Origin of the sequence: Citrobacter sp. Cb080, assembly GCF_030334745.1 — a bacterium.
Lineage (GTDB): Bacteria > Pseudomonadota > Gammaproteobacteria > Enterobacterales > Enterobacteriaceae > Citrobacter > Citrobacter braakii.
The window spans coordinates 56732-113630 of record NZ_JAOWDG010000084.1; the positions used below are offsets into that span (position 1 = coordinate 56732).

Below are 56899 nucleotides of genomic sequence, written 5' to 3' on the forward strand. Positions count from 1 at the left end.
TGCGCCCAGCGTCAGGTTGCTCTCTGCCTGTGCGACGTTAGCGGAAGTGGCAATAAGCACGCTAAGTGCCAGAAGTTTGAGTTTGCTCACAGTCAATAATTCCTTATTTAAATGTGTAGCGGTCAAAGTTTAACCGTCAATACGCTTCAGCCCAACTATTTTACGGATTCGCCCCAGAATGTAACCCCCTAATTTCTCAGCGAGTGATGACATTTTGCTTGCAGGACAGTGAACACCGCATGAATCCTGCCCCATAGATTTACAAAAGATATGCTTTTTTTGCTGATGAGTTATTGATATGCCATTGAAATTCATTTGCGCACACAGGCAAGTTTTGCAAATGCCATCTACGCTTAATTTTAGAAGGTGTATCACCGAATACGTTGATCTCCTGACCACCACAATGGCATGAGAGTTGCTTATTTCTTCAGCAGCGACGTCGTTCAGTTTACCTCTTCAGGGGCCTCTACTATTCATATGAACGGCTCTTAACATGTGCTAAAAAAACGAAAGGACGGCATACCATGAATATATTCGATCACTATCGCCAGCGTTATGAAGCTGCCAAGGACGAAGAGTTCACGCTGCAGGAGTTTCTTACCACTTGTCGGCAAGATCGCAGCGCTTATGCCAATGCGGCAGAGCGGCTATTAATGGCTATTGGTGAGCCTGTCATGGTCGACACTGCCCACGAACCTCGTCTTTCTCGACTCTTTTCGAATCGGGTGATTGCACGATACCCCGCTTTTGAAGAGTTTTATGGCATGGAAGAGGCCATTGAGCAGATTGTTTCTTATTTGAAGCATGCGGCTCAAGGTCTGGAAGAGAAGAAGCAGATTCTGTATCTGCTGGGGCCTGTGGGAGGGGGGAAATCATCTCTTGCTGAGCGGCTGAAGTCGCTGATGCAGCGAGTACCGATTTATGTCCTGAGCGCCAACGGCGAACGTAGCCCGGTAAACGATCATCCGTTATGCCTGTTTAACCCACAGGAAGACGCGCAGATCCTGGAAAAAGAGTATGGGATCCCGCGTCGTTATCTCGGTACGATCATGTCGCCCTGGGCTGCAAAACGTCTGCATGATTTTGGCGGGGACATTACAAAATTCCGCGTTGTCAAAGTCTGGCCGTCTATTCTGGAGCAGATCGCTATCGCCAAAACGGAGCCTGGTGATGAAAACAACCAGGATATCTCTGCGCTGGTCGGGAAAGTGGATATTCGTAAACTCGAACACCACGCCCAGAACGATCCTGATGCCTACGGTTATTCGGGCGCACTGTGCCGCTCAAACCAGGGGATTATGGAGTTCGTTGAGATGTTTAAAGCACCGATTAAAGTGCTGCATCCTCTGCTGACCGCAACCCAGGAAGGAAACTACAACGGGACAGAAGGTATCTCTGCCCTGCCGTTTAACGGAATTATTCTTGCCCACTCGAACGAGTCCGAATGGGTGACATTCCGTAATAATAAAAACAATGAGGCGTTCCTTGACCGTGTTTACATCGTCAAAGTGCCTTATTGCCTGCGGATCTCCGAAGAGATCAAAATTTACGAAAAACTGCTTAACCACAGTGAGCTGACCCATGCGCCTTGCGCACCGGGCACGCTGGAAACACTCTCTCGCTTTACCATTCTTTCTCGCCTGAAAGAGCCTGAGAACTCGAGCATTTACTCGAAGATGCGTGTTTACGATGGGGAAAGCCTGAAAGATACCGATCCAAAAGCGAAGTCCTATCAAGAGTATCGGGATTACGCTGGGGTCGATGAGGGAATGAACGGTCTTTCCACGCGTTTCGCGTTTAAGATCCTCTCACGCGTCTTTAACTTTGACCACGCCGAAGTGGCAGCTAACCCGGTGCATCTGTTCTACGTACTGGAGCAGCAAATCGAGCGCGAACAGTTCCCGCAGGAGCTGGCTGAACGTTACCTTGAGTTCCTGAAAGGCTATCTGATCCCGAAATATGCTGAGTTCATTGGCAAAGAGATCCAGACGGCTTATCTCGAATCCTATTCCGAATATGGACAAAACATTTTCGACCGTTATGTCACTTATGCGGATTTCTGGATTCAGGATCAGGAGTATCGCGACCCGGATACCGGTCAGCTGTTTGACCGCGAGTCGTTGAACTCAGAACTGGAGAAAATTGAGAAACCGGCGGGTATCAGTAACCCCAAAGATTTCCGTAACGAGATCGTCAACTTTGTTCTGCGTGCCAGAGCGAATAACAGCGGTCGCAATCCAAACTGGACCAGTTACGAAAAACTGCGCACGGTCATTGAGAAGAAAATGTTCTCCAATACCGAGGAGCTGCTGCCGGTCATTTCGTTCAACGCCAAAACCTCAACTGACGAGCAGAAAAAACACGACGATTTTGTCGACCGGATGATGGAAAAAGGCTACACGCGTAAACAGGTGCGTTTACTGTGCGAATGGTATTTGCGCGTACGTAAATCGTCTTAAAAAAAGTGCCCGGAGGCGCGTACGCTTGCCGGGCCTACAATACACATCCGTAGGCCGGATATGCTCAGCGCATCCGGCGTTACTGATGTAGCATAAAGTTGGCAAATGCAGTACGGGGGGCTTATGACCTGGTTTATTGACCGGCGTCTTAACGGCAAAAACAAGAGCACGGTAAACCGCCAGCGCTTCTTACGCCGTTATAAATCGCAAATTAAACAGTCGATCTCCGAGGCCATTAACAAGCGTTCGGTGACTGATGTGGATAGCGGCGAATCTGTCTCTATTCCGACTGATGATATTAGCGAACCGATGTTCCATCAGGGGCGTGGCGGCTTGCGCCATCGCGTGCATCCGGGTAACGACCATTTTGTGCAGAACGACCGCATTGAACGCCCGCAGGGCGGCGGCGGTGGTTCAGGAAGCGGACAAGGCCAGGCCAGCCAGGATGGCGAGGGGCAGGATGAGTTCGTCTTCCAGATCTCTAAAGATGAATATCTCGATCTGTTGTTCGAAGATTTAGCACTTCCTAACCTGAAGCAGAATCAGCAGCGTCAGTTAACGGAGTACAAAACGCACCGGGCAGGTTTCACCTCTAACGGCGTGCCTGCCAACATTAGCGTGGTTCGCTCCCTGCAAAACTCACTGGCGCGCCGCACAGCGATGACGGCAGGTAAGCGTCGCGAATTGCATGCGCTCGAAGCGGAACTGGAAACCATCGCAAAAAGTGAACCAGCGCAGTTGCTGGAAGAGGAACGGTTACGCAAAGAGATTGCCGAACTACGGGCAAAAATCGAACGCGTGCCGTTTATCGACACCTTTGATTTACGCTACAAGAATTATGAAAAACGGCCCGATCCTTCCAGCCAGGCAGTGATGTTCTGTCTGATGGACGTCTCCGGTTCAATGGATCAGTCGACCAAAGATATGGCCAAGCGTTTTTATATCTTGCTGTATCTGTTCTTGAGTCGGACCTACAAAAACGTGGAAGTGGTTTATATTCGCCACCATACCCAGGCGAAAGAGGTGGATGAGCACGAGTTCTTCTACTCTCAGGAAACCGGGGGAACCATTGTCTCCAGCGCGCTGAAGTTAATGGATGAAGTGGTAAAAGACCGTTACGACCCAGCTCAGTGGAACATCTATGCCGCACAGGCCTCGGACGGTGATAACTGGGCGGATGATTCCCCGTTGTGTCATGAGATTCTGGCGAAAAAACTGCTGCCGATGGTGCGATATTATAGCTATATCGAAATCACCCGCCGCGCGCACCAGACCTTGTGGCGTGAATACGAACATCTGCAATCAACGTTTGAAAACTTTGCGATGCAGCATATCCGCGACCAGGATGACATTTATCCGGTCTTTCGCGAACTGTTTCATAAGCAAAGTACAACCAGCAATAGCTAACCACATACATAAATCAGCCAGAGGTTATCTCCTCTGGTTGATTTTTATGACCTCGCGTTTCGACCACATGTTATGTCATTTAGCATTTTGTCTCAGGCTAGCCACTTCCACTTCGAGCGCGGAAATATCGCCAGAAGACAACAGCGGTTGCATTTTCACGAGCGACTCTTCCGGAAGTTGATACAAATTAAGGGCTAGTATTCGTTCAATATCCCCCACCGGCAGGCGATATTTTATTATTTTTGCCGGATTACCGCCGACTACCGCATACGGTGGCACATCTTTAGTCACCACCGCACCTGCTGCGACAACAGCGCCCTCCCCGAGCGTAACGCCTGGCATGATCATGGCGCGCATGCCTAACCAGCAACCATCATGCAACACCGTGTCACCCCGAAACTCGTAGGCATCTTTGATCGACGCCATAAAGGGATAAAGACTGATCCAGTCAAGCCGGTGCGTACTATTTCCCCCCATCAGAATAACGCTCTCAGCGCCAATGCAGACGAAATTCCCAATAATCAACTTATCCAAATGCGCAAGCGGTTCCCAGTCCCGGCTGATCTCATCACCGAGTAAATACCGCACCACCGAACGTTCGAATCCATGATCCCAGCAGTCACTGTAATAGCTATGCGTACCCTTAATAACTATATTAGGGTTGGTTACTGTCTGATGAAGGTACTCCATTCTCGACCAGTGTTTTTCTGACACTTCGCCATCCTTTTATCATTGTGTTTTAAAACACCCTACATCCTTTCCACCAGCGGATAGAAGTCTTTATTTTCTTTTTGCATACGCACATACACTTTGCGTAGAACATTGTTGGCATCACGTCTGAATGCCTCATCATTACCTTTTAATTTACTGGCAATATTCCAGCGCCGGGAAAAAACTTCATATTCGCTGACGATATCCGTCATTTCACGTTTAAATTTTGAGCTAACCTGTCTGAGCGTACTATTTCCATCCTGCTCAATATGTGGATAAAGGAACTGATCTTCAGCAGACAAATGTGTTTTTATAATGGCACTCATGCTAACGATCGCAGTTGCAATTTCCTGGGCATTGGATGATACGCCTGCATGGCTCAACGTACGTAGAAATGATATTTTCTCCAGAATTTCAACATGCTGATTTTTCATTTTATCAATATTCATCCGTTTATCCTTTTTTATTTTCCCTTTACGGAGCAGCAGGCAATGTAGTTTAGCTGGTGACGTTGCGAACGGAAGAAGCGAAACATTTTCAGGAACCGGCGACGATTTTCGCGTGTGCGTAAGCCGTTAAACACAATTTTAACCGCCCCAGTCAGCCCTTCATCACGAATTATTCCTCGCGGCGACATCAGCGACATATCGCCATTCTGCTGCAAGACCTGTGCAAACCCAACGTTCAGAAATAAATCGCGCCAGCCTTGGCTGGTCATCGGGCTAACGTTTGATTTCACTACCTCTACAAGCTGGCCCTGCTCGCCCGCGCCCAGTTTTTGTGCGGTGAACATAATGTCGTGAGTTAACAGACGCCCGCCGGGCTTCAATACGCGATAATATTCGGCAATTAACTTCGCCTTCGCTTTATCGGCATACATTGTCAGCATGGCTTCGTTGATCACAACGTCGAAACTGTTATCCGCAAATGGAAGGGTGTTAGCGTTAGCTGCCATAACGTGAATGTGATTTTCCAGACCATTTGCCGACACGTTATTTCTGGCGTTTGCCAGTGCGGTTTTATCCATATCAATGGCGTATACCGTACAACCAAAACGTTGAACTAACTCTATCGCCGTCGTGGCCATGTTACACGCCACTTCCAGCACCTGGCTGTCGGGCGTCAGTTGTGACTGGCTGAACAACCACTCTGTTGCTTCAACGCCCCCCGGACGCAGACGGGTTTTGCCCAGGCTGGCTAAGAACGTATGGCCCGCTTTATCAGTCGCGCTCATCTGCTTGTCTCCTTTCTTATAAGTTGCATTATAAATACAACAATAAGAGTTAAAGGTGAAGCACGCGAATGATTTTTATTACAAAATGCCCTTCCCAGTAGCGTTAGAGCGGATGTATGCCGTGTGATAGACTGAAGTATCAGACTTACAGGGCTGTACATCATTATGCAATTGCATCATAAAGCGCTCAGGCTCTTTATCTCCGTCAGCGTAGTTGTTTTGACGTTTTCTTTTTTGGTTTATGAGCTCATTGCCAGCGATAAAGCAATGAATGCGTACATGCGCTATATCAATGAGAAAGCCGACTCATCGTTTCTCTATGATAAGTATACTAATCAAAGTATTGCAGCCCATCTGATGCGCACATTTTCATCCCCCCAGGTACCCGCTTCTATCGAGCAACAAAAAGCACTTTGCAACGCTTTCGACAGCGTTAACGGCACTCATGGGCTCAACCTCACCCAGCATAACTACCTGCCATTACACGGTACATTGCAAACCCCCACTACAAAATGTAGCGAGAAACTTGAAGACATATTTCTACTGCCCTCTTTTGACCGGGCGGTAAACGTTAATCGTGAACAGAAAGATTACGGTCATGGTTTAGGTATGCAGGAGTATAAATTTCGATATTACGTCGATCTCAAAAATAACTACGTCTATTTCTTTGATCTGGTCGACTCGCGGAAATTTGCGATACACAACTGGTCGTTTTTGCAAAAAGGAAACCTGGGTATCAACCAGAATGATATTGACGGTATTTTCACTGGCCGCACGGTAATCTCCCGTATTTATGAAGATAACCTGACCGAGAAAAAAGTGATGAGCTTTTTAACACCGGTCTACTATGCCGGTAAGTTAAAAGGCGTGGTGATGGTGGATATTAACAAAGAGAATTTAAAGAATATTTTCTATACCAGCGACCGCCCTCTCGTCTGGCGCTATCTTAACGTGACGCTTTCGGACATCAACTCAGGTAAAGAGATACTCGTTCACCAAAGTGAGAACAACCTGTTTAGCTATGTTCACTACCAGGAGGACATGCCCGGCGGTATACGCATCACCTTATCGCTTGATTTTATGTACTTTATTGTCTCCTCCTGGAAAGTATTCGCCTTCTATCTGCTGGCGACAATACTGTTGCTGAATATGGTCAGAACGCATTTTCGGCTGTATCACAACGTCACGCGTGAAAATATTAGTGACGCAATGACCGGGCTCTACAACCGCAAAATTTTAACGCCGACGCTCGAACAGCGTTTACAGCAGTTAGTAAACGCGGGAACCCTCGTGACCTTTATCGCCATTGATTGCGATAAACTAAAAGTCATTAATGATACGCTGGGGCATAAGGAAGGCGATCGCATTATCACCATTCTGGCTAGAGCCATTCAAACCTCGATTCGCAAAAACGACTATGCCATCCGCCTCGGTGGGGATGAGTTTTGCATTATCCTCATTGATTACCCCGCTGAATTAACGCCTCGTCTGCTGGAGAGGATTCGCTATAACTTACAAATTATTGCGCAAGATAGAGCAATCAGCTTCTCCGCAGGGATTTATAATATGCAGCCAAACGACACCATTGATGATGCCTACAAAGCATCCGATGCACAGCTCTACCTGAGCAAACAGAAAAAACGCGCGGATGCGTAATCATTTTTCTGACAGGATTTTCATTGTTGTACCAGGAGTAAGTCATGACGGAAGTGAACAAAGGTAACGCAACGCATCAGCGTTTAATTTCGCTGTTGTCAGAACAAGGCGCGACGTATCGCGTGGTAAGCCATGAAGCGGTCGGCAAATGTGAAGCGGTTTCTGAAATTCGCGGTACCGCACTGGGCCAGGGAGCAAAAGCGCTGGTTTGTAAGGTCAAAGGCAACGGCGTTAATCAGCATGTCCTGGCGATTCTTTCTGCCGACCAGCAGGCCGACCTGAGCCTGTTAGCCAGTCATATCGGCGGGTTAAGAGCATCACTTGCCAGCCCGGCGGAAGTCGATGCACTGACAGGCTGCGTATTTGGCGCTATCCCACCGTTTAGCTTCCATCCAAAACTTAAGCTGGTCGCCGATCCGCTATTGTTTGAGCGTTTTAATGAAATTGCGTTCAATGCCGGAGTGCTGGAAAAATCCGTGATCATGGATACCGCAGATTACCTGCGTATCGCGCAACCGGAATTACTCCCGTTCCGCCGCGTACAATAGCCGTCCGAGTCAGGAGTAAAAAGCGTAGCATCGTGCATTAGCCCAAAAAAAATCATAATCATTAAAAAAAGCCTGTTCCGTCACGCGTTTACGCGTACAGTAAGCAGGCTTATTTTTTCTTTTGGCAAGGAAACTACGATGTTTGATGTCACTCTGCTGATCCTGCTCGGACTGGCAGCTCTGGGCTTTGTCAGCCACAACACCACTGTCGCTGTTTCAATTCTGGTGCTGATCATTGTCCGTGTTACCCCTCTGAATACGTTCTTTCCATGGATAGAAAAACAGGGCCTGACCGTCGGGATTATAATTCTAACCATTGGCGTCATGGCGCCGATCGCCAGCGGAACGCTCCCCCCCTCCACGCTCATCCACTCCTTTGTGAACTGGAAATCACTGGTCGCTATTGCCATCGGGGTATTCGTCTCCTGGCTTGGCGGGCGCGGTGTCACGCTCATGGGTAGCCAGCCTCAGCTTGTGGCCGGTTTACTGGTGGGTACGGTACTGGGCGTGGCGCTATTTCGCGGTGTGCCGGTGGGACCGCTCATTGCGGCAGGTCTGGTGTCATTGATTGTTGGGAAGCAGTAGCCAGTCCAGCCAGATAACGGCCTGGCGTCTGTCCCAGGCCTTTTTTGAACATGGTGATAAATGCCGTGGTCGAATCGTAACCGAGCATTTGCGCAACCTGTTGCACGTTATGGCCATCTATCAGCGCCTGCAGCGCCAGAATCAATTGAAGCTGGTGACGCCAGCGGCGAAAACTCAACCCCGTCTCTTTAACGACCAGACGGGCGAGGTTCCGCTCACTCATCGCAAATACGCTGGCCCACTGTCCCAGCGTCTGCCACTGCGCGGGCTCCCGCGCCATCGTCGCGACCATTCTGCGGATTTTCGGATGATCTGAAACCGGCAACTGCATTTGCTCCTGCGGCTGCTGCGGGAGTTCATCAAATAACACTTGCGTCAGCCGCTGGGTAGACGGCTCCAGCCGTTGAGCATCCGTTTTGGACGCCAGCGCCAGAATGAGCTCCCGACATAACGGGGCGATTTTCAGGGTGCAGCAGCGTTCAGGCATCACTACTGCCTGCGGCTCAATAAACAAAAAGCACAGTTGCGCCCCAACGGTAACGTGGTTGCTGTGTGGAATTTCACCGGGGATCCATACCGCATATTGTGGAGGCACCATCCACATAGCATTTTCAACCTCACAGGTGATCGCGCCATGCAAGGCCAGAATCAACTGCCCCTTACGGTGCTGATGCAGCGGACTGAAGAGTTCATCTTCCCGGGCCTGTATACAAAACGCCACCGCCGCATCGTGGTAAAGGTCGGGCTCATACCCATCCAGCCTCAGTCCTAACATAAAAATGTCCGTTTTTAGCGATAAACTGTCATTTTAGCTTGATTCATCCATTGAGTAAAAACGCTAAAGTATCGCCTCGCCTGACGATATGAGAAAAAAATGACAAATATGCCTTCCTCCCGCGGCAAAAACGCAGCCTGGCTGATCGCGGGGATCCTGATGATTGCCACCACGCTGCGCGTCACCTTTACCGGAGCCGCCCCGTTGCTGGATGCAATTCGCACCGACTACGGCCTGAGTACCGCCCAGACGGGACTTCTGACCACCCTGCCGCTGCTGGCCTTCGCACTGGTATCGCCTCTGGCCGCCACCGTTGCACGCCGTTGGGGTATCGAACGCAGCCTGTTTGCCGCAATGCTACTGATTTGCGCAGGTATTGCGATACGTTCGCTGCCCACGCCAGGTTTCCTGTTTAGCGGCACCGCTATCATTGGTTGCGGAATCGCGCTGGGAAATGTGCTGTTACCTGGGCTGATCAAGCGTGATTTTGCTCAGCATGTGGCAAAACTCACTGGCGCATACTCGCTGACTATGGGCGCAGCGGCGGCACTGGGTTCAGCTATTGTGGTTCCGCTGGCGCTGAACGGGTTTGGCTGGCGCGGTGCGCTGATGGTACTGATGGTCTTTCCGCTGCTGGCGCTGATTATCTGGTTACCCCAATGTCGCCAGACGGCCAATGCCAGTTTGAGCAACTCGCGCGCTTTGCATTCCCGCGCGATCTGGCGCTCGAGCCTCGCCTGGCAGGTGACGCTGTTTCTCGGGATCAATTCACTTATCTACTACGTGATCATTGGCTGGCTACCCGCCATTTTAATCAGCCACGGCTACAGCGAAGCGCAGGCCGGTTCGTTGCATGGTTTACTGCAACTGGCAACCGCCGCGCCGGGGTTATTGATCCCTCTCGTCCTGAACAGATTTAAGGATCAGCGCGCCATCGCCGCACTGGTTTCGTTAATGTGCGCCATCGGCGCAGCGGGATTCGCGGTAATGCCCGGGCAGGCTTTGCTGTGGACCATACTGTTTGGCTTTGGCTCAGGCGCTACGATGATCCTTGGTTTGACCTTTATTGGCCTGCGCGCAAGCTCAGCGCATCAGGCCGCGGCCCTGTCCGGCATGGCACAGTCCGTCGGGTATTTACTGGCTGCCTGTGGGCCACCGCTGATGGGTAAGATTCACGACCTCAATGGTAGCTGGCTGATTCCATTAGCTGGGGTCGCCGTGTTAGCAATACTGATGGCAGTGTTTGGTCTGTGCGCGGGGCGTAATCGGGAGATAGCAAGCGCATAAAGCAGCGGGCAGGTTTGAGTATAACCTGCCCGTTTTTTTATCCTCGCGCAGCGCGCAGCATTGCCTGAACTAACGGCACGGGTTTTCCCGCCAGCGCTCCACGTTCATGCTGAAAGAGTGTGCCGACAAAAAAAGGATGCGTCACCAGCTCAATGGCACGGATATCACCAGCCTCATCCCAGCCAGTCACACGAAGATCACCGCTCTCAAGCTCGGCGGCAAAATCTTCCGATACGCCATAGTTGCAGTGATACCCCTCGGAGATAACACCCCGTCCGTAGGCTTTGGCAATCAGCGTATTGGCCCTCAGTTCAATATCATCCGTTTTTTCTACCAGCGAGCAGGTCAACGGTGCGATGACCATCCGCCCCGTGGTATCCGTTTCCGCATGGGCAGCATCACTCCAGCCCAGCACGTTGCGGGCATACTCCAGAATCGCATGTTGAAAACCGCCACAGGTCCCGAGGAATGGGATGCTGTTTTCACGCGCGTAGCGTATCGCGATCAGTGCGCCTTCCAGGTGCCGATATGGACTGCCAGGAACGACCCAAATAGCATCATAGCCAATCAGATCTTCACTGCTGCTAATATCAGAGGTGGTTAGCCAGTCATAATCAGCCACTAATTCCAGGACGGCAGCGGCATCATCGATAGCAAGAGGAATGGCCTGATGCGCCACAATATCAGGGCTGTAATCACCCACCAGCGCAATGCGAAGCGTATCTTTAAACGGGGAAATTTCCATTAAGCTTTCCTTATGTCCAGACAATGAGGGACAATATAAGGAGCCTCAGCCTACCGATTTTTTGTTGGTATCACAATCCCTTAAATTGGGAGTCAGGACGGGCAGAATGTTACAATTGTCACGTTTTACGATCTTATTTAACCGTAATAAAGGTGTCGAAATAAATCAAAGCAGTGGATTAATGGAGCGGATGAGAAGATGAAAATTCAATGTAAACGCGTGTATGACCCAGCAGAAAAAAATGATGGTTATCGCGTACTGGTCGACAGGTTGTGGCCTCGCGGGGTAAAAAAGACCGACCTTATTTTTAACGAATGGAATAAAACGCTTACGCCGTCATCTGATTTACGCAAGGCGTTCCACGCAGAATTGATTGATTTCACACACTTTTCCGAGCAATATCGCGCTGAACTGGCCCTACAGCAGCAGGAAGGAAAGCGTCTCGCAGAGATTGCCCGACAGCAAACCTTAACGCTACTGTATGCGGCGAAAAACACCCAGCAAAACCACGCGCTGGTGCTGGCTGAATGGATACGTCAATGCTAACCGGATTTCATTTGCCCGTTGTCGGATGATCTCTGCGCCAGAGCGCCCATTCATCAATCACTTCCCCGCCCGGTAATTTGCAGTCCGACCTTACGCCTTGCGGGGTCTGCACCGCAATCAGCGAGCCGCCCTTTTGTTCGCAATATACCGATGCCGGATTCGCCAGACCAATCTTCGGCGGTTTGGGGGCTTCGGGCTGAGTGGTACATCCAGCTAGCACCAACAAGCCGGGCAAAATAATAGACGCCAGTTTCATATCGACTCCTGTTAAAAACCTTATCCCGGCAGGTTACCCCGACTTTCCATCTATCTCCATGTTTTACTGTCAGCTTTCAATTTAATGTTTAAGTTTTGAGCGGGATGGCGTGTTTCATCTTTCATCTTGATGTTCTATCATGCGGGCCACGTCAGCCCAGTCATTACTCAGGAGCATTTACACCTCATGTCGGACATGATCCTTGCCAGAGTCTCACAATCCTTAGCCACGGAGCAGTCAGTTGAGAGCCTGGTTCGGCAACTTCTGGAGATGCTGGAAGTGGTGACTGAGATGGAATCCACCTATTTAACCAAGGTCGATTTAGATGCCCGCCTGCAGCATATTTTGTATGCTCGCAATAGCAAGCAGATGCAGATCCCTGAAGGGCTGTCCGTACCCTGGGATGAGACGCTATGCAAACGCGCCATAGACGAAAACTGTCTGTACAGCGACAACGTTCCCGCTCGCTGGCCGGAGTGTACCGCCGCCCGCGCGCTGGAGATAACCACTTTCCTGAGCACGCCGGTTCATCTTCCCGACGGAACGTTTTACGGTACGCTCTGCGCCACCAGTCGCCACCAGCACGCATTAAGCCAACGTGGCGAACAGGTGTTACATCTGTTTGCGGGCCTGATCGCCCAGTCAATTCAAAAAGAGTCGCTGGTTGCTCAGTTACGTGAAGCGAATGCCGCGCTGATTGCGCACTCTTACACCGATGCCCTGACCGGATTACCGAATCGGCGCGCCATTTTTGAAAATGTTGAGACTCTTTTTTCCCTTGCCCGACATCTCAGGCAGAAGATTATTTTTGCCTATATTGATTTGGATGATTTCAAATTGATCAATGACCGCTTTGGCCACGAGGTTGGCGACCAGTTTCTGATCCAGATTGGTCAGCGTCTGCTTCGCGAATGCGGTGACAATGATATCCTTGGCCGACTGGGTGGTGACGAATTTTTAGTCGTAAGCCTGTCACCGGAAGATGACAGGGATCCGCGGGACCGCCTGCAGCAGGTGAAAAATCAGCTACAACAGCAAATTTGCGGTGACTACCACCTGGGCGACGTTCATCTATTTTATCCTGGCGCCAGTCTGGGCGTTGTGGAAATTAATCCGTTGGAGACTGATGTAAACTGCGCGCTTCACCTCGCAGACAGCGCAATGTACAAGGATAAAAAGCGTCAGGATAAAACCACTTTTGTCGTACATTAAGCCCTGCTATGCTAACCCGTCTTTAAATAACTCTGGCAGATAATCGTATGCGACTCGGTATTATTTTCCCCGTCATCATTTTCATTTCCGCTGTCGTTTTCTTATCCTGGTTTTTTATTGGCGGCTACGCTGCGCCGGGAGCATAACGATGAAAAAAACAACGCTTATTATGATTGGCGTGGCTATCATCGTCGTTCTGGGAACAGAATTCGGCTGGTGGTGACCTAAGAAAAAGGCCACATATTAGTGGCCTCTATTGTCTGTATGTTTACTTAGCTTTTGATTTTTCTGTAGATAAACAACACCACAATCGCACCGATCACCGCCACGGCGAAACTGCCGAAGTTGAAACCATCGACTTTACCAAAACCAAAGAAGGTGCTGATCCAGCCACCCACTACCGCACCGACAACCCCTAAGATAATGGTCATAAAGAATCCGCCGCCATCTTTACCCGGCATAATCCATTTTGCCAAAATCCCAGCAATAAGACCGAAAACCACCCATGAAATAATGCCCATAATTTCCCTCACTTATGTTTTTAAATTAACGATTCACTCGTCGTATAAAAGCATAGCATAGCGCTGAAAAATTAAAATTTGTGATCGCTATCACTTCTGTTTTTCATCTTTTTCCGATGTTTCATAAGGTTACATCGCTGACTGGCAGACTAATTTTGTCGCGCCTCGTCATTAATGTCGAATCGTCAGTCATTCTGCTTAACGCTTTGGCTGTCAGCCCCTGCTATTGCTGGGTTTTCACTTCTGGCACACTTTATGCTTAAACAGCCCGTCACTACGACACATCGTAGTCCGCGATGCATATCGCGTGACTGCGTCTACAATTCGCGCTATTTCAGCATTTAACAGGTCTGTTATTGATGAAAAAAATCACCAGTGTATGCCCATACTGTGGGGCCGGGTGCAAGCTCAAGCTTGTTGTTGAGAATAACAAAATCATCCGCGCTGAGGCCGCAGAGGGTGTAACGAACCAAAATCAGTTATGCCTGAAAGGCTATTATGGTTGGGACTTTCTTAACGACACTCGCCTTCTGACTCCCCGTCTGACCCGCCCGATGATCCGTTATGAAAAAGGTGGAAAATTCACTCCCGTTAGCTGGGATGAAGCCATTCGTTACACCGCAAAACGCTTAACTGAAATCAAAAATACCTATGGCCCTCGTGCCATCATGACCACCGGATCTTCCCGTGGAACAGGGAATGAGACCAACTACGTGATGCAAAAATTCGCACGTGGCGTGCTCCATACCAACAATGTCGATTGCTGTGCCCGCGTCTGTCACGGCCCTTCCGTGGCCGGGTTACAGGAAACGTTAGGCAATGGCGCCATGAGCAATTCCATCAGCGACATTGAAAACTCAAAATGCCTGCTGATCTTTGGTTATAACTGTGCCGATTCACACCCAATTGTGGCCCGCCGGGTAATTAAAGCTCGCCAGAACGGTGCAAAAATCATTGTCTGCGACCCACGCCGGATTGAAACTGCCCGTATCGCTGACCAACATTTGCAGTTGAAAAACGGTTGCAATATGGCGCTGGTCAACGCCTTTGGCCATGTTCTCATCGAGGAGCAACTCTACGATCGCGAGTATGTACAAAAGCATGCGGAAGGACTGGAAACATACTGGGAAACCGTTAAGGAGTATGCGCCTGAAGACGTTGAACATTTAACCGGTGTTCCCGCACAGCAGGTTCGTCAGGCGATGCGTACATTTGCTGCGGCGCCATCGGCCACTGTGATGTGGGGGATGGGCGTCACCCAGTTTGGTCAGGCCGTTGACGTGGTTCGTGGTTTGTCGAGCCTGGCCTTGCTGACCGGAAATCTGGGACGCCCTAACGTCGGTGTTGGCCCGGTGCGCGGGCAAAATAACGTGCAGGGCGCGTGCGATATGGGGGTGCTACCTAACCAGTTTCCAGGGTATCAGGACGTAACCGATTTCGCCGTCAGGGAGAAATTTGCCACCGCATGGGGCATTGACGTTAATCAGATGGATGACAAGGTTGGGACCCGCATCACCGAAGTTCCGCATCTGGCTATCGAAGGCAAAATCAAAGCCTACTACATCATGGGAGAAGACCCACTGCAAACCGAGGCCGATTTGGGTCTGGTCCGCGAAGGATTTAACGCGCTCGATTTTATCGTCGTGCAGGATATCTTCATGACCAAGACGGCGGAAATGGCCGATGTCCTCCTGCCTGCCACCTCATGGGGTGAACACGGTGGCGTCTTTACCTGCGCCGATCGCGGTTTCCAGCGTTTTGAGAAAGCGATTGAACCCACCGGTGATGTAAAGCGTGACTGGGAGATTATCAGCCTGCTGGCCAGCGAAATGGGTTATCCAATGCAGTATCAAAATAACCAGCAAATCTGGGATGAGATGCGCGAGCTGTGTCCACTGTTCTACGGCGTGACCTATGAGAAAATGGGTGAGATGGGTCATGTTCAGTGGCCATGTCCCGATCTCGATAGTCCTGGTACGCCCTACCTTTACGCGCACAGCCAGTTTGATACCGCCAATGGCAAAGGCAAACTGTTTGCCGCACCGTGGCGAGCGCCTGCAGAAGTTCCTGATGAACAATATCCGCTGGTGCTGTGTACCGTGCGTGAGGTTGGGCACTACTCCTGCCGTTCGATGACCGGCAACTGCGCAGCGTTGCAAGCACTGGCAGACGAGCCTGGGTATGTGCAAATCAATACCCATGATGCTGAAAAATTGGGTATTCGTCATCGCGATCTGGTATGGGTCAGCTCGCGCCGCGGTAAGGTTATCAGCCGCGCGGATGTCTCCGAGCGCATCAATGCCGGAACGGTCTATATGACCTATCAATGGTGGATTGGCGCGTGTAACGAGTTAACCCAGGACAATCTCGATCCTATTTCGAAAACGCCGGAAACCAAATATTGCGCCGTAAATATTGAGCACATTACCGATCAGGGGTGGGCAGAAAAATATGCCGCACAAACGTATAGCGATATGAAGTCACGTCTATGTGAGGCTATTGCGTAAATCACCGCCATCATCGCCTGAGTCTGGCTTTCCAGACTCAGGCCTTATCTCATGACTTCGCCAGCTGTGGTTCACTGAAGCGGATGGATGCAGCTTCCTCCTGCTTATCCCGCCGCATAAAGCCGAGGTTCATCAGAAACAATCCCGCCATAAACGGTAGTTCGTACAGTTCTTCAATCAGATCGCCATACTGAGCATTGTGCAGAAAGATGGGAGCCAGCAGACGATGATGCTCTACCGTATCGGAGATCAAAAATGCACAGGTGGTGATCGCTAACAGCCACAGAGGTAGCGGTTCATTGCGAAAGCGACGGGCAATATCCTGGCGTAAGCGCTTCGAAATCAGCACTGGCAGAATAATCATGGCAATCAATACCACTGAGATAGCCCGGAACAGGAGTTTAGGATGCTCAGGAAAATAATCGCGGCCCCAACTTGTGCTTCGGCCCAGTAATACCAGCCACCACGCTGCCGCCCAAAGCCAAAATTGCTTCTCGCCTTCGGGACGTGATAAGGGCCTGATGTAGCTGAGTGTAAATATGGCACCAAACAGCAGCCATAGCGCCTGGCCATTTTCAATCCAGCTGACGACAGTACCGTTGAGTAGCGGGAGATGCCAGTTCGCGGCGAACGGGATCGCCACGATGGCTAATCCGAGAATGATTGTGGGTAATGTAAGTCGGGTATTGAGTTTCATAAGCGCGATGTTCTGTTTTATATCTGTTTCGCGATCATAACCCCTGTGAATGATCAACTATTAGCAATCAATGCGAATCTCTTAAGGTATTCTTAAGGAATCCTTTCTGGATATTTCCCTGTTCCTCCCAGAAAAAAACGCACTGCGCCGTCAAAGCGCAGTGCAGTTTTTAGATTAAAAACTAATATACTCAATCAGTAGCAGTGACTAATGCCTACCACCCGCAGACTTCGTGCTCATTTTCGGTATCGTACGAACGCACGGTATTGACCAGATCTTTGACCACTTCTGCTGCCACATCCGGCACCAGTAATGTCATTGGCGCCTCTGTTTCATAATCAACAGAAACACCGTTGCTGTTATTGGTCACGGTTACGGTATAGGTTGCTTTACCCATGATTTACTCCTTGCCGGTGCGCACGACTTTTCGTTGATTTGCACTCTCCATCAGAACTTCCGGGGCGACGAAAAAATCGATATTAAAGTAAGTGTCGTCGGTCATCACTTCGATGTTATGCCATTTTTCCGGTGGAAAAACGCCAAACTGACCGGCTTCAATAATCATCACCTCTACTGGCTCCGGACTGTGTTCGTCTGCGTATCCGAGATATTTGACCGCCCCCTGCATAACCGAAAGTCGAGGATAAACCCCGGCACGGGTCCCTTTATCAAGGTGGCGTTCGAAAATTCCGGCAGGCGCCGTTTCTTTGTTCCAGAATGGCGTAGAGCGTGTATGGATATGATTCTGTGGAATTTGAAGCATTTTTCTTCCCTTTTCCAGTCGACAACCAGCGAGTCATATTGAACCGCTGCTGTACACAGGGTACGCCTCAAAATATACATTTAAAATACCATTTATTGGTTATAACCCTACGATTATAAATGAAAAGCAGAGCGCAATATTAAAGGCCCGCCGCAATCAGCGGGCCGATGGCATCACGATTGAAGCGTGGCCAGACGGGCGGCAAAACCAACGAAAATCAGGCCGATAAGGGAATTCCCCACTTTAGCCAGTTTCTTCTTCGTACGGATATATTGCGTCACAAACGCGCCGGAGAAAATAAGGAAGCTCAAATAGAAAAAGCTCACTATCTCAAGCGTAATAGCCAGAATAAAGAATGACAGCCCTGAATGCGGCGCATTGACATCAATAAACTGCACGAAAAACGACACATAAAACAGAATAGCTTTGGGATTGGTCAGGCTCAGGATTAATGCGCGCTTAAAAATAGCGCCAAACGGGACTTCCTCAGGCGCGGCGTCGCTTGCTTTCGATTTCAGTGTTGCATACAGGATCTTCGCGCCAAGATACAGTAAATAGAAAGCGCCAAGATAACGAACGATATTGAACAAAACGGGCGTTGTTTTAATCAATGCAGCAACACCGGCATAGGCCAAAAACATCAACACGGCATCACCAATAAACACACCGCTGGCGGCGAGATACCCCCCTTTACTCCCCTACCGACGCTGTTTTTCAGCACAAATATCGTATTTGGCCCCGGTACCAGCACGATAAAAATAGCCCCCACCAGATACGTCCAGTAATTCAGAACTCCATACTCTGCGAACACGTTAACCTCTTCCTGAAAAAACACATGCACTTGCTGCGATACAATATGCTAACGAATGCGACCGGTGATGGAAAGAGCAGGTTATTAATTAAAAAACCCGCCACTGGTGGCGGGTGTGTACAGATAATGTTAGCCCGGATTAATGGTGCAGCATTTCATCCACTACTTCTTCGCCCTTCAGCTGATAAGGGTAGTAGGTAGGCCAGTTTTCCATCTCCTCAAACAAGGCAGCCTGCGAGGTATTTCCCATAAAGATATGGAAGTGGCTCGATTTACGCGGCGCGATAATATGATCGCTGAATTGCACGTATTTAGGCGCTTTGCTGTCAGCGGCTTTACACTCAAACAGATACCGTACACCTTTCTTGCCTGATTTATAGTGCAAGATTTTATACCCGGCATAATCGTATTTGCACGATGCGACCTGATTACCGGTGTGAAATTCCATCACGCCATCTTCGATGCCGATGGTGTCTACATTGGTTGCATAGCCTGTACGGTAATAAGCTTTAATTTGTTCTGCCGTTTTGCTTTTATCTTTCTCCGCTTTCTTTTTGAAAACCGGATCAAGTTCGCCACTGACCAGATACGGATAGACAGATTGCCACATGCCATCCCAGTCGGACAGCGCCCGGTTCTGCACCTGGTTATCATCAAATACCCCTTCCGACGCCTTTTGTTCTGCTTCACTCATCGGCGCACCATGGGAATGATGACCATGCGCCAAAACCTGCCCACAGACTAAAAGCATCCCCAGAGCGATTGTCAGTTTGTTAAAACGAATAGCCAAAACTTCACCCTCAAATCGTTTGCGAGTTAATTGTTATAATATAACGTAACAATTTAATCAATAGACATTACTGCACGTTATTGCCTCACGCTTCAATGAGTTTTCTGGAGCAAATCTGCTCAAGCAGAGCCTGCTGATGGCTGATAATGAGCATACCTAATGGCCGACGCTGGCACTCTTCAAGCAGTAATACCCAGATATCTTTTTGAATGGAAGGATCGAGCTGGGCGGTAATTTCATCGGCAATAAGAAAACGTGTCCGCGGATCCAGCGCGCGAAGTAAAGCAATTCGCGCCAGTTCACCGCCAGAAAGCTGTCCGGGACGGCGGGTTAACCACTCAGGATTGATGTGAAGACGGGTAAGCAGTTCAGCATCAGGTCGCCAGGCATCATAAACCGCATCGCCAGTGCTACGCCGGGGGTTAAAGGTTAATTCCGGATGCTGTGGCACCAGTTGCACCGGGCAATACTGGTGCATTGGCAGCGGTTGGTCATCAACCAGAATGTCACCCGAGGTCGGTTTTTGCCAGCCCGCCAGTACGCGCCCCAACGTTGTTTTGCCGGTTCCGCTGGGTGCGCAAACCCCAATGCGTTCTCCGGGGCGCAGAGAGAAGGTCAGATTTTGCCATAGCACCTTTCCTCCCTGACAAATCGTCACCTCACGACAGCACAGCATCGCGCTCTCCAAAAAGTTGATTTCTTTCAGGCAGCGCCCGCCATTGGCGTTGCAGATGCTCGCTGATCTCTCCGCGTAACAGCTGTTCCCGGCTGACGTTATCCGACACCCTTCCCTGATGCAGCGCGACAATGCGGTCCGCGTGGCGAGCGGCCAGCGTAAGGTCGTGCGTTACCCATAAAACGCCAGCCCCTTGCTCACATTGCTCACGTAGCTGTTCAAGCAGTTGATTAGCCAGCGGTGCATCAAGCCAGGCGGTAATTTCATCAGCCAGAATATAGCGAGCCTGGCTCAGCGACGCGTGACAGGCCAGAACACGTTTCGCCATCCCCCCCGAAAGCTGGCGTGGGAAAGCATCTAATACGCGACTTTCCAGTTGGCTACGCTGGAGCAATCGTTCAATTTTTCCGGCATTCCAGGCCTGGCCAGAGAGCTGACTTGCCCTGCGCAGATGCTTTTCAATCGAGAGCAGCGGGTTAAGCGCCTGAACACCTTGCGGGACATAGCTGAAAGTATTGCCACGACATTTGCGAATATCATCACTATCCAGCGTTTTCCCTTCCAGGGTGATGGAGCCGTTGAAACGCAAATTGTCCGGTAAGAGATCAAGCAGACATTGCAGCAACAGGCTTTTACCTTCCCCACTTCCCCCAACTAACGCCACCATCTGACCTGGCGCTACGTCGAAAGAGATATCCTGCAACAGCGAAGACCAGTTTCTCGCGCCGTACCAGCGATAACGCGCCACGTCCAGCGAGACCTGTCTTAAACTCAACATGCGTCACCTCGTAACCATAAACGATGCACTGCCCTTGCGAGCTGATCGAATAACATAACCAGACTGAATAGCATCAGCCCGGGAAACAGCACTAACCACCAGTCGCCATGACTGATAAACCTCAGCGCATCAGCCAGCAACAGGCCCAGCGATGGTTCATGCGGCGCCAGCCCAAAACCGAGGAAGCTCAACGCCGCGCTGTGCAACACCGCATGGGGAAACATCAGCAAGGTTCCCGTTAACCACTGGGGTAACAATGCCGGGAGATAGTGATGCCGCCAGCAGTAAAAATGTCCGTGTCCCAGACGCCAGGTTAACGTCAGATAGTCACTGTGGGCCACGCGCTGCGCTTCGGCACGCAGGATTAGCGCCAGACGCGGCCAGTGGGTCAACGCAACCGCCATAATCACCCCATTTTTTCCGCCGCCCAGCGTGAAACAGATCAATATGAGCAACAGCAGATGCGGCATTGACAGCATGGCATCGGTAATCAGACGCATTAGTACATCCAGACGCGGATGTATACGTGAAACCGCCGCCATCATTAATGCGATGAAGCCGCTGCACAACGCCGCGCCAATACCAATTTGCAGACTGGTTAACGCGCCCTGAAAGCAACGAATCCACAGATCACGACCGAGGTTATCGGTGCCAAACCAATACAGCGCATCAGGCGGTAAATGACGGGCAAGCAGATTAACGCTCAATGGGTTATCCAGCGTCGCTGCGCCATACACCGCAATGCCTAGCAGGCAGCTAAAAGAGAGCAGAAGACGAATTAGCGTCGGCGTCGGATTATAGAGCATCAGGTCGCTCCAGAGCACGGTTCAACACATGGACAAGCCAGGTAGACAACGAGTTGCCAATGAACACTAACACGGTACTGAACAACACAATTCCCATCAGTAACGGCAGATCGCCGCGCAATCCGGCATCAATAGTGGCCTGTCCCAGTCCCGGATAAGCAAAAACTTTTTCCGCCAGCAGTGCGCCGCCCAGCAGTTCTCCCAGCGAGGCGAACTGCAGGCACAGCGCGGGCGTGATAGCGTGGCGCAGAACCTGATGACGCAACAGCGACCAGCCTTTATCTCCCTGAGAACGCGCAAAACGGACAAAATCGCTTTTCATCACGCTGGCGATACTTTCCCGTGTATGAAGTGTAATTTGGCCAAGTCCCAATAAACTTAGCGCGCAAACGGGCAGCACTAAATGGCGCAGACGCTCAGCCAGCGTGGCCATATCACCACTGTTGCCCGGCTCCCACGCGCAGCAGACCGGAAATACCGGCCAGCGCACGGCAAATAACGCCAGCAGCAGCATGCCAATCCAGAAGGTCGGCAACGACGAAAGCAGATAGCTGAGTCGACAGATTGCTTTATCCGGCCAGCGATTCAGATAACGACCCGCGACAAATCCCATTGCCGTTCCCAGTATGCCGGAGAGCAGCCACGCGCCGCCAAGCAAGGCAAACGAAGTCGCAAAGCGCTCCTTGATTACGCTGGCAACCGGTGCATTAAACAACATTGAGTAGCCGAGATCGCCCTGCAATACACGTATAAACCAGTGACCAAAACGCTCCCATAACGGCTGGTCTAATCCCCAGCGGGCAGCGATACGCGCATATTGTTCCGGTGGCACGTGCAGGAGATCGTTGCCGATATAGGCGCGAATCGGATCGACAGGAGAAAAGCTGAGCAGCATAAAAGTGCCAGCCGCAACCAGCACTAATAACACTATCAGCCGTAGAAAATGGCCTACAACAGACTTCATCAACGGCAGGTCCAGGTCCATTCATCCAGATTATTGAGCAGGGACCAGCTACCGTGGATCTCCGGCGCGCCTTTGCCTAAGTCAATACACGGATTTGCCAGATAAGTGTGCTGAATGTTCAGCAGCCATGCCCAGGCGGCATCGCCCTGCACCCCAGCCCCTTGCTTGCCATCCCACTCCACCTGTTACCAGAAAGGCAACGCTTTTTGCCAGTCCGGAGCATCAATGGCCTGTTTAAGATGTTGTTCAACGACGGGATTGCTGTAATAGCCTGGATTGTAGTATTCCACGCCCGCGGCCTGATTGCTGTAGTGATGGAAAAGCTCCATCGGATCCAGGCTTCCCCAGCCAAACAGCGTCGGATTCGAATGCATATGCCGCTCAACGGTTTCCCAGCTTCCGGATTGCAGCGAGACCTGAATACCCACGGGCTCCAGCATCGCACGTACGGCCTCGGCTATATCCCGGCGCGTACTGTCACCGCTGGCGTACCATAGAGTCAGGCGAGCCTCTTTACCGTCTTTCACGCGTACGCCGTCTTTCCCCACCTTCCAGCCGGCTTCTTCCAGAATCATCCGCGCTTTTTCGCTGTCGCCATCTTTGAACGCAACTGACTGTCCCTGCCATGGCAGGCCCTGAACCGCGCTATACGCCGGAATCGCATGACCTTCCATGACCTGATCGGCAAGTTGTTTACGATCGATGGCGTAGTTGATGGCGCGCCTGATGGCGATATCAGCCGTAATATCGTTACCGATCGGATAACCATTGGCGTCTTTTTTACCCGCTGGAACCATCGGGAACACAATGCCACGATTTTCCACGCTGTCGCGTACCCAAAGCTTCAAATTCTGCTGTTGAGGGGCAACCGCCATCGAAGGCGCGATACGCACGAGTCCCAGTTGACCACTGCGCGCTGCGGCATAAGCGTTATCTTCATCAAGGAAGACAAACACCAGCTTACTGAAATCATTTTTCTTACCGGCATACCAGGGGTTCGCCTCCACGATCAGCTGCTGCCCCGGCTGAAAACTCACCAACCGATAAGGGCCCGCGCCAATCGGATTTTTGGCGAATGTTTTTTCGTCATACCGTTTTTCGGGAACAATACCCAAAGAGCCCAGCACGTTCACAAAGGTGCTCTGCGGGCTGCGCAGCGTGATTTCTGCCGTGCGGTTATCTTTCAGGCTGGCATGAGTAAAGTTTCCCATGTCGATTTTGCCGCCGCTCTTTGCGGCTTTATTATAGGTGAACACCACATCTTCAGCGGTTAGCGGGGAACCATCGGAGAATTTAAGGTCGGGTTTTAACGTCAACGTCCAGGTTTTGCCGTCAGCGCTGGTTTCAACTTTTTCCGTCAGCAGGTTACCCCAGCTCATATCTGCGTTTTGTTTTAATAATGGTGCATGCAAAAGCAAATAGCTGCCATGACTCCAGCCCAGCATCGGGTCAAACCCTTCCGTTGGCTCAGGTCCAATTGCCAGCTTCAACGTCTGACCCTCGCTCACATTTTGCGCGGCGAGAAGTGGTGAGGTTAATGCGAGAGTCAATGCGCACGTAAGCAGTGCCAGCTTGCCTTTAATCATTATGTTATCCAGATTTGCGTTATTTTTATGCCGCTCAACGATTCAATTCCGTTAAACGGTCTCCTGGGGAAGGGATTATGGCGGACTGAAATGACGAAAAAAATGATGCGGCGCAGAAAAGTATGACGATTTTCTAAAATTATCATACTTTTTTCTGATACTCCTAATTGAGTACCTTCTGAATCGCAGAAAATAGATTAAATGTTAGCCATTCAATTAATGGCAAATTAATTACAACCTAATGATTACAAATACTAATTATTGGTCATTTACGCTATTTACTTAGCTAAAACTAATGACAATTTATGTATATTTATTCAAGAAAAACACCAGAAGTGATAAGTTATGTAAACATATAATGATAATTATTTTATTATCATTCCCATCAATTATCTTACTTCCTTTGAATTTTTAACAAAGGAAGTTTGACTATGCGCTTAAAACCTATTGCTTCTGTTGTTCTGTCCTGTCTAGGATTTTCCAGTCCCCTGGCCTTTGCTGAAGATGTTATGGTGGTAACCGCTTCCGGTTACGAAAAGAAAATCACCAACGCTGCCGCCAGCGTCTCCGTTATTTCACAGCAAGAGTTACAAACCAATAAATATAATGATTTAGGCGAAGCCTTGCGTTCTGTTGAAGGGGTGGATGTCGAAAGCAGCACCGGTAAAACCGGTGGTCTGGAGATCAGCATTCGTGGCATGCCCGCCAGTTATACCCTGATCCTGATTGATGGTATTCGTCAAAACGGCAGCAGCGATGTGACGCCAAACGGCTTCTCAGCTATGAATACCAGCTTTATGCCTCCACTGGCGGCAATCGATCATATTGAGGTGATCCGCGGCCCGATGTCGACGCTTTATGGCTCCGACGCAATCGGTGGCGTGGTGAATATCATCACCAAAAAAAGCACCGATAAATGGAGCACCTCCATCAATACCGACGTTAACCTGCAAGAGAGTAATAAATGGGGTAACAGCACGGTCGCCAACTTCTGGTCAAGCGGCCCGTTAATCGCTGGCGTACTGGATATGCAGGTTCGGGGTAGCACCACCCAACGTCAGGGTTCCAGCGTTACCTCCCTGAGCGATACCTCCTCCACCCGCGTACCTTATCCTACCGAGTCAGAAAACTATAACATCGGCACGCGACTCGACTGGAAGACGAATGAAAGCAATACGCTATGGTTAGATCTCGACTCCGCCAGACAGCGCTATGATAACGATGACGGTCAGTTGGGTAACCTGACGGGGGGTTACGATAAAACGCTGCGCTATGAGCGTAACAAAGTCACCCTCGGCCACGATACCGCCTTAACGTTCGGCACATGGAAATCCTCCCTCGGCTGGAATGAAACTGAGAACAAAGGACGACAACTGGTCTCCTCCGCACTCACGCCAGAGAACGCAGGCCGGGCCGGTGACGCACGTGAACTGAAGAACACTAACGTCATTCTGGACTCAGTACTGCTGACGCCATTAGGTGATTCGCACCTCTTAACCCTCGGCGGGGAATATTGGGATGCGCGGATGAAAGACGGTGTGGTGCTGGCCAATACCGGCGAAACGTTCCATCAAAAAACGTGGGCAGCCTATGTAGAAGATGAATGGCATATTCTCGACTCGTTGGCCTTAACCGCAGGGACACGCTACGAGCATAACGATGTCTTTGGCGGTCATCTCAGCCCACGCGCGTATATGGTTTGGGACGTATCCGACGAATGGACGCTCAAAGGCGGCGTGACGACAGGTTATAAAGCGCCATCACTGAGCCAGTTACATAACGGGATCAGCGGCGTAACCGCGCAAGGAACCGTGAATACGGTCGGTAATCCGAACCTAAAACCTGAGGAAAGTATCAGCTACGAAACCGGGCTGTATTACGAGAACGACACCGGGCTGAACGCCAACATTACCGGCTTCTATACCGAATACAAAAATAAAATTGTCTCGTATTCTATCGATGATAATACCAACAGCTATACCAACAGCGGCAAGGCAAGGACCGATGGCGTTGAATTTGCCAGCACCTTCCCTCTGTGGTCGGATGTGCTGACTTTATCCCTCAACTACACCTACACCCAGAGCAAGCAAAAAGATGGTGACAATAAAGGCGCGCCGTTAAGCTACACGCCAAAACATATGGCTAACGCTCGCCTGAACTGGCAGGCAACGGAAGATATGAATGCCTGGCTGAGCGCACGTTATCGCGGTAAAGCTCCACGCTTTACCGAAAATTACAACAACCTCAGCGCAGTACAAAAGGCCGTCTATGACGATAAAGGCGCTGATTTAAAAGCCTGGACCGTTCTCGACATGGGGATGTCTTATAAGCTGACCAAAGATCTGACGCTGAATACGGCGGTCAATAACGTGCTGGATAAAGACTTTAGCGAGGTTAAACTTTATCAGGTGGGCCGTAATAGCACCTACGCAGGAGATTACTATCAGACTGCTCAATCTACTACCGGATACGTAAACCCGGGCCGTAACTATTGGGTATCGTTAAACTACCAGTTCTGATTTAGTTTTTTCCTACCAGACGGGCTGTCAATGATAGCCCGTCGACCACTGGGTTTCACCAAATGCCCGGCACTGTTCTTTTTGCCAGCCAGCGGGGCTCCAATGTTTTTACCAGAGATAAAGCGACAAGGAATATTTTCGTCCCCGGCAGAGAAAAATGACGGAATGAGAGGTTAAGCTGAACTGGGACAGAATAGTCTGGGCGAGGCTTTAATCGATAGCTTTAAATAGCCATTATGTTTTATGAGTCACGGAGCAACGGGTGCCCCGTGACAGCCATTAACTTACTTCAAATACTCTCCGCTGCGCAGCGCTTCAATACGTTTATCCAACGGCGGGTGAGTCATAAACAGCTCACTCAACGACTTGGATTTACCGTTGATGCAGAACGCCATCATGCTGGTCGCTTCCTGCGGCTCATAGCTGGTTTTCAGACGCTGCAGCGCGGCGATCATTTTCTCACGCCCCACCAGTTTTGCTGAACCGGCATCCGCATGGAATTCACGATGACGTGAGAACCACATGGTAATAATGCTCGCCAGAATACCAAACACCAGTTCCAGAACCGTCGCCACTGCGAAGTAGATCAATGGGTTGCCGTTACTGCCCTCACCCTCATCGCGGTTTCCGCCCATAAAGCCAGCGGCAATTTGCGCCAGAATACGTGAGATAAAGATAACGAAGGTGTTCACCACACCCTGAATGAGCGTCATGGTAACCATATCGCCATTGGCAATGTGGCTGATTTCATGCGCGATAACGGCTTCGGCTTCGTCCGGGCTCATGTTTTGCAACAGGCCTGTACTCACAGCCACCAGCGAAGCATCCCGGCGCGCACCGGTAGCAAACGCGTTAATATCTGGCGCATGGTAGATTGCAACCTGCGGCATAGCGATCCCAGCCTGGCGAGCCTGATTCGCTACCGTATTCATCAGCCAGCGTTCTCTTTCATTGCGAGGCTGTTCGATCACTTCCCCACCAACGGATTTTAACGCCATCCATTTGGACATCAGCAGCGAAATGAAGGAACCACCAAAACCAAACAGCAGTGCCATGATCAACAAGCCTTGAACGCTGCTTGACTGAATCCCTGTCAGGCTCAATACCAGCCCGAAAACGACCATCACAGCCAGGTTCGTCAGCAGGAAGAGCGCGATTCGCATCATAATTTTCTTTTAACCTCAATTTAACAAAACGCACTATGCGATTACCCATATCGTATGGGTCTTATGGCTATTTTCAAGCATCCATAGGTGCTAAGTCACCAGAAAGACACAACTTTACATTTTATCGTATCACACTGACGTCTTCATGCGTTTGTTAAAAAACAGGCACAATTTCTTGTGCCTGTTGGAGGTTATTTACTGGTTGCGGGCTGTTCCGCTGGCTTTTCTTTTTCAAGATGCGCCAGGTCAAGCGCAATTTTTACCGTTTCATCCAGGTAGGGATCTGGTTCCTGGTAATCCTTCGGTAAATCGTCCAGTTTTTTCAGCGGCGGCTTACCTTCTCGCTTAAACCGATCGTTGATACGCGCCAGACGCATTGCGTCATCTTCGTTATTCTCTTTCTCACGCTGAGCGTAATTGAGAGAAGCGATGTTGCGTTTATCCTTCATCGCATTGAAACGCGCAATATCCTTCATGATGTACTGGAACTCAGGATCGTTGGCAATTCGCGCATTGTGCTCTTTTAACAATTCAGGTCCGAACGGCGTCAGATTCTCTGATTTGGTGTAGGTCGCAGCATCAATGCTATCCCACGGCAGCGCGTTATCTTCAAACTTCTCACCGGTTTCTGTTTCTTCATTACCTGTCGGCATGATGATGTCCGGCGTAACGCCCTTACGCTGCGTACTGCCACCGTTTACACGGTAGAATTTCTGGATCGTATACTGAACAGAACCCAGCGCCGGCCATTCCGGACGCAGCATCTGATCATAAATACGGTTCAGAGAGCGATACTGCTGTACAGTGCCTTTCCCGAAAGTCGGTTCACCAACGATCAGCGCACGACCATAATCCTGCATTGCCGCAGCAAAAATCTCTGATGCCGAAGCACTGAAGCGATCGACTAACACTACCAGCGGGCCTTTGTAGTACACAACGCCGTCGGTATCGCTGTCTTCACGCACTTTACCGTTATTGTCACGAACCTGAACCACCGGGCCGGAAGGAATGAACAGACCGGAGAGCGAAACGGCTTCGGTCAGCGCGCCGCCACCGTTAGTACGCAGATCGATAATGATGCTGCTGATGTTCTGTTTTTCCAGCTTCTGCAACTGAACTTTGACATCATCCGTCAGGCCAACATAGAAGCCAGGGATATCCAGTACGCCGACTTTTTCTTTGCCAACGGTTTTCACGGACATTTTCACGGCGCGGTCTTCGAGACGAATACGTTCACGCGTTAACGTGACGGTACGCGTCTTAGTACCTTTACCGGCAGGCAGGATTTCAAGGCGAACTTTGCTGCCTTTGGGTCCTTTGATCAGCGCAACAACGTCATCCAGACGCCAGCCAATCACGTCGACCATTCCCTTACCGGTCTGACCCACGCCGACAATACGGTCACCAACGCTTATTGCTTTGCTCTTGGCTGCCGGGCCGCCCGCCACCATGGAGTTAATGACGGTGTAGTCATCATCCATTTGCAAAACCGCGCCAATACCTTCCAGAGACAGGCTCATTTCAGTATTGAACTGTTCGGTATTGCGTGGAGAGAGATAGTTAGTATGCGGGTCGATCTCGCGGGCGAAAGCCGTCATCGCCAGAGAGAACACACCTTCGCTGTTGGTCTGCGCCAGACGGCGAATCGCAAACTTGTAGCGACGCGTCAGCGTTTCACGAATTTCCGCATCGGTTTTGCCGGTCAGCTTCAGGCTGAGTTCGTCAAATTTAACCTTGCCGTCCCACAGCGCGTTAAGCTCTGCTTCGCTCTTCGGCCATGGCGCTTTGCTCCGGTCGAGGTTAAAGGTGTCGGTACCGGTGAAATCCATTGGACGTGCCAGTACGCTTAAAGCGTACTGATAACGTTCAAATCGGCGTTTTTGCGCCAGATTATAGAGATCGTAAAAGACATCCAGCTTGCCGGTACGCAGTTCATCGCCAAGGACCGTTTTCTTTTTTGCATACTGTTCGATATCGCTCGCCAACAGCACGTTGTGGCTGTAGTCGAGCAGATTCAAATAGCGGTCAAAAATTTTTGCCGAAAACGCCTGATCAAGATCGAACTGGCGATAGTGCGAACGCGTAAAACGCGATGTCACACGTTCACTTACCGTCGCATGCTGGGTTTCTTCCTTTAAAACGGGGATTTGATCGGCACGCGTGATATCTTCCACAGCAAGTGCCTGGCCTGCTAATGCAAGCAGACCAGCTAACGCAGTAAGCCTAAAAAATGTGTTCATGCCAGGCCTGGCCTCCGTTTCAGAACACCAGGTGTTCTGCGCGTACAATCAAAGACATACCCGAATTCAGCTGTACACGGACGCCATCTTTGGTGATTTCTAATACGGTGGCATCCATCGCATTATTACCTGCTTTCACCTTCAGAGACTGCCCTACCGTCAGTACTGAAATATCAGATACCGGGGTATGCTGTTCTTCACGAGGAGCACGCGGTGCTTTTGCTGCTGGTTTCTCAGCGCGAGGTTTACGACGCGGTGCAGGACGCGGCTTACGCTCGCGACGCGGTGCGTCTTCTTTTTCACCAGCAGCAGCGGCTGCTTCGCGTTTTTTCGCCTGTTGCTCTGCACGTTGCGCCTGAACGCGGGCTTTAGCTTCTTCCAGCTGTTTGCGAGCATGTTCAACGTGCTGCTCATCCAGCTCACCACAAGGGTTGCCGTCGAGATCAACACGCGTTGCGCCCAATTTAACGCCATACAGATAGCGCCAGCTTGAAGTATAGAGACGTAAGGCAGAGCGGAGCTGCGTCTTGCTGAGGTTCATTTCGCCCTCAACACGCTCTACCAGATCCTGAAAAATGCCAATTTTCAGTGGGCGCGCTTCGCCTTCCGCACTAAAACACTGCGGGAAGCGTTCGGCCAGAAACGCGATGACTTCTTTACTGCTATTCAACTTAGGTTGATTTTCCATGAAATTTCCTGATTACAACGGACGTAGCCAACAAGCGCAGGCATGAACAGGCGACATTATAATGACGTCATCAGTAATTGCTACGTTATCCGTTGATTATCCTGCGACGCGCGCAAAGAATTTTTTGTAATCCGTCGTTGCAAGCACGGTTTCAAGCTGTGCCACCAGCGTTCGCAGCCCCTGTTCATCCTCGTCAGTAAAGCGGCCAAACGCCGTGCTATCGATATCCAGCACGCCGATTATCTGATTTTCGACGGTGATTGGCAGGACGATTTCAGCGTTGCTGGCGGCATCACATGCGATGTGTCCGTCAAAAGCATGAACGTCCTCAATGCGCTGAACCTGGTTCTGCGCTACTGCGGTCCCACACACCCCACGTCCTACCGGGATCCGCACGCAGGCGATTTTTCCCTGGAAAGGTCCCAGCACCAGCGTATCGTTTTCGAGCAGATAAAAACCGGCCCAGTTTACTTCTGCAAGACGTTCGTACAACAACGCGCTGGTATTTGCCAGCGTTGCCAGAAAACTGGTTTCACCTGCCATTAATGCCTGAAAGTCACGGTTCAGATCCGTGTATAGCTCTGTTTTGTTCATTATGTAATCACTTAGTTGTCTTACTTAAAGCTGCAGCCTACTAAAATAAACATTAAATGCGTTAATGCTCAAGATCATTCCCGTCATGAGTTAAGATAACATTACTTCAACAATTTGATTCGCGATACATGGCCTTAACGACACCACGCATCACGCCGACTAAAAAAATAGCCATCAGGTCCATTGGTGATGCACTCCCTCGTGCGCATTACCATCGTTGCCCTGAATGTGACCTGATCTTTAGCTTGCCTAAAATGCGTTCGCACCAAAGTGCATTTTGCCCACGCTGTCAGGCAAAAATTCGTGACGGACGCGACTGGTCATTAACACGACTGGCGGCTATGGCTTTCACCATGCTGCTGCTGATGCCCTTTGCCTGGGGAGAACCGCTTCTGCACATCTATTTATTAGGTGTGCGCATTGACGCCAATGTGCTGCAAGGCATCTGGCAAATGACCCGACAAGGCGACCCACTCACCGCATCCTTCGTACTCTTTTGCGTTGCCGGTGCGCCCATCATTCTCGTGACCTCAATCGCTTATCTGTGGTTTGGCAATATTCTTGGGATGAGCCTGCGCCCAGTGCTGCTGATGCTGGAAAGGCTCAAAGAGTGGGTGATGCTTGATATCTATCTGGTGGGCATTGGCGTCGCATCAATCAAAGTTCAGGACTATGCTTTTTTGCAACCCGGTGTAGGTCTGTTTGCTTTTATTGCGCTGGTGATCCTCAGTGTTTTGACGCTGTCGCACCTTAACGTTGAGCAGCTTTGGGACCGTTTCTACCCGCAAAGACCAGCCCGACGGCCCGATGAAAAACTCCGCGTCTGCCTCGGCTGCCACTTTACAGGTTATCCGGACGCCCGAGGTCGCTGCCCTCGCTGTCATATCCCGTTGCGCTGGCGCAGGAATCAAAGTATCCAAAAGTGTTGGGCTGCTCTGCTGGCCTCGATCGTCCTGCTTTTGCCTGCTAATCTGCTGCCCATCTCGGTAATTTATGTCAATGGCGGCCGCCAGGAAGACACGATCCTGTCAGGCATAATGTCCCTGGCGAACAGCAACGTTGGCGTAGCGGCGATTGTTTTTATCGCCAGTATTCTGGTGCCATTCACCAAAGTGATTGTGATGTTTACGTTGCTCATCAGCATCCATTTTAGATGTGAGCAAGGATTGCGTACCCGCATCAAACTGCTGCGTATGGTGACCTGGATTGGTCGCTGGTCGATGCTGGATCTCTTTGTTATCGCTTTAACCATGTCGCTGATTAATCGCGATCAGATACTTGCTTTTACTATGGGGCCAGCTGCGTTTTATTTCGGCGCAGCGGTAATATTGACTATTCTTGCTGTGGAATGGCTGGACAGCCGCTTACTTTGGGATGCACATGAGTCAGGAAACGCCCGCTTCGCAGACTGAAGCGCAGATTAAAACTAAACGCCGTATCTCTCCGTTCTGGCTGCTGCCTTTCATCGCGCTGATGATTGCAGGATGGCTTATCTGGGGAAGCTATGAAGATCGCGGCAATACCGTAACCATTGACTTTATGTCTGCTGACGGCATTGTACCGGGCCGTACTCCCGTTCGTTATCAGGGCGTTGAAGTGGGCACCGTGCAAGATATCAACCTCAGCGAAGATCTACGCAAAATTGAAGTGCGCGTCAGCATCAAATCGACCATGAAAGATGCTCTGCGCAAAGATACCCAGTTCTGGTTGGTCACGCCGAAAGCGTCGCTGGCGGGGGTTTCTGGCCTGGATGCGTTGGTTGGCGGCAACTATATCGGCATGATGCCCGGAACCGGCGAGCCGGAAGATCATTTCGTCGCCCTCGATACGCAGCCCAAATATCGTCTGGATAATGGCGATTTAATGCTGCACCTGCGCGCCCCTGACCTCGGGTCGCTCAATAGCGGTTCGCTGGTTTATTTCCGCAAGATTCCGGTGGGCCGGGTGTATGACTACACCATCAACCCAAATCATCAGGGCGTAACCATCGACGTGCTGATCGAACGTCGCTTTACCAACCTGGTGAAAAAAGGCAGCCGTTTCTGGAACGTGTCCGGTGTGAATGCGGATGTCAGCCTCAGCGGAGCGAAAATCAAGCTGGAGAGTCTGGCGGCGCTGGTCAATGGCGCCATTGCTTTTGATTCGCCCGAAGACTCTAAACCCGCGGTGGCCGATGACACGTTTGGTTTGTATCAGGATCTCGCGCACAGCCAGCGGGGAGTGATCGTCAAGCTTGATTTACCCAGCGGCGATGGACCCAAGGCCGGCTCAACGTCGCTGATGTATCAAGGATTAGAAGTCGGGCAACTGACCAAACTGGATTTAAATCCAGGCGGTAAAGTGACCGGCGAAATGACGGTCGATCCCAGCGTAGTAACGCTGCTGCGCGACAATACGCGGATTGAATTACACAGCCCTAAATTATCGTTAAACGATGCAAATATCAGTTCGCTACTAACGGGCAAAACTTTCGAGCTGGTACCTGGCGAGGGCGAGCCGCGTAACCAGTTTGCGGTTATTCCTGCTGAGAAGTCGTTGTTACACGATCCGGGCGTCATGACGCTTACGCTGACCGCGCCGGAGAGTTACGGTATTGATGCCGGTCAGCCACTGATTCTTCACGGCGTACAGGTCGGTCAGGTGATTGATCGCACGCTCTCTGGCAAAGGTGTTTCATTTACCGTTGCCATCGAACCACAGCATCGCGCCCTGGTGCAAGGTGACAGTAAGTTCGTGGTCAACAGCCGCGTTGACGTCAAGGTCGGGCTTGATGGCGTGGAATTCCTTGGCGCCAGCGCCAGCGAATGGCTCAGCGGCGGCATTCGTATTTTGCCCGGTACCAAGGGTGAAATGAAAAAAAGCTACCCGCTGTATGCCAACCTGGAAAAAGCGATTGAAAACAGCCTGAGCGATCTGCCAACTACCACGCTCAGCCTGAGCGCCGAAACGCTGCCTGATGTGCAGGCCGGTTCGGTGGTCTTATACCGCAAATTCGAGGTCGGTGAAGTGATTAGCGTTCGCCCACGCGCCGATGCGTTTGATATCGATCTGCATATCAAACCGGAATATCGCAACCTGCTGACCAGCAACAGCGTATTCTGGGCCGAAGGCGGGGCAAAGGTTCAGCTTAACGGTAGCGGATTGACCGTACAGGCATCTCCCCTGTCGCGAGCGCTCAAAGGGGCGATTAGCTTCGATAACCTCAGCGGCGCCAGCGCCAGCCAACGCAAAGGCGACAAGCGTATTCTGTATGCTTCCGAAACCGCTGCACGTGCAGTGGGCGGGCAGATAACCCTGCACGCGTTCGATGCCGGTAAACTCGCGGCGGGCATGCCAATTCGCTACCTGGGGATCGATATCGGCCAGATCCAGACGCTTGAGCTGATCACCGCCCGTAACGAAGTTCAGGCAAAAGCGGTTCTGTATCCGGAATACGTGCAGACTTTTGCCCGTAGCGGTACCCGCTTCTCCGTGATCACACCGCAAATCTCAGCGGCAGGCGTCGAGCATCTGGATACGATCATACAGCCGTATATTAACGTTGAACCAGGACGCGGTAACCCGCGCCGTGATTTTGAACTGCAGGAAGCCACCATTACCGACTCTCGTTACCTCGATGGTCTGAGTATTGTGGTAGAAGCGCCGGAAGCAGGTTCGCTGAATATCGGTACGCCTGTCCTGTTCAGAGGCATTGAAGTGGGGACCGTCACCGGGCTGACGCTGGGCTCGCTTTCTGACCGCGTGATGGTGGCGATGCGCATTAGCCAGCGCTATCAGCATCTGGTGCGGAACAACTCCGTGTTCTGGCTGGCATCAGGATACAATCTCGACTTTGGTTTGACCGGCGGCGTCGTGAAGACCGGTACCTTCAATCAGTTCATTCGCGGCGGAATCGCCTTCGCTACGCCACCGGGTACGCCGCTGGCCCCGAAAGCGCAGGCAGGTAAACACTTCCTGCTGCTCGAAAGCGAACCAAAAGAGTGGCGTGAATGGGGAACCGCCCTGCCACGTTAATCTCTCCCCTTGCTCCGGCGTACATACTCGCGCCGGAGCACTTATGCTACACTGCGCACCTGTTTTTTTGCCGGTGGTACCAAGTGGCTTATTTTCCCGACGCCTTTCTAAACCAAATGCGTGAAGCAATGCCTTCCACGCTCTCATTTGATGATTTTCTCGCTGCCTGCCAGCGTCCGCTTCGTCGCAGCATCCGCGTCAATACGCTGAAAATCTCCGTTGCCGACTTCCTCACTCTGACAGCACCTTACAACTGGTCGCTCACTCCGATACCCTGGTGCGCTGAAGGTTTCTGGATCGAACGCGATGATGAAAAGTCAGTACCACTCGGCAGTACCGCGGAACATTTAAGCGGCCTGTTTTATATTCAGGAAGCCAGCTCAATGCTGCCGGTCGCCGCGCTGTTTGCCGATGGTAACACTCCAGATCGCGTGATGGATGTCGCGGCAGCCCCCGGCTCCAAAACCACGCAAATTGCCGCAAAAATGAAAAATCAGGGCGCAATTCTGGCAAATGAGTTTTCCGCCAGTCGCGTCAAAGTCCTGCATGCCAATATCAGCCGATGCGGGATAGCCAATGTCGCGCTAACCCATTTTGACGGGCGGGTATTTGGCGCAGCGTTGCCAGAAGCCTTCGATGCCATTTTGCTGGACGCGCCGTGTTCCGGTGAAGGCGTGGTGCGTAAAGATCCCGATGCGCTAAAAAACTGGTCGCCAGAAAGTAATCTGGAAATTGCCGCAACCCAGCGCGAACTTCTCGACAGCGCCTTTCATGCCTTGCGTCCCGGCGGCACGTTGGTTTACTCGACCTGCACGCTGAACCGTGACGAAAATGAAGACATTATGCAGTGGTTGATTGAGACCTACCCGGACGCCGTCGAGTTTTTACCACTGGGCGATTTATTCCCTGAGGCTGAACGCGCCCTGACCCCGGAAGGATTCCTGCATGTGTTCCCGCAGATCTACGATTGTGAAGGTTTTTTCGTCGCGCGTCTGCGCAAAACTGCCGCGATCCCTGCACTACCGACGCCAAAATACAAAGTCGGTAACTTCCCGTTCAGCCCGCTTAAAGGACGTGAATCCGCGCTTGTCACTCAGGCCGCTAACGCCTGTGGATTGCAGTGGGAAGACACTCTGCGCCTGTGGCAGCGTGATAAAGAGATTTGGCTGTTCCCAACCGAGATTGAAACCCTGATCGGCAAAGTCCGCTTTTCCCGACTCGGCATCAAACTCGCTGAAACGCACAATAAAGGGTACCGCTGGCAGCATGAAGCCGTCATTGCTCTCGCCAGCACAAATCACAGCCATGCGTTCGAACTGACCCTTGCCGAAGCCGAAGAGTGGTACCGCGGACGGGATGTCTACCCGCAGACCGCACCGACCACCGACGATGTGCTGGTTACGTTCCAGCATCAGCCGATTGGCCTGGCGAAACGTATTGGATCGCGATTAAAGAATAGCTACCCGCGCGATCTTGTCCGGGATGGCAAACTCTTTACAGGGTAACGCACGTTTTTACTGGCGCTTTTGCTAACGTTGACTACGCTGAAAAATGGACGGCCTAACTGGTCGTACCACAACCAGCAAATAAACGGAGAGCACGATGATGAAAACCAGTGTGCGCATTGGCGCTTTTGAAATCGACGACGCCGAGTTACATGGCGAATCGCCAGGGGACCGAACGTTAACCATTCCGTGTAAATCCGATCCGGATTTATGCATGCAACTTGATGCCTGGGATGCCGACACCAGCGTCCCGGCTCTTCTTAACGGAGAACATTCAGTTCTATTTCGCGAGCACTACGATCGTAAGTCAGATGCCTGGATCATGCGCCTTGCCTGATTCAAAAAGAACCCGTCGCCAGACGGGTTATTTCTTGGTTAATTTCCCTCATCTATCAACATCTTCTACACTACAGGTATGGCTTTACCATTTGAGGATGGAATGTTCACGCTGGTTCTTTTTGTGTGCTACCTGGGTGGCGGTTGTGAAGATATCGTTGTTGATGTCTACAAAACTGAGCAGCAGTGCCTGATATCGATGGACGATCAGCGTATTCGTAACGGCGGATGTTTACCCGCGGATGACTACATCGACAGCTTCTGGCGTCCGGCCCAGGAATACAGCGATTTTTGATTATTGCAGTTGCACCAGCGTCAACTCGCCGCCAAACACCGCACCAGTATCAATATAGTGCAGATTCTCGTGGTCCAGCCGCTGACGCAGAGGCGTATGGCCAAACCAAAAGTGATCCGCGCCGCGAATGCCGTTGCCTTTATTCATCAGCCTTGTGCGATCCCACAGTACCCGCTGTAAATCGACCTCTTTTTGCCACTGATAATTATCATCAGGGTAATCTGCGTGAGCAATAACGTGTATGCCGTTCTGGCAACGCAGCTCCAGAATCCAGGGTAATTGCCGACACGTTTCAAGAGCGGCTTTCGCCGCTGGCTGCTCCGCCTGCGCAAACCACGAACCGCCATTCATAAACCACAGGAATTGCTCCCCGGTTGCCAGCGCGTCCAGCCCCATCTGTTCATGATTCCCTCTGACCGCGATAATCCAGCGTTTACGCAGTAGTTTCAGGCAACGCAAACTGTCAGGTCCGCGGTCGATAACATCCCCCACTGAAACCAGCAGGTCCTGCAACGGATCAAAATGACACAGGCGCAATTTCGCCATCAATAATGAGAAGCAACCGTGGATATCCCCGACCACCCAAACATGTCGCCAGCGCGTCGCTTCCACTCTTTGATAAGCATTGTCAGGCAGTCCCATTTGTCCTCCTGTACACAAATATTGCCCTGTTCTAAATTAAACCATAGCAGTAAAAAACAGTGCGACCGAATCATACATCACGGTCCTACGCTATCCGCGCGTCGACGAGGTACTAACGCGACAGCTTCCAGTTCTGCTTCCAGTTCAGCTACTATAGATTGCAGGTCATAAGTGGGTGCATTACGCGCACGAGCTCTTTCTTCTCTTTTCTGTTTACAACACAATTCCTGATAGAAATCATTAACCGCAGGGATATCCCCGGTAATTTTTATCACATCATGTTCATGATAAAACAGCAACGGCGGCCCACCTTTGGTATCAAATGCAACGGCCTTAAGCGGCGTGAGCTCCATCGCCTCAATAAAACCTTTGTCACAAGTCAATATTCCAGGGAAAAAATATCGCTCATCATTTCCTGTATTGAAGGTAAGTGCTTGCTCTAAATATCGACAATGAGTCAGATCCCAGGCCATACCATGTAATGCCGACCACATATTTTTCGACTTTTTATGTATTTTGTTAAAAAACCTAAATTCTGTCCCTCGTATAAAAAACTCACTCGCTAGAATTAACTCTCTTGTTGCCAAAAAGCATACTTTGGTGTGAGCAAAACTTAATAGATCGATCAATTTATTTTTGAGCGATCTGGCAGGCGATTTGATTTGGATGATACTCATCATAAGAACATAAGCGTAAATACTATCGTGCCTGTCTCTTAACGCATGCCTGAACTCAGAGTCTTTGTTTTTGGTGAGCAGTGAGCTAAAATGTCTGTCGGTATTAAGAAAAAGCTCACCTTGCGATATTTTTGAGGTCAATACTCCGCTGGTTCCTGACTTAACGAGATCAACATCTTTTATAAATTCGTAACCCATCAACTTATCGAATATTTTATGGTGATTCTCTTTCTCATCCAGATTTTTAAGGTTCTCCAGCTCATATAACACAGAGTCTACCTGCGTATTCTGATGAGAAATAAATTTAAATATTTCTTCGATGTCATCATCCAGACCAGAAACTTTACCATTGATATATGGTCTGAGATAACTTAATGCCTGGCTATCAAGAGATATTGAGTAATCTATTTTAAATGTGGAGTGTCCTTTATCGCTGAACATTTCCTCTATGGTTTGAGGATCCATAACTAAAACATTTTCATCATTGAATAAAGAGCGTATAGACGCCCCATGCTTGAATTTCTTGTTAGTTTGAAACCCCGGATATGGCCCTTTAGGCGATGAAAAGACAAATTTATACTCTGGGATTAATAGATAGAAACTGGTGTATAGTTTTAATGCTGCAGAGAGATCTTCAGCATTACCAATCTCCATCACGAGTCTTTCTTTTAACTTTTCCATTTCTTATATCTCGTTATTGAGAAACTGAGTCCATGTATCAGGGGCCAGAACGGCATCAACTGATGGATAATTATACCGCTATTGATACAAGTGAGTCTAAACCTCTCGGCACTAGTGACAACTGAAATGCTGGCGCATAAGCAGACCATACGCCTGGAGAACAGGAAAAAATGGGCATCACGATCTGATCTTTTTCTGCGCAAATGAAGTGTAAATGTTAAAAGCAGTGTGGTATAACGAAGAAATCCCGAATTGTGATATGCGGACAAATTTCGGAAATTTTCGGACATGATGTCCTAAGTGATTGAAATAAAATCCACATAAAAAGAGACCGAATACGATTCCTGTATTCGGTCCAGGGAAATGGCTCTTGGGAGAGAGCCGTGCGCTAAAAGTTGGCATTAATGCAGGCTAAGTTACCCTGCCATTTAAGAATAGATGACAGCGCCAGGTTTTCCAGTCCGCGACTAAAGTGGCCTGAAAAAAAGGACGATTGTCACACATCCAAACGTAAAAACCGCAAGTTCTCCTGAGAGAGCCTTGCGGTTTTTTATTGGAAATCAGAACGCTACATCTGACAATTAGCAGAGCTTTTCTGCACGCTCCACAAACGGGGCGAGGCTCATTTTTTCACCCGGTTTCGCCGGGTCGTCAATCTGGATAATCTCGATCGGCTTCGCCGTAGTTTTCCCACTCTCTACCTGCTGTCTGGCAACATCATTCAATGGGTATTGCACCAGCGTACTGGGATTGATGACATACAGCGCGTTACCTGGACGGCAGGTCAGCATCACCTCTTCCCGATTAAACGCCCACTTATCCTTGCCAACCTCAAAACGGCTGACGGTGATGACCTGTGGCGCAGCCAGCGCGGCCCCTGAACTTGCCAGTAGTAATAACGAGATAATGATTTTTTTCATGCGTTTCGCCAATCCATCAATCAGAAAGGTTCGAGGGTTGCAAACAGGCTGACAATCGCCAGCACAACGGCCCCAATTCCCCATTCCAGCTTAGTCATCCAAACAAAATAGAGTGTCATACTGCGGTTATCCTGCCGCATGCGTGGTACCAGAACATACCGATTCACCAGCGCAATCGCCACCATTAGCATCACCAGAGCACCTTTTAACAAAAGCAGTTGCCCGTAAGCCATGTGCCAGGGAACAGAAAAACCAACAATAAACAGCGCATTCATGATACCGGTAAGTAAAACTCCGATAACGAAAAGATGCCCGTAGCGGGAGAAACGCATCATAGTATTGATGGCCTGTTCCCGCCAGCGGCCTTGCGCCATTTGCATACAGTAAAGTACGGGCAGCAAACCACCGAACCAGGCGGCAGCGCATACCAAATGCAAGGCGTGGTTAACCTGCTGGATTGCCCCTGCGATACCGCTATGCAGCGTCGCGTGTCCGACGCCAGCCAGCAAAATAAACTGCGCAATCGTCAGCATTAACAGCCGTCGCGGCATGCTGCGCGGTACTATAATTACCACCACCAGCGTGACCAGTGCGAGGATAATCTGCCATAACCACACGCCGCCAAACTGCGTTTGCAACACGGCGCCCCATATGTCACTAGAAATAACATCCCGCCAGCCTGAGCCCATTAAACCACCCTGGATCGCCAGCATCAGCGTCGCGCTAATAAAGCTCCACGCTGCGGCATGTCGTTGTAGACGCAAAAAACGACGCATCATTAAACGACGAACCGAAACGGGAGCCAGCCATGCGCCGTAGAGCGCACAGCCAAACACCAGCATCAACGTGGTAAAATGGATAAACCGTAGTGCAACCCAGGTAAATTCCAGCATCGGTTATTTCACGCTAAAGGTATATTGCCCCTTTGTCTTATGACCATCCACGGAGACGACGTGCCAGTCGACAGTATATTTTCCGGCCTTAAGCGTTTGAGCAAGTGGAATAATCAGTTGTGTTTTGTCCTGTTCACTGCGTGATGCCTTGCCCGTTTTGATCTGTTCTTTGTTTGGGCCTGTTAGCGTTGCGCCGCTGAATCCCGGCTCAACACCTTCTGAGAAATTTAGCGTCAACGCCTGAGGAGATACCGCAACATCGGCATTAGCCGCCGGGCTTTGTTTTGTCAGGTGAGCATGAGCCAGGGCGGCGGGAGTTGCCAGAACGCTGGCGAGTACGATGAGAGCGTTGCGAAGCTTAGATGCAGATGAAGCCATTTCAACTATTCCTTTTTGTTATGTCTAATCTATAGAGAATAACCTTCTACAATGATCGAGTCGAGAATCATCATTTCGGTCTTGCCATTAATGCACACTCTTAGTAACTTTGCGCGCCGAAAGACAGAGAAAAGGAGAAGCCCATGAACATCAATCTGGCCAAACTTGAGCAAGCTGAAATGGATAAGGTCAATGTTGACCTGGCCGCGGCGGGTGTCGCATTTAAGGAGCGATACAACATGCCGGTTGTTGCCGAAGTCGTTGAGCGTGAACAGCCCGAACATTTACGCGACTGGTTTCGGGAAAGACTGATCGCACATCGTCTGGCATCCGTTTCCCTTTCACGTTTACCCTACGAGCCTAAAGTTAAATAAAACTTATATTACGTTACGATTCCTTACATGATGCCTGCTACAGTATAAGTATATTCTTAATCTATACTTTAAAGATGGTTGTAGACACTATGAAAAGGAAATCATTATGTCACACTGGAAAATCGCAGCAGCACAGTACGAACCTCTTCAGACCTCAGTTACCGAACATGTCGCGCATCACCTGCAATTCATTCAGGCAGCCGCTCAATGCCAATGTGAATTGCTGGTTTTCCCCTCCCTTTCCCTGTTGGGTTGTGTTGATGAGAATGACGCGCTCCCTGCCCCACCCGATGAAGCGTTGTTAGAACCTCTCGCGCATGCTGCCGTGACTTATCGCATGACGATTATTGCGGGGCTATCGGTAGAACATAACAATCGGTTCGTAAAAGGTATCGCGCTTTTCTCTCCCTGGATGACCTCCCCCTTAACGTTTCACCAGAGCCACGGGGCCTGTATCGCCAGACAGCAAAATGCCATCAGCGTTGTGGATAGCCAGCCGGAAGGTATCGATATCGACCCGGCGTACTCGCTATTCACCAGCAGTCAGTCTGTCAGTGAGCCCGAATTGCTCTCCTCCACATCTCGTCTACAGAGTTTCTCGCATAAATTTGCCATCGCGGTATTAATGGCCAATGCGCGTGGCAGCAGCGCGTTATGGGATGAGCAAGGTCGATTGATTGTTCGCGCAGACAGCGGTTCCTTACTCTTAACCGGTCAACGCACGCCACGGGGTTGGCAAGGTGATATCATTCCTTTACGCTAATCGTTTTGGGTCAGGAGCATGGCATGTTGCGCATAATAGATACAGAAACCTGTGGTCTGCAGGGAGGCATTGTTGAGATTGCTTCTGTCGATGTGGTTGACGGAAAAATAGTCAATCCCATGAGCCACCTGGTGCGTCCTGACCGCCCCATCAGCCCTCAGGCGATGGCAATTCATCGCATTACGGAAGCGATGGTGGCCGATAAGCCGTGGATTGAAGATGTCATCCCCCAATATTACGGCAGCGAATGGTACGTGGCGCACAATGCAAGTTTTGATCGCCGCGTATTACCCGACATGCCCGGGGAGTGGATTTGCACCATGAAACTCTCCCGTCGTTTGTGGCCAGGAATCAAATACAGCAACATGGCGCTGTATAAATCCCGCAAGCTGAGCGTGCAGACGCCAGCTGGCCTGCATCATCACCGTGCCCTGTACGACTGCTACATCACCGCGGCACTGCTGATCGACATCATACAGACGTCAGGCTGGTCAGCAGAACAGATGGTCGATATTACCGGCCGTCCTGCGTTACTTACTACTTTCACTTTCGGCAAGTATCGCGGAAAACCTGTATCAGAAGTGGCTGAACGCGATCCGGGCTATCTGCGCTGGTTATTTAATAACCTCGACAGTATGAGCCCGGAGCTGCGCTTAACGCTGAAACACTATCTGGATAACGCCTGAGCAGACGCCTGTCCAGGCAGTGTCCCCTGCGCCAGTCCGATCAAAAACGCGTATTCCAGGGCCACGCCTTCGTATGATTTAAAACGCCCTGATTTTCCGCCATGCCCGGAATCCATATCCGTGCAGAGTAACAGCAGACGATCGTCCGTTTTCAGCTCGCGCAGTTTTGCCACCCATTTTGCCGGTTCCCAGTATTGCACCTGGGAGTCGTGTAATCCCGTCGTAACCAGCAGATGAGGATAATCTTGCGCTGTAACATTGTCATACGGGCTGTAGCTTTTCATGTAGGTGTAATACTCTTCGTCCTGCGGATTCCCCCACTCTTCAAACTCACCGGTCGTCAGGGGAATGGACTCATCCAGCATCGTGGTCACCACATCGACAAAAGGCACCTGCGCAATGACGCCATGGAAGAGTTCCGGGCGCTCATTAATGGCAACACCCATTAACATTCCTCCGGCGCTCCCCCCCATGCCATAACACAGCAAAGGCGCGCCATAACCCATTTTTAGCAGTGCGTCGCAGACGTCCAGGTAGTCATTGAAGGTATTTTTCTTGAGCAGAAACTTACCGTCTTCGTACCACTGCTGTCCTAACTCGCCGCCGCCACGCACATGAGCAATGGCATAAACAAAGCCGCGATCCAGTAAGCTCAAGCGGCTGCTGCTGAAATCGGCGTCCATGCTGGCGCCATACGAGCCATAGCCGTAGACCAGTAACGGGTTTTTCCCTTTCAGGAAATACTTTTGATGGTAAACCAGCGAAACCGGAACTTCGGTGCCATCACGCGCGGTGATCCAGACGTGTTCGCTACGGTAGTTCGCCGCATCAAATCCTGGGACCTCCGTCTGTTTGAGTACGCGACGCTCTCCGGTGTCCATATCCAGTTCAAACAGCGTGTCCGGTGTGGTCATGGAGGAATAGCCGTAACGCAGGCGCGATGTCTCAGGTTCTGGATTATAGGCAAGCCATGTCACATACGCCGGATCATCAAAAGCGATACCGACCACTTCGCGCGTTTTACGATTAATCTGTCGCAGGCTGGTTAAGCCCCGCTGACGCTCTTCCACCACCAGCCAGTCTGTGAACAGCGTAAAGCCCTCCAACATGACGCTGTCGCGCGGCGGGATCAGCGTCTCCCAGGCTTGTTCATCACGCACACGGGTATGGTACAGGCCGAAATTTTTACCCTGACGGTTGGAACGCAGATAAAACGTATGCTGATAGTGATCGAGACTGTACTCGTGATCTTTGCGTCGCGCTAAAAAGACTAACGGCTCGGCATCCGCCAGTTCTGCGTCAAGCAGCAAAACCTCACTGGTGGTCGCGCTGGCGATATGAATAACCACATAATGTAACGAGGTCGTTTTATGCAGACTGACATAAAACATGTCATCGGCTTCTTCATACACCAGCTCATCCAGTGATGACGGCGAGCCGACGGTATGCCGCCACACTTGATACGGGAGCAGCGTCGTTGCGTGTTTGCGCACGTAATAGAAGGTTTGCGAGTCATTCGCCCAGACCAGATCCGCTTCAACGTTTTCCAGCACTTCCGGATACCAGTTGCCGCTTTGCAGATTGCGAAAACGCACGCCATATTGCCGACGAGAGAGATAATCTTCGGCCAACGCCATGATGGTGTTATCCGGAGATATCGCCAGTCCCCCCAGCGTATAAAACTCACTGTGGGCCGCGCGCTGGTTACCATCCAGCAAGGTGTCCCATTCATCCCACTCTTCACTGAAGGCAGACTGACGCTGATAAATGGCATATTCGCATCCCGGTTCATAAATATGCCGGTAGCGATAACCATTCTTCACATAGGGGGCGGAAGCATCCTGAGGCGGGATACGGTCGATAATCTCTTTCAGGACGCGATCCTGCAATGCCTGCTGCGAGGCCATAATCTGGCGGCCATACGCATTTTCTTGTTGCAGATAATCCAGCACTTCTGGCTGCGAGCGGGTGTCATCTCGCAGCCAGTAATAATTATCAACGCGGGTATCGCCATGATTCGTCATGGCGTAGGGGATACGAGAAGCTTTTGGTAGCATGTCATTGTTCTTTTGCTTAAACATCCTATAAGGGTGGCAAAAGACAGCAATGATGCAAGCGAAACATGCGCCTTAACGGTAAGTAATTAACCCGGTAAAGCCTGTTTTTGTTCCTTGAGATCCTGTTCAATGCCTTCACGAACATCCTGCGGGATCTTCAACGCATCGCCCAGCGCGTTCAGATAGCTACGCTCCATAAAGTGGTCGATATCAATCGCCGCACAGCTCAGGAAGTAAATTTCCAGCGCCTCTTCTTCGTTGCGGATCCCTTGTGCCAGGCGCTGAGGATCTAACGGTTGTTCAATGGCGCGTTCGATCAGAATGCGGCCCTGCTCTTCCACGCCTGCTTCACGGAGCTGCTGCTCAATGGCGGTACGTTCTTTGGCATCAATATGACCATCGCTTTTCGCCGCAAAAACCAGCGCCAGGATCAGTCGTTCGGTTCGCTCATCCAGCGGCGAGCTTTGTGCACCGAACTGCGGCTCACCCTGATGCGCCGCGCGAACCTTATCCTTGTATTTGTTCCATAACACAGTACCGGCAACCGCACCGCCGCCCACCAGAAGCGCGCTGGTGCCGTATTTACTCAGTAATTTACGTGAAGATTTGTTGGCAACCAGTAATCCTGCCAGACCGCCTAACGCGCCGGGAACCAGAAGTTTACTCAGCCCTTGCTCACCAGAAGATGACGCGGAAGATCCTTTTTGCCCAAGAAGAGATTGAAGTTGATTCAGCCAGTTAGCCATGTTGCCCTCAAGTACAGACGAATAATCATCAAAGCGTACCCGAGGGGATGTCAGGAAGTGTTCAGGTCATCAAAAGAAGTGCAAATACCTTCTACCTTCGTTACTGCGACTGATACTCCGCCGTTCCGGCTTTGCAGTCGACTTTTACCTGGTAGTGAATATCCGCGCTTTTACCGCGAACCGTGAGGGGAACTGACCATTTCCCATCTTTGCCCGTAATATCGGGCGTGTTGACCCAGGCGACAGGATCGGCTTGCCCGACGCGTTTTTGATCGTCAGCCCAGCGCGCAATGCGATTTTGCTGATAATCACGTTTCACGCTCGCCGCGATACCGTCAGCATTCAGTCCTTCGCACTTGGGGAACTGAACTTTCTTGCTTTCCATATTTGCCGCAAATACAGATACGCTGGCAGATAACAACAGCAGGCTCAACAACGCTCTTTTTTTATACATTCTTTTCTCCTTAATCTCCCCTTCGTCCTTCAGGTTGCCTGTTGCAACGTGAAAAGACGTCAGGGATTGCACAATGATTCAGGGAAAAGCATGGTACAAAACGTCAGGAGCGCAAGTCGTTTCAGGCAGCCTGAGTATCATCCTCAGCGTGCGCATCGTTTTCGACCGCCTGCGGAGAGGGCAGCTTGCCGTTTTTCAGAATGGCGCTCAGCACATCTTTCTGCTCAGCCAGCCACAGGGAAAGCGCTTCGCGCTGCTCGTCTTCGAGCGCTACCGGCGATTGCTCCAGCCATGTGTCGAGCAAATCTGCTGTATCAAGCATTTTGTCATACGCATCGGCTTCCTTTTTGCTGGTAAACGACATTTTTTCCTCACCTTCCCGAATGACTACGTATTTAACTTCAACCGCCATTTTTGCAGCCTCTTAAATTACCTGTATTTATGTACAGTATATTCTTTTTGCGCCTTGAAATCAACCTGGTAATAAAGACAGACGCAAACGTTTTCGTATATACTGCGCCCAGATAAAACAGGGGATTAATTTATGACGTTATTAGGCACAGCGCTGCGTCCCGCAGCAACGCGAGTGATGTTATTAGGTTCAGGTGAACTGGGTAAAGAGGTAGCGATTGAATGCCAACGCCTGGGTGTGGAAGTCATTGCCGTGGATCGTTACCCCGACGCGCCAGCCATGCACGTTGCCCATCGCTCATACGTAATCAACATGCTGGATGGCGATGCTTTACGCCAGCTCGTCGAGCGTGAAAAACCACATTATATCGTGCCGGAAATAGAGGCGATTGCCACGGATATGCTGGTAAAACTGGAACAAGACGGTCACAACATCGTGCCGTGCGCCCGAGCGACGCAGTTGACCATGAACCGCGAAGGAATCCGTCGTCTCGCCGCCGAAGAATTATCTCTACCGACCTCTTCTTACCGCTTTGCTGACAGCGAAGCCCGCTTTCGCGAGGCCGTCGCCGAAATCGGCTATCCCTGCATCGTGAAGCCGGTAATGAGTTCCTCCGGTAAGGGACAGAGCTTTATTCGTTCCGCCGATCGACTCACTGAAGCCTGGAATTATGCTCAACAAGGCGGCCGAGCAGGTGCCGGACGCGTTATCGTCGAAGGCGTAGTGAATTTTGATTTTGAAATCACCCTGCTTACCGTCAGCGCCGTTGATGGCGTACATTTCTGCGCACCGGTAGGACATCGTCAGGAAGATGGCGATTATCGCGAATCCTGGCAGCCGCAGCAGATGAGTGACCTGGCGCTGGCTCGAGCGCAGGAGATTGCCCGTAAGGTGGTGCTGGCGCTGGGCGGCCACGGTCTGTTTGGGGTAGAGCTATTTGTCTGCGGTGATGAGGTCATTTTCAGCGAAGTTTCCCCTCGCCCTCACGACACGGGTATGGTGACCTTGATTTCGCAGGATCTGTCTGAGTTTGCCCTGCATGTACGCGCATTTCTCGGTCTGCCGGTTGGCGCAATCCGTCAGTATGGACCTTCTGCTTCCGCCGTTATTCTGCCGCAGCTTACCAGCCAGAATGTCACGTTCGATAACGTACAGGCCGCTGTGGGCACAGGTATGCAAGTCAGATTCTTCGGCAAGCCAGACATCGACGGGAGCCGTCGTATGGGCGTTGTGCTGGCAACAGCGCAGAGTATTGAAGACGCGGTGACACGCGCGAAAGACGCGGCGGCACAGGTGAAAGTCGCAGGATAAAAAACGGGCCAGATGGCCCGTTTCAGACTCGCAGGCCCGGTAATGATTACCGGGCATTTTGCGTTATTACAGCTTCGCGCCTTCTACTGCTTCACGAGCCAGCTTGGTAATGCGTGCGTAATCGCCAGCTTCCAGGGCATCTGCCGGAACCAGCCAGGAACCACCGATGCACAGCACGCTTTTCAGTGCCAGGTAATCACGGTAGTTCGCCGGCGAAATACCGCCGGTTGGGCAGAAACGGACCTGAGAGAACGGACCCGCAATTGCCTGCAGCGCTTTAGTACCGCCGTTGGCTTCCGCCGGGAAGAATTTGAACTCTTTCAAACCGTAGTCCATACCCAGCATCAGTTCAGACACGGTGCTGATGCCAGGGATCAGCGGAATAGTGCCTTCAGTTGCAGCTTTCAGCAGCGGCTCGGTCAGGCCCGGGCTGATAGCAAACTGCGCACCCGCTTCAGTGACTTCAGCCAGCTGTTGTGGATTCAGTACGGTACCCGCACCAACGATAGCGTCGGGAACTTCTTTTGCGATCGCGCGAATGGCATCCATCGCACATGCGGTACGTAAGGTCACTTCCAGAACGCGCACGCCCCCTGCAACCAGCGCTTTTGCCATTGGCACCGCGTGTTCCAGCTTATTAACCACGATAACCGGTACAACCGGGCCAGTGGTCAGGATTGCTTCTGCACTTGTCTTCCAGTTTTTCATCAGAGTTTTCTCTCGCCTGATTACAAAATAAGTCTTAAAAAGTGATACAGGTTGCGCCCTGCTCCGCACCGGACAGCTTTTCACGCAACGCGCTGAACATTTCACGTCCCGTACCCACACGCGATGCGCTGAGATCAGGAATGTGTGGCTGACGGGAGGCAAGTTCCTCTTCATCCACCAGCAGCGTCAATTCACCTGTCTGTCCATTCACACGAATGATGTCGCCATCGCGTACTTTTGCCAGCAGCCCGCCATCATAGGCTTCCGGGGTTACATGGATTGCTGAAGGCACTTTACCTGAAGCACCTGAAAGTCGTCCATCGGTAACTAACGCAATTTTGAAACAACGGTCCAATAATACACCAAGTGGCGGCATGAGTTTATGTAATTCTGGCATTCCGTTCGCTTTTGGTCCCTGATGGCGCACAACCACCACGCAATCCCGGTCAAGCAGACCCGCATCGAACGCGGGTAAGACATCATGCTGACTTTCAAAGACAACTGCCGGCGCTTCAATAATCTGGTTTTCTACTGGTACCGCCGACGTTTTCATCACCGCACGCCCGAGGTTACCGCTCAGCACTTTGGTGCCGCCGTGGTGGGAGAATGGTTGGTCAAAGGTGGCGATCACGTTGTTGTCCAGAGACTTCACCGCCCCTTCGCGCCAGTCCAGTTCACCCTCCTTAAGCCACGGCTCCATGGTGTAGCGGGATAAACCGAATCCGGCAACGGTGTTCACATCTTCATGTAGCAGACCCGCATTAAGCAGTTCACGCATTAACACCGGTACGCCACCCGCGGCCTGGAAGTGGTTAATATCTGCTGGACCATTCGGGTACAGACGCGCCATCAGCGGCACGATATCGGACAGATCGGAGAAATCATCCCAGTTAATCAGAATCCCGGCCGCACGCGCCATAGCCACCAGGTGCATCGTATGGTTGGTAGAGCCCCCGGTCGCCAGCAGCGCCACAATACCGTTCACTACCACTTTTTCATCGATCATTTTACCGATCGGCATCCATTCATTGCCATTGCCGGTCAGGCGTGTTACCTGACGGGCTGCTGCCGCTGTCAGCGCTTCACGCAGCGGCGCATCAGGATGTACAAATGAGGAGCCAGGCAGTTGCATACCCATAAACTCCACCACCATCTGGTTAGTATTCGCCGTGCCGTAGAACGTACAGGTACCCGGAGCGTGATAAGACGCCGCTTCGGATTCAAGAAGCGCCATGCGATCGACTTTACCTTCAGCATACAGCTGACGGATACGCACTTTTTCTTTGTTCGCCAGACCGCTCGCCATCGGACCGGAAGGAATAAAGATTGACGGCAGATGACCAAATGACAGCGCAGCCATTACCAGACCCGGGACAATTTTGTCGCATACGCCGAGGAACAACGCGCCGTCGAACATGTTGTGGGAAAGGCCCACTGCAGCAGACATCGCAATCACTTCACGACTGAGCAGCGAAAGCTCCATCCCATCCTGTCCCTGGGTCACACCGTCGCACATTGCAGGTACACCGCCAGCAACCTGGCCTACTGCATTGGCTTCATGCAGTGCTTTACGAATGATGGCCGGATAGTGTTCATACGGCTGATGCGCGGAAAGCATGTCGTTATAGGAGGTAATGATCGCGATATTGTTACGCAGCATGCTTTTCAGCGAGGCCTTATCGTCCGGCTGACACGCAGCAAAACCATGCGCCAGGTTACCGCATGCCAGTTGCGAGCGATGAACGGTAGTTGATTTCGCTTGTTCAATACGGGCGAGGTAGGCGGAACGTGTGTCACGAGAACGTTCGACGATACGTTGTGTTACGCGTAACAAATTCGGATTCATAGAGGCTCCTAAAATTTATCTGTCAGAGCGTTGGATCAACAATGTGTTTCAGTTGGGTAAAAATAGCTGAATCGCTTGTTGGCCGTAGCTCAGGGGCAAAATCGTTTCAGGCAGTGTAATAAAAAAAGCCCCGCGGGTGAATCCACGCGGAGCTTAAAAGTGCAAAAATTATTCTACAATCTGTGTTAGATCATGTTACCGGTAAAATAACACCTATGGGCTAGATGATATTTTACTCGAATTCGTTCCAGGAACGACCATCTCGGGTAATCATCGCCACAGAAGCAACCGGGCCCCAGGTCCCTGCCTGATACGGCTTCGGCGCGTCGTTGTCCATCGCCCAGGCTTCGGTAATTGAGTCGACCCACTTCCATGCTTCTTCAACTTCATCACGACGCACAAACAGCGCCTGAATTCCGCGCATTGTTTCGAGCAGCAGGCGCTCATAGGCGTCGGCAAGGTGCGTCTGGTTGAAGGTCTCGGAATAGCTCAGATCAAGCTTGGTAATTTGCAGATTATGCTTGTGATCCAGACCCGGCACTTTGTTCAGTACCTGGATATCGACACCTTCATCAGGCTGCAAACGGATGGTCAACTTGTTCTGCGGCAGATCCTGCCAGGATTCTCTGAACAGATTCAGCTCAGGCGTTTTGAAGTAAACCACCACTTCAGAGCACTTCGTCGGTAAACGTTTACCGGTACGCAGGTAGAACGGAACTCCCGCCCAGCGCCAGTTATCGATATCCACACGGATCGCCACAAACGTTTCCGTGTTGCTGCTCTTGTTCGCGCCTTCTTCTTCCAGATACCCCGGCACTTTTTTGCCCTGGGCAAAACCCGCGGTGTACTGACCGCGAACCGTTTTTTCACGTACGTTCGAACGATCGATACGACGCAGCGATTTCAGTACCTTCACTTTTTCATCACGAATGCTGTCGGCGCTCAGATCGGACGGCGGAGACATCGCAATCATGCACAGGATCTGCAGCAGGTGGTTCTGAATCATGTCGCGCATTTGACCTGCCTGGTCAAAATAGCCCCAACGGCCTTCAATACCCACTTCTTCCGCCACGGTAATTTCTACGTGATCGATAGTGCGGTTATCCCAGTTGTTCACAAACAGGGAGTTGGCAAAACGCAGTGCCAGCAGATTCAGGACCGTCTCTTTGCCAAGATAGTGGTCGATACGATAAACCTGACACTCTTCGAAATACTCGCCGACCTGATCGTTGATTTCACGGGATGTTGCCAGCGACGTACCCAGCGGTTTTTCCATCACAACACGGGCTGGTTTAGCATTCAGCTTTGCTTCACCCAGGCCTTTGCAGATCGCGCCAAAGGTGCTCGGCGGCATCGCGAAATAGTTAATGGTGGTACGTGATTTTTGATCCAGCATTTCGCCCAGACGGCTAAACGCGGCGGTGTCATTGACGTCCAGATTACAAAACTCCAGACGACCGCTGAGAGTCTCCCACAAACCTTCGTCGATTTTTTCTTTCATGAAGGTTTCGAGCGCTTCACGCACAACCTTGGTATAGGCTGCTTTGTCCCAGTCGGCACGCCCTACCCCAATGATACGGGTTTCCGGGTTAATCTGGCCGGCCTTTTCCAGTTGATACAGGGAAGGCAGCAATTTCCGCCGCGCCAGGTCGCCCTTCGCGCCGAAAATGACCAGATCACATGCCTGGGCTGTTTGCGTTACCGCCATGTCATTCTCCTCAATTAAGTGCCTGGTGCTTTTGCCAGACACTGGTTGTAATTTTATTACAGTGCACTGTACTGCTTTTACGTGAATCCGGAAACCGTAAACGCTTATCCAGCCGTGCTGTTACCGCGAACAGTCGCTTTATGGGCGTTTGCCGTCGCAAATTGGACAAAAAAGTCGTCTTTTTTCGTACCCCTGAAGACGTAAGAAAACCCGACTCCGATCATGTAATGAAAAAAAACAACAACTATTCTGTCCATTTTGCCCCGTTGCTGCATTAGCAGGGGTAATATCTATACACGAAATTATGCCCCGATTTCTCCGTATCATTGAAATCGTTTTTGCCCATGACCCATGAGTCTACCTACATCATGAATATGCTGGAAAAAATCCAGTTAAAACTGGAACAGTTGAGCAAGTCAGAGCGTAAAGTCGCCGACATTATTCTTGCCTCTCCCGAGCGGGCAATCCATTCAAGCATCGCCACACTTGCTGTGGAAGCCAATGTCAGCGAACCGACGGTGAACCGTTTCTGTCGCAGCATGGATACCCGCGGCTTCCCTGATTTTAAACTGCATCTGGCGCAAAGTCTGGCAAATGGCACCCCTTATGTTAATCGCAATGTGGATGAGGATGACAGCGTAGAATCTTACACGGGGAAAATCTTCGAGTCAGCGATGGCAAGCCTCGACCACGTCCGCCAGTCTCTGGATAACGCAGCGGTAAACCGGGCCGTAGATTTATTAACTCAGGCGAAAAAAATTGCCTTCTTTGGCCTCGGTTCTTCTGCCGCAGTGGCGCATGACGCAATGAATAAATTTTTCCGGTTTAACGTACCGGTAATCTATTCCGACGATATTGTTCTGCAACGCATGAGTTGCATGAATTGTAGCGACGATGACGTCATTGTGCTTATTTCTCATACCGGAAGAACCAAAAGTCTGGTGGAACTGGCGCAGTTGGCGCGGGAAAATGACGCCATGGTTATCGCCCTCACCTCTCCCGGCACGCCACTGGCGCGTGAAGCAACGCTGGCAATTACTCTCGATGTACCGGAAGATACTGACATTTATATGCCCATGGTCTCTCGACTTGCTCAACTGACCGTGATAGATGTGCTGGCTACAGGATTTACTTTGCGCCGTGGGGCAAAATTTAGAGATAACTTGAAGCGTGTCAAGGAAGCGCTCAAGGAATCGCGTTTTGATAAAGAATTACTCATCAAGAGTGATGACCGCTAAAAGCAATAACAATGTTCTACCCTTTTATCATCCGGGTCGTTCATTTACCGTTAATATTTGAGAACGACCGGATTAATGTTCACGCAACACCAAGTTGTTTCAGTCAACGGAGTATTACATGTCCAGAAGGCTTCGCAGAACCAAAATCGTTACCACGTTAGGCCCGGCAACTGACCGCGATAATAACCTTGAAAAGATTATCGCCGCGGGTGCGAACGTCGTACGTATGAACTTTTCTCACGGCTCTCCAGAAGATCACAAACTGCGGGCGGATAAGGTCCGTGAAATTGCCGCAAAACTGGGACGTCATGTAGCTATTTTGGGTGACCTGCAGGGACCTAAAATCCGCGTATCAACCTTTAAAGAAGGTAAAGTATTTCTTAACGTTGGCGACAAGTTCCTGTTAGACGCCAACCTCGGCAAAGGCGAAGGCGACAAAGAAAAAGTCGGTATTGATTATAAAGGACTGCCTGCTGACGTCGTCCCAGGCGATATCCTGCTGCTCGACGACGGTCGCGTACAGCTTAAAGTGCTGGAAGTTCAGGGCATGAAAGTCTTCACCGAAGTTACCGTCGGTGGCCCGCTGTCCAACAATAAGGGCATTAACAAACTGGGCGGCGGTCTCTCTGCTGAAGCCCTGACCGAAAAAGACAAAGCCGACATCGTCACCGCTGCGCAAATCAGCGTTGACTATCTGGCCGTCTCCTTCCCGCGCTGCGGCGAAGATCTGAACTATGCCCGCCGTCTGGCGCGCGACGCTGGCTGCGATGCGAAAATTGTCGCCAAGGTAGAACGTGCAGAAGCCGTCTGCGACCAGAATGCGATGGATGACATCATCCTTGCCTCCGACGTGGTGATGGTGGCGCGTGGCGACCTGGGCGTTGAAATTGGCGATCCTGAGCTGGTAGGTATTCAGAAAGCGTTGATTCGCCGCGCACGTCAGCTGAACCGTGCGGTCATTACCGCCACGCAGATGATGGAGTCGATGATCACCAACCCAATGCCGACCCGTGCGGAAGTGATGGACGTGGCTAACGCCGTCCTCGACGGTACCGATGCCGTTATGCTCTCTGCAGAAACTGCAGCAGGTCAGTACCCAGCTGAAACCGTCGCGGCTATGGCACGCGTCTGTTTGGGTGCTGAGAAGATCCCGAGCATCAATGTTTCTAAACACCGCCTTGACGTGCAGTTTGATAACGTTGAAGAAGCGATTGCCATGTCAGCGATGTATGCCGCTAACCACCTGAAAGGGGTCACCGCTATCATCACAATGACGGAATCCGGTCGTACTGCGCTGATGACTTCACGTATCAGTTCTGGTCTGCCGATTTTCGCGATGTCTCGTCATGAACGTACGCTGAATCTTACTTCCTTGTATCGCGGCGTCACCCCAGTTCACTTTGACAGCGAAACTGACGGCGTCGTTGCCGCCAATGAAGCAGTGAATCTGCTGCGCGATAAAGGCTATCTGGTTTCCGGCGACCTGGTCATTGTGACGCAAGGCGATGTCATGAGCACCATTGGCTCAACGAATACCACGCGTATTCTGACCGTCGAGTAACGCCCCGTTTGATGTAAAAAAGCCTCTCGTTTGAGAGGCTTTTTTTTATTTCTTCGGATAAAGATCTTTGCGCTTATAAGGCTCAATTTCACCGGGTTTGCGCGTCTTAAGCAGTTTTAGAATCCAGGTGTATTGCTCGAGATGCGGCGCCACAAAGATTTCCACTTCTTCGTTCATTCGTCTGGCAATGGTGTGGTCATCCGCCGTCAGGATGTCATCCATCGGAGGACGAACCTGAATCGTTAAGCGATGCGTTTTCCCATTGTATACCGGGAACAGCGGCACCACACGGGCGTGACACACCTTCATCAGGCGGCCAATTGCCGGTAACGTGGCTTTATAGGTAGCAAAAAAATCCACAAACTCGCTGTGCTCAGGACCATGGTCCTGATCCGGCAGGTAGTATCCCCAATATCCCTGACGTACAGACTGAATAAACGGTTTGATGCCATCATTACGCGCATGCAAACGACCACCAAAACGACGGCGTACCGTGCTCCAGACATAATCGAATACCGGATTTCCCTGATTGTGGAACATCGCAGCCATTTTCTGTCCCTGGGAAGCCATCAGCATCGCTGGGATATCTACGCCCCAACCATGAGGAACCAGAAAAATCACTTTTTCATCGTTGCGACGCATCTCTTCGATGATTTCCAGCCCCTGCCAGTCAACCCGATGCTGAATTTTTTCCGGGCCGCGTATGGCGAGTTCCGACATCATGACCATCGCCTGAGGTGCAGTCGCAAACATCTCATCGACAATAGCTTCACGCTCAGCTTCGCTGCGCTCAGGAAAGCAGAGGGATAAATTGATCAGTGCTCTGCGACGCGAGCTTTTTCCCAGCCGCCCAGCCATTCTTCCGAGCTTTGCCAGAATTGGATCGCGAAATGATGCCGGCGTTAACGAAATACCTGCTATCGCCGCCACGCCCAGCCACGCCCCCCAGTAGCGCGGATGGCGAAATGATTTGTGAAACTCGGGGATATATTCAATATTCTTTTTTTTCGTTTCCATGCTCTTCCAGTGTCTGGTACGGCGAAAAGTAGATCTGCTGATAGTGTAGCGGCGCGCGATGCGCCGTACAAAATAATAAATATCCTCCGGCATAGCCGGAGGTTTTTCGGATGCGCCTATAAGGCTCTGTTACCAGCCGCGCCCTAACAG

At 50.9% G+C, this 56899-nt stretch carries 55 protein-coding genes and 3 pseudogenes (1 of these 58 only partly in view); 23 read left to right on the forward strand and 35 right to left on the reverse strand.

What is annotated here, in order from left to right; genetic code table 11:
• Window positions 1-90, reverse strand: partial view of a MipA/OmpV family protein gene (locus tag OGV38_RS23475; RefSeq protein WP_286475209.1) — the 5' end (the start) only. 657 nt of this gene lie to the left of the window's left edge; only the first 90 of its 747 coding nucleotides appear in the window; it begins with the start codon at window positions 88-90; its stop codon lies beyond the left edge, outside the window.
• 434 nt (window positions 91-524) lie between these two features.
• On the opposite strand from OGV38_RS23475, the gene yeaG reads away from it, so the two are divergent.
• Together yeaG and OGV38_RS23485 are read left to right on the forward strand one after the other, a co-directional pair.
• Entirely contained in the window at window positions 525-2459 is a 1935-nt protein-coding gene (yeaG, locus tag OGV38_RS23480) for a protein kinase YeaG (RefSeq protein WP_016152810.1), read from the forward strand.
• Between the two features lie 123 nt (window positions 2460-2582).
• On the forward strand, window positions 2583-3866 hold the full coding sequence (locus OGV38_RS23485; RefSeq protein ID WP_269517318.1) for a YeaH/YhbH family protein: 1284 nt from the start codon (window positions 2583-2585) through the stop codon (window positions 3864-3866).
• A 75-nt stretch (window positions 3867-3941) separates the two neighbouring features.
• Here the strand turns inward: OGV38_RS23485 and OGV38_RS23490 are convergent, their stop codons facing one another.
• The 3 genes from OGV38_RS23490 to OGV38_RS23500 are packed head-to-tail and all read right to left on the reverse strand — an operon-like array spanning window position 3942 to window position 5811.
• Complete coding sequence (locus tag OGV38_RS23490) at window positions 3942-4580, reverse strand: CatB-related O-acetyltransferase (protein ID WP_286475215.1); 639 nt, start codon at window positions 4578-4580, stop codon at window positions 3942-3944.
• 35 nt (window positions 4581-4615) lie between these two features.
• Window positions 4616-5026 carry a hemerythrin domain-containing protein gene (locus OGV38_RS23495; RefSeq protein ID WP_019076609.1) on the reverse strand — a complete coding sequence of 137 codons (411 nt, stop codon included), beginning with the start codon at window positions 5024-5026 and terminating at the stop codon, window positions 4616-4618.
• A 14-nt stretch (window positions 5027-5040) separates the two neighbouring features.
• Window positions 5041-5811, reverse strand: coding sequence for a class I SAM-dependent methyltransferase (locus OGV38_RS23500; RefSeq protein ID WP_137366690.1), 771 nt, complete (start codon window positions 5809-5811; stop codon window positions 5041-5043).
• Between the two features lie 165 nt (window positions 5812-5976).
• Here OGV38_RS23500 and dgcJ point away from each other — a divergent pair, with 165 nt between their 5' ends.
• From dgcJ to OGV38_RS23515, 3 genes are all read left to right on the forward strand, one after another.
• A complete protein-coding gene (gene dgcJ / locus OGV38_RS23505; protein ID WP_019076607.1) occupies window positions 5977-7467 on the forward strand; it encodes a diguanylate cyclase DgcJ in 1491 nt (496 codons plus the stop codon).
• A gap of 44 nt (window positions 7468-7511) precedes the next feature.
• Complete coding sequence (locus tag OGV38_RS23510) at window positions 7512-8015, forward strand: YbaK/prolyl-tRNA synthetase associated domain-containing protein (RefSeq protein ID WP_046275927.1); 504 nt, start codon at window positions 7512-7514, stop codon at window positions 8013-8015.
• A gap of 138 nt (window positions 8016-8153) precedes the next feature.
• Window positions 8154-8600, forward strand: coding sequence for a DUF441 domain-containing protein (locus OGV38_RS23515; RefSeq protein WP_016152803.1), 447 nt, complete (start codon window positions 8154-8156; stop codon window positions 8598-8600).
• On the opposite strand, the pseudogene OGV38_RS23520 reads toward OGV38_RS23515, so the two are convergent.
• Window positions 8577-9375, reverse strand: a pseudogene (locus OGV38_RS23520) (AraC family transcriptional regulator). The gene OGV38_RS23515 and the pseudogene OGV38_RS23520 overlap by 24 nt on opposite strands.
• A 99-nt stretch (window positions 9376-9474) precedes the next feature.
• Between OGV38_RS23520 and OGV38_RS23525 the strand changes: the two are divergent.
• Window positions 9475-10662 (forward strand): CynX/NimT family MFS transporter, encoded by a 1188-nt coding sequence (locus OGV38_RS23525; protein WP_103283900.1) that lies wholly within the window; start codon window positions 9475-9477, stop codon window positions 10660-10662.
• A gap of 37 nt (window positions 10663-10699) precedes the next feature.
• Here the strand turns inward: OGV38_RS23525 and OGV38_RS23530 are convergent, their stop codons facing one another.
• A complete protein-coding gene (locus OGV38_RS23530) occupies window positions 10700-11407 on the reverse strand; it encodes a CTP synthase C-terminal region-related (seleno)protein (protein WP_016156299.1) in 708 nt (235 codons plus the stop codon).
• Window positions 11408-11605: 198 nt separating this feature from the next.
• Between OGV38_RS23530 and OGV38_RS23535 the strand changes: the two genes are divergently transcribed.
• Complete coding sequence (locus OGV38_RS23535) at window positions 11606-11953, forward strand: DUF488 domain-containing protein (RefSeq protein WP_131381125.1); 348 nt, start codon at window positions 11606-11608, stop codon at window positions 11951-11953.
• Window positions 11954-11960: 7 nt separating this feature from the next.
• On the opposite strand, the gene OGV38_RS23540 is transcribed toward OGV38_RS23535, so the two are convergent.
• Window positions 11961-12209, reverse strand: a complete 249-nt coding sequence (locus tag OGV38_RS23540; protein WP_016152798.1) for a putative hemolysin — start codon at window positions 12207-12209, stop codon at window positions 11961-11963.
• Between the two features lie 186 nt (window positions 12210-12395).
• On the opposite strand from OGV38_RS23540, the gene OGV38_RS23545 reads away from it, so the two are divergent.
• From OGV38_RS23545 to yoaJ, 3 genes are read left to right on the forward strand one after another with little or no spacing between them, the layout of a single operon-like run.
• Window positions 12396-13421: a sensor domain-containing diguanylate cyclase gene (locus OGV38_RS23545; RefSeq protein ID WP_269517320.1), complete on the forward strand. Its 1026-nt coding sequence runs from the start codon at window positions 12396-12398 to the stop codon at window positions 13419-13421.
• Window positions 13422-13468: 47 nt separating this feature from the next.
• Entirely contained in the window at window positions 13469-13567 is a 99-nt protein-coding gene (locus OGV38_RS23550) for a YoaK family small membrane protein (protein ID WP_032941789.1), read from the forward strand.
• Window positions 13568-13569: 2 nt separating this feature from the next.
• Window positions 13570-13644, forward strand: coding sequence for a protein YoaJ (gene yoaJ / locus OGV38_RS23555; RefSeq protein ID WP_101700011.1), 75 nt, complete (start codon window positions 13570-13572; stop codon window positions 13642-13644).
• Between the two features lie 49 nt (window positions 13645-13693).
• Here the strand turns inward: yoaJ and OGV38_RS23560 are convergent, their stop codons facing one another.
• Window positions 13694-13942, reverse strand: coding sequence for a GlsB/YeaQ/YmgE family stress response membrane protein (locus OGV38_RS23560; RefSeq protein ID WP_016152796.1), 249 nt, complete (start codon window positions 13940-13942; stop codon window positions 13694-13696).
• 359 nt (window positions 13943-14301) lie between these two features.
• Between OGV38_RS23560 and fdhF the strand changes: the two genes are divergently transcribed.
• The gene (gene fdhF / locus OGV38_RS23565) at window positions 14302-16449 is read left to right on the forward strand and encodes a formate dehydrogenase subunit alpha (protein WP_019076601.1); all 2148 of its coding nucleotides are present in this window, start codon (window positions 14302-14304) and stop codon (window positions 16447-16449) included.
• A 49-nt stretch (window positions 16450-16498) separates the two neighbouring features.
• Here the strand turns inward: fdhF and OGV38_RS23570 are convergent, their stop codons facing one another.
• The 10 genes and pseudogenes from OGV38_RS23570 to OGV38_RS23615 all read right to left on the reverse strand — a co-directional run bounded on the left by OGV38_RS23570 (window position 16499) and on the right by OGV38_RS23615 (window position 24320).
• Entirely contained in the window at window positions 16499-17146 is a 648-nt protein-coding gene (locus tag OGV38_RS23570) for a hypothetical protein (RefSeq protein ID WP_016156293.1), read from the reverse strand.
• Window positions 17147-17360: 214 nt separating this feature from the next.
• Complete coding sequence (locus OGV38_RS23575) at window positions 17361-17543, reverse strand: DUF1869 domain-containing protein (RefSeq protein WP_003832433.1); 183 nt, start codon at window positions 17541-17543, stop codon at window positions 17361-17363.
• A gap of 3 nt (window positions 17544-17546) precedes the next feature.
• Window positions 17547-17909 (reverse strand): DUF1971 domain-containing protein YeaR, encoded by a 363-nt coding sequence (gene yeaR, locus OGV38_RS23580; RefSeq protein WP_005120376.1) that lies wholly within the window; start codon window positions 17907-17909, stop codon window positions 17547-17549.
• 173 nt (window positions 17910-18082) lie between these two features.
• Window positions 18083-18720, reverse strand: a pseudogene (gene leuE, locus OGV38_RS23585) (leucine efflux protein LeuE).
• Window positions 18721-18859: 139 nt separating this feature from the next.
• Window positions 18860-19510: a metal-binding protein ZinT gene (gene zinT / locus OGV38_RS23590; protein ID WP_137352132.1), complete on the reverse strand. Its 651-nt coding sequence runs from the start codon at window positions 19508-19510 to the stop codon at window positions 18860-18862.
• Between the two features lie 85 nt (window positions 19511-19595).
• Window positions 19596-20186 carry an ATP-binding cassette domain-containing protein gene (locus OGV38_RS23595; protein ID WP_016156291.1) on the reverse strand — a complete coding sequence of 197 codons (591 nt, stop codon included), beginning with the start codon at window positions 20184-20186 and terminating at the stop codon, window positions 19596-19598.
• Window positions 20170-20964, reverse strand: a complete 795-nt coding sequence (locus OGV38_RS23600) for an ATP-binding cassette domain-containing protein (RefSeq protein ID WP_016152790.1) — start codon at window positions 20962-20964, stop codon at window positions 20170-20172. Before OGV38_RS23600 ends, OGV38_RS23595 begins: the two co-directional genes overlap by 17 nt.
• Window positions 20958-21770 (reverse strand): ABC transporter permease, encoded by an 813-nt coding sequence (locus OGV38_RS23605; RefSeq protein WP_019076597.1) that lies wholly within the window; start codon window positions 21768-21770, stop codon window positions 20958-20960. Before OGV38_RS23605 ends, OGV38_RS23600 begins: the two co-directional genes overlap by 7 nt.
• Window positions 21760-22734, reverse strand: a complete 975-nt coding sequence (locus OGV38_RS23610) for an ABC transporter permease (RefSeq protein ID WP_016156289.1) — start codon at window positions 22732-22734, stop codon at window positions 21760-21762. The genes OGV38_RS23605 and OGV38_RS23610 overlap by 11 nt, the downstream gene beginning before the upstream one ends.
• Window positions 22734-24320: pseudogene (locus OGV38_RS23615) on the reverse strand (ABC transporter substrate-binding protein). The gene OGV38_RS23610 and the pseudogene OGV38_RS23615 overlap by 1 nt, the downstream one beginning before the upstream one ends.
• 431 nt (window positions 24321-24751) lie before the next feature.
• On the opposite strand from OGV38_RS23615, the gene OGV38_RS23620 reads away from it, so the two are divergent.
• Complete coding sequence (locus OGV38_RS23620; protein WP_286475225.1) at window positions 24752-26839, forward strand: TonB-dependent receptor; 2088 nt, start codon at window positions 24752-24754, stop codon at window positions 26837-26839.
• 284 nt (window positions 26840-27123) lie between these two features.
• Here OGV38_RS23620 and htpX read toward each other — a convergent pair whose 3' ends face one another.
• The 4 genes from htpX to msrC all read right to left on the reverse strand — a co-directional run bounded on the left by htpX (window position 27124) and on the right by msrC (window position 31527).
• A complete protein-coding gene (gene htpX, locus OGV38_RS23625) occupies window positions 27124-28005 on the reverse strand; it encodes a protease HtpX (protein WP_003034964.1) in 882 nt (293 codons plus the stop codon).
• A 191-nt stretch (window positions 28006-28196) separates the two neighbouring features.
• Window positions 28197-30245 carry a carboxy terminal-processing peptidase gene (gene prc / locus OGV38_RS23630; protein ID WP_286475228.1) on the reverse strand — a complete coding sequence of 683 codons (2049 nt, stop codon included), beginning with the start codon at window positions 30243-30245 and terminating at the stop codon, window positions 28197-28199.
• 19 nt (window positions 30246-30264) lie between these two features.
• A complete protein-coding gene (gene proQ / locus OGV38_RS23635; RefSeq protein ID WP_286475231.1) occupies window positions 30265-30933 on the reverse strand; it encodes an RNA chaperone ProQ in 669 nt (222 codons plus the stop codon).
• 96 nt (window positions 30934-31029) lie between these two features.
• Complete coding sequence (gene msrC, locus OGV38_RS23640) at window positions 31030-31527, reverse strand: free L-methionine (R)-S-oxide reductase MsrC (RefSeq protein ID WP_016152783.1); 498 nt, start codon at window positions 31525-31527, stop codon at window positions 31030-31032.
• 128 nt (window positions 31528-31655) lie between these two features.
• On the opposite strand from msrC, the gene yebS reads away from it, so the two are divergent.
• The 5 genes from yebS to OGV38_RS23665 all read left to right on the forward strand — a co-directional run bounded on the left by yebS (window position 31656) and on the right by OGV38_RS23665 (window position 37677).
• Window positions 31656-32939, forward strand: coding sequence for a membrane integrity lipid transport subunit YebS (yebS, locus tag OGV38_RS23645; RefSeq protein ID WP_286475234.1), 1284 nt, complete (start codon window positions 31656-31658; stop codon window positions 32937-32939).
• Window positions 32908-35541, forward strand: a complete 2634-nt coding sequence (locus tag OGV38_RS23650; protein WP_286475237.1) for a PqiB family protein — start codon at window positions 32908-32910, stop codon at window positions 35539-35541. The genes yebS and OGV38_RS23650 overlap by 32 nt, the downstream gene beginning before the upstream one ends.
• 83 nt (window positions 35542-35624) lie before the next feature.
• Window positions 35625-37046 carry a 16S rRNA (cytosine(1407)-C(5))-methyltransferase RsmF gene (rsmF, locus tag OGV38_RS23655; protein ID WP_115190679.1) on the forward strand — a complete coding sequence of 474 codons (1422 nt, stop codon included), beginning with the start codon at window positions 35625-35627 and terminating at the stop codon, window positions 37044-37046.
• Between the two features lie 100 nt (window positions 37047-37146).
• Window positions 37147-37383 carry a YebV family protein gene (locus tag OGV38_RS23660; protein WP_029139506.1) on the forward strand — a complete coding sequence of 79 codons (237 nt, stop codon included), beginning with the start codon at window positions 37147-37149 and terminating at the stop codon, window positions 37381-37383.
• 102 nt (window positions 37384-37485) lie between these two features.
• The gene (locus tag OGV38_RS23665) at window positions 37486-37677 is read left to right on the forward strand and encodes a YdfD/YebW family protein (RefSeq protein WP_016152779.1); all 192 of its coding nucleotides are present in this window, start codon (window positions 37486-37488) and stop codon (window positions 37675-37677) included.
• Here the strand turns inward: OGV38_RS23665 and pphA are convergent, their stop codons facing one another.
• The 5 genes from pphA to yobA all read right to left on the reverse strand — a co-directional run bounded on the left by pphA (window position 37678) and on the right by yobA (window position 41868).
• Window positions 37678-38319, reverse strand: coding sequence for a protein-serine/threonine phosphatase (gene pphA, locus OGV38_RS23670; RefSeq protein WP_232585031.1), 642 nt, complete (start codon window positions 38317-38319; stop codon window positions 37678-37680). It abuts the gene before it with no gap.
• A gap of 77 nt (window positions 38320-38396) precedes the next feature.
• Window positions 38397-39677, reverse strand: coding sequence for a hypothetical protein (locus tag OGV38_RS23675; RefSeq protein ID WP_232585032.1), 1281 nt, complete (start codon window positions 39675-39677; stop codon window positions 38397-38399).
• A 581-nt stretch (window positions 39678-40258) separates the two neighbouring features.
• Window positions 40259-40597 (reverse strand): YebY family protein, encoded by a 339-nt coding sequence (locus OGV38_RS23680; protein ID WP_003833793.1) that lies wholly within the window; start codon window positions 40595-40597, stop codon window positions 40259-40261.
• A gap of 20 nt (window positions 40598-40617) precedes the next feature.
• Complete coding sequence (copD, locus tag OGV38_RS23685; RefSeq protein ID WP_049271209.1) at window positions 40618-41490, reverse strand: copper homeostasis membrane protein CopD; 873 nt, start codon at window positions 41488-41490, stop codon at window positions 40618-40620.
• Between the two features lie 3 nt (window positions 41491-41493).
• On the reverse strand, window positions 41494-41868 hold the full coding sequence (gene yobA, locus OGV38_RS23690; RefSeq protein WP_049271207.1) for a CopC domain-containing protein YobA: 375 nt from the start codon (window positions 41866-41868) through the stop codon (window positions 41494-41496).
• A 143-nt stretch (window positions 41869-42011) separates the two neighbouring features.
• Here yobA and OGV38_RS23695 point away from each other — a divergent pair, with 143 nt between their 5' ends.
• The 3 genes from OGV38_RS23695 to exoX all read left to right on the forward strand — a co-directional run bounded on the left by OGV38_RS23695 (window position 42012) and on the right by exoX (window position 43691).
• Window positions 42012-42242 (forward strand): DNA polymerase III subunit theta, encoded by a 231-nt coding sequence (locus OGV38_RS23695; protein WP_003034925.1) that lies wholly within the window; start codon window positions 42012-42014, stop codon window positions 42240-42242.
• A gap of 106 nt (window positions 42243-42348) precedes the next feature.
• Window positions 42349-43005 carry a carbon-nitrogen hydrolase family protein gene (locus OGV38_RS23700; protein WP_016156222.1) on the forward strand — a complete coding sequence of 219 codons (657 nt, stop codon included), beginning with the start codon at window positions 42349-42351 and terminating at the stop codon, window positions 43003-43005.
• Between the two features lie 23 nt (window positions 43006-43028).
• Complete coding sequence (gene exoX, locus OGV38_RS23705) at window positions 43029-43691, forward strand: exodeoxyribonuclease X (protein ID WP_016152773.1); 663 nt, start codon at window positions 43029-43031, stop codon at window positions 43689-43691.
• Here exoX and ptrB read toward each other — a convergent pair.
• From ptrB to yebG, 4 genes are all read right to left on the reverse strand, one after another.
• The gene (gene ptrB / locus OGV38_RS23710; protein ID WP_269517325.1) at window positions 43673-45748 is read right to left on the reverse strand and encodes an oligopeptidase B; all 2076 of its coding nucleotides are present in this window, start codon (window positions 45746-45748) and stop codon (window positions 43673-43675) included. The two genes, exoX and ptrB, sit on opposite strands and share 19 nt — an antisense overlap.
• Window positions 45749-45834: 86 nt before the next feature.
• Window positions 45835-46494 carry a tellurite resistance TerB family protein gene (locus tag OGV38_RS23715; RefSeq protein ID WP_104652107.1) on the reverse strand — a complete coding sequence of 220 codons (660 nt, stop codon included), beginning with the start codon at window positions 46492-46494 and terminating at the stop codon, window positions 45835-45837.
• Window positions 46495-46594: 100 nt separating this feature from the next.
• Window positions 46595-46948: a protein YebF gene (gene yebF, locus OGV38_RS23720; RefSeq protein ID WP_016152770.1), complete on the reverse strand. Its 354-nt coding sequence runs from the start codon at window positions 46946-46948 to the stop codon at window positions 46595-46597.
• A 121-nt stretch (window positions 46949-47069) separates the two neighbouring features.
• Window positions 47070-47360, reverse strand: a complete 291-nt coding sequence (yebG, locus tag OGV38_RS23725) for a DNA damage-inducible protein YebG (protein ID WP_003833810.1) — start codon at window positions 47358-47360, stop codon at window positions 47070-47072.
• Between the two features lie 132 nt (window positions 47361-47492).
• Between yebG and purT the strand changes: the two genes are divergently transcribed.
• Entirely contained in the window at window positions 47493-48671 is a 1179-nt protein-coding gene (gene purT / locus OGV38_RS23730) for a formate-dependent phosphoribosylglycinamide formyltransferase (RefSeq protein WP_016156219.1), read from the forward strand.
• Window positions 48672-48737: 66 nt separating this feature from the next.
• Here the strand turns inward: purT and kdgA are convergent, their stop codons facing one another.
• The 3 genes from kdgA to zwf form a co-directional block, all read right to left on the reverse strand.
• Window positions 48738-49379: a bifunctional 4-hydroxy-2-oxoglutarate aldolase/2-dehydro-3-deoxy-phosphogluconate aldolase gene (gene kdgA / locus OGV38_RS23735; RefSeq protein WP_016152768.1), complete on the reverse strand. Its 642-nt coding sequence runs from the start codon at window positions 49377-49379 to the stop codon at window positions 48738-48740.
• Between the two features lie 34 nt (window positions 49380-49413).
• Entirely contained in the window at window positions 49414-51225 is a 1812-nt protein-coding gene (edd, locus tag OGV38_RS23740) for a phosphogluconate dehydratase (protein ID WP_286475244.1), read from the reverse strand.
• 232 nt (window positions 51226-51457) lie between these two features.
• On the reverse strand, window positions 51458-52933 hold the full coding sequence (gene zwf / locus OGV38_RS23745; RefSeq protein WP_003034896.1) for a glucose-6-phosphate dehydrogenase: 1476 nt from the start codon (window positions 52931-52933) through the stop codon (window positions 51458-51460).
• A 368-nt stretch (window positions 52934-53301) separates the two neighbouring features.
• On the opposite strand from zwf, the gene OGV38_RS23750 reads away from it, so the two are divergent.
• Window positions 53302-54171, forward strand: coding sequence for a MurR/RpiR family transcriptional regulator (locus OGV38_RS23750; protein ID WP_019076523.1), 870 nt, complete (start codon window positions 53302-53304; stop codon window positions 54169-54171).
• A gap of 118 nt (window positions 54172-54289) precedes the next feature.
• Window positions 54290-55732 (forward strand): pyruvate kinase, encoded by a 1443-nt coding sequence (pyk, locus tag OGV38_RS23755; protein ID WP_046276423.1) that lies wholly within the window; start codon window positions 54290-54292, stop codon window positions 55730-55732.
• 45 nt (window positions 55733-55777) lie between these two features.
• Here pyk and lpxM read toward each other — a convergent pair whose 3' ends face one another.
• On the reverse strand, window positions 55778-56749 hold the full coding sequence (gene lpxM, locus OGV38_RS23760; RefSeq protein WP_286475247.1) for a lauroyl-Kdo(2)-lipid IV(A) myristoyltransferase: 972 nt from the start codon (window positions 56747-56749) through the stop codon (window positions 55778-55780).
• Window positions 56750-56899 lie beyond the last annotated feature (150 nt).

Bases quoted from the DNA above. Each gene is read 5' to 3' on its own strand.
- pphA (WP_232585031.1), bottom strand. From the start codon at position 38,319: ATGGGACTGCCTGACAATGCTTATCAAAGAGTGGAAGCGACGCGCTGG.
- kdgA (WP_016152768.1), bottom strand. From the start codon at position 49,379: ATGAAAAACTGGAAGACAAGTGCAGAAGCAATCCTGACCACTGGCCCG.
- OGV38_RS23650 (WP_286475237.1), top strand. From the start codon at position 32,908: ATGAGTCAGGAAACGCCCGCTTCGCAGACTGAAGCGCAGATTAAAACT.
- OGV38_RS23575 (WP_003832433.1), bottom strand. From the start codon at position 17,543: ATGGGTAAAGCAACCTATACCGTAACCGTGACCAATAACAGCAACGGT.
- OGV38_RS23610 (WP_016156289.1), bottom strand. From the start codon at position 22,734: ATGAAGTCTGTTGTAGGCCATTTTCTACGGCTGATAGTGTTATTAGTG.
- yebS (WP_286475234.1), top strand. From the start codon at position 31,656: ATGGCCTTAACGACACCACGCATCACGCCGACTAAAAAAATAGCCATC.
- OGV38_RS23500 (WP_137366690.1), bottom strand. From the start codon at position 5,811: ATGAGCGCGACTGATAAAGCGGGCCATACGTTCTTAGCCAGCCTGGGC.
- OGV38_RS23530 (WP_016156299.1), bottom strand. From the start codon at position 11,407: ATGGAAATTTCCCCGTTTAAAGATACGCTTCGCATTGCGCTGGTGGGT.
- OGV38_RS23510 (WP_046275927.1), top strand. From the start codon at position 7,512: ATGACGGAAGTGAACAAAGGTAACGCAACGCATCAGCGTTTAATTTCG.
- zwf (WP_003034896.1), bottom strand. From the start codon at position 52,933: ATGGCGGTAACGCAAACAGCCCAGGCATGTGATCTGGTCATTTTCGGC.
- yebF (WP_016152770.1), bottom strand. From the start codon at position 46,948: ATGTATAAAAAAAGAGCGTTGTTGAGCCTGCTGTTGTTATCTGCCAGC.
- msrC (WP_016152783.1), bottom strand. From the start codon at position 31,527: ATGAACAAAACAGAGCTATACACGGATCTGAACCGTGACTTTCAGGCA.
- OGV38_RS23495 (WP_019076609.1), bottom strand. From the start codon at position 5,026: ATGAATATTGATAAAATGAAAAATCAGCATGTTGAAATTCTGGAGAAA.
- dgcJ (WP_019076607.1), top strand. From the start codon at position 5,977: ATGCAATTGCATCATAAAGCGCTCAGGCTCTTTATCTCCGTCAGCGTA.
- OGV38_RS23750 (WP_019076523.1), top strand. From the start codon at position 53,302: ATGAATATGCTGGAAAAAATCCAGTTAAAACTGGAACAGTTGAGCAAG.
- proQ (WP_286475231.1), bottom strand. From the start codon at position 30,933: ATGGAAAATCAACCTAAGTTGAATAGCAGTAAAGAAGTCATCGCGTTT.
- OGV38_RS23560 (WP_016152796.1), bottom strand. From the start codon at position 13,942: ATGGGCATTATTTCATGGGTGGTTTTCGGTCTTATTGCTGGGATTTTG.
- OGV38_RS23605 (WP_019076597.1), bottom strand. From the start codon at position 21,770: ATGCTCTATAATCCGACGCCGACGCTAATTCGTCTTCTGCTCTCTTTT.
- OGV38_RS23595 (WP_016156291.1), bottom strand. From the start codon at position 20,186: ATGCTGTGCTGTCGTGAGGTGACGATTTGTCAGGGAGGAAAGGTGCTA.
- pyk (WP_046276423.1), top strand. From the start codon at position 54,290: ATGTCCAGAAGGCTTCGCAGAACCAAAATCGTTACCACGTTAGGCCCG.
- exoX (WP_016152773.1), top strand. From the start codon at position 43,029: ATGTTGCGCATAATAGATACAGAAACCTGTGGTCTGCAGGGAGGCATT.
- purT (WP_016156219.1), top strand. From the start codon at position 47,493: ATGACGTTATTAGGCACAGCGCTGCGTCCCGCAGCAACGCGAGTGATG.
- yeaR (WP_005120376.1), bottom strand. From the start codon at position 17,909: ATGCTTCAAATTCCACAGAATCATATCCATACACGCTCTACGCCATTC.
- OGV38_RS23665 (WP_016152779.1), top strand. From the start codon at position 37,486: ATGTTCACGCTGGTTCTTTTTGTGTGCTACCTGGGTGGCGGTTGTGAA.
- OGV38_RS23660 (WP_029139506.1), top strand. From the start codon at position 37,147: ATGAAAACCAGTGTGCGCATTGGCGCTTTTGAAATCGACGACGCCGAG.
- OGV38_RS23545 (WP_269517320.1), top strand. From the start codon at position 12,396: ATGTCGGACATGATCCTTGCCAGAGTCTCACAATCCTTAGCCACGGAG.
- OGV38_RS23570 (WP_016156293.1), bottom strand. From the start codon at position 17,146: ATGAAACTCAATACCCGACTTACATTACCCACAATCATTCTCGGATTA.
- OGV38_RS23715 (WP_104652107.1), bottom strand. From the start codon at position 46,494: ATGGCTAACTGGCTGAATCAACTTCAATCTCTTCTTGGGCAAAAAGGA.
- OGV38_RS23485 (WP_269517318.1), top strand. From the start codon at position 2,583: ATGACCTGGTTTATTGACCGGCGTCTTAACGGCAAAAACAAGAGCACG.
- htpX (WP_003034964.1), bottom strand. From the start codon at position 28,005: ATGATGCGAATCGCGCTCTTCCTGCTGACGAACCTGGCTGTGATGGTC.
- OGV38_RS23700 (WP_016156222.1), top strand. From the start codon at position 42,349: ATGTCACACTGGAAAATCGCAGCAGCACAGTACGAACCTCTTCAGACC.
- OGV38_RS23600 (WP_016152790.1), bottom strand. From the start codon at position 20,964: ATGTTGAGTTTAAGACAGGTCTCGCTGGACGTGGCGCGTTATCGCTGG.
- yobA (WP_049271207.1), bottom strand. From the start codon at position 41,868: ATGGCTTCATCTGCATCTAAGCTTCGCAACGCTCTCATCGTACTCGCC.
- prc (WP_286475228.1), bottom strand. From the start codon at position 30,245: ATGAACACATTTTTTAGGCTTACTGCGTTAGCTGGTCTGCTTGCATTA.
- edd (WP_286475244.1), bottom strand. From the start codon at position 51,225: ATGAATCCGAATTTGTTACGCGTAACACAACGTATCGTCGAACGTTCT.
- OGV38_RS23620 (WP_286475225.1), top strand. From the start codon at position 24,752: ATGCGCTTAAAACCTATTGCTTCTGTTGTTCTGTCCTGTCTAGGATTT.
- yebG (WP_003833810.1), bottom strand. From the start codon at position 47,360: ATGGCGGTTGAAGTTAAATACGTAGTCATTCGGGAAGGTGAGGAAAAA.
- OGV38_RS23535 (WP_131381125.1), top strand. From the start codon at position 11,606: ATGAAAATTCAATGTAAACGCGTGTATGACCCAGCAGAAAAAAATGAT.
- OGV38_RS23675 (WP_232585032.1), bottom strand. From the start codon at position 39,677: ATGGAAAAGTTAAAAGAAAGACTCGTGATGGAGATTGGTAATGCTGAA.
- yeaG (WP_016152810.1), top strand. From the start codon at position 525: ATGAATATATTCGATCACTATCGCCAGCGTTATGAAGCTGCCAAGGAC.
- OGV38_RS23695 (WP_003034925.1), top strand. From the start codon at position 42,012: ATGAACATCAATCTGGCCAAACTTGAGCAAGCTGAAATGGATAAGGTC.
- OGV38_RS23515 (WP_016152803.1), top strand. From the start codon at position 8,154: ATGTTTGATGTCACTCTGCTGATCCTGCTCGGACTGGCAGCTCTGGGC.
- OGV38_RS23540 (WP_016152798.1), bottom strand. From the start codon at position 12,209: ATGAAACTGGCGTCTATTATTTTGCCCGGCTTGTTGGTGCTAGCTGGA.
- lpxM (WP_286475247.1), bottom strand. From the start codon at position 56,749: ATGGAAACGAAAAAAAAGAATATTGAATATATCCCCGAGTTTCACAAA.
- OGV38_RS23525 (WP_103283900.1), top strand. From the start codon at position 9,475: ATGACAAATATGCCTTCCTCCCGCGGCAAAAACGCAGCCTGGCTGATC.
- OGV38_RS23680 (WP_003833793.1), bottom strand. From the start codon at position 40,597: ATGAAAAAAATCATTATCTCGTTATTACTACTGGCAAGTTCAGGGGCC.
- copD (WP_049271209.1), bottom strand. From the start codon at position 41,490: ATGCTGGAATTTACCTGGGTTGCACTACGGTTTATCCATTTTACCACG.
- ptrB (WP_269517325.1), bottom strand. From the start codon at position 45,748: ATGCTACCAAAAGCTTCTCGTATCCCCTACGCCATGACGAATCATGGC.
- fdhF (WP_019076601.1), top strand. From the start codon at position 14,302: ATGAAAAAAATCACCAGTGTATGCCCATACTGTGGGGCCGGGTGCAAG.
- OGV38_RS23550 (WP_032941789.1), top strand. From the start codon at position 13,469: ATGCGACTCGGTATTATTTTCCCCGTCATCATTTTCATTTCCGCTGTC.